Raw genomic sequence first — 55,169 nt, 5'->3', positions numbered from 1 at the left:
CGCGATAAACGCAGCGGTCGGGAAGATCTCGACGTCGTAGCGGGTCAGCTCGCCGGGAACGACGGGTTCGGCCGCAGAACGGGTGCTGTAGTGATGCGGTCGCAGCACGGTGCCCTCGGGCAGGTACCAGGTGCGGTCGGGGTCCAGCGCACGGTGGGAACCGAGCAGCGCGCCCTGCGTCAGCGGGCGGCTGGTTCCGTCCGGCGCGACGTCGTCGAGGTGGGCAACCCACACCGTCTCGGTGGTGTTGGCCGTCGCGTGGACGGTGAGCGTGATCGGCCCGGCCACCAGCGTGGGCGACGTGAACGGTTCGGTCGTGTAGGTCAGCGCCCGGCGCTGCAGGCGCCTGTTGTCAGTGTCGTAGCGGATGCGCCGACCCCGCTGGGCGGTGAAGAAGCTGTTCATTCCCAGCGTCCACTGCTCGAGGCTTCGGCCCGCCACCGGACCGCGAGCCGCATAGTCGAGGGTCGCCACCGTTTGGTCGGGGGAGCGGTCAGTGCTGAGACGGCCGGCGTCGGACAGGTAGAACCGGGTGGGCGTCGCTTCGGGGAGCGGGAATTCGCGGGCGTGGAACCATTGCGGGCATCCGATGGCCTGAAAGGTGAACGGCGGGTCGGAGATCGCCGCGTCTGCGTCGTCTTGCAGCCACTGGTCGAACCAGCGCAACTGCAGCGCGTTGATGTGCAGCCCGTCGAAATTCGTGACGTGGTACCAGGGCCCCATGAACAACCGCACCCGATCCGACACCGGCTGGCCGAGTTCCATCGGCGCGTCGTCCGGCCGCCCGGCGAAGGCGTTCTGCAGCGCGGCGTAGTTGAGCGGCGTGCCTCGCTGGAAGGCGTCGTGCCAGCCGCCGACCAGGAAGACCGCAACACCGTTGCCGACGACCTGCGCAAGCACGGTCGCCGGCCGCAGCGCATCCCAGAACGGTTCGTCGTATGCGGCGTCGCCGCCGTTCATGGCCTCGGCGATCAGCGGCCGGAAGTACCGGCGTTGGTCGCGGCCGCGCTGGCGCACCGCGGCCAGCCCACCGGCCCGCGGCCGCGGATGCTTGCCGGGCGCAAAGAATTCCAGGGCCGGGTTGAGGACGTTCAGCAGCGTGTAGATGGCACCGTAGGCTCGCACGGTCCGCAGGTGCGGCACCCCGCCCATGGTCGCGGCGTCGCGGTAGAAGTCGCGTGCCGCCATCACCGGGAAGATGGCCTTCAGCGGTGAATCCGGGCCCACCGCGGCGGCAGTGAACAGCTGGTTGATCGCCAGGTAGGAAACCCCGAACATGCCGACGCGGCCGTTGCTGTTCGGCAGCGTCGACGCCCACTTGACCAGCTCCACCCCGTCCTGGGCCTGGCGCTCCCCGAACATCTCGAAGGAACCCCCCGAGACGCCGGTACCGCGGACGTCGACCATCACCTCGATGTAGCCGCGCTTGATCAGGTACGGGGTAGCACCCCCGCCGATCTGCGCTGCCGGCGGCGGCGCCTTCTTGCCGTACGGCGTCACCGACAGCAGCACCGGGAACGGCCCGGTAGCGGCCGCCCCGGTCTCCGGCACCGTCGGGTAGTGAATGTCGGCGCGCAGAACAATCCCGTCGCTCATCGGCACCCCGACGTTGTGTTCTACGCCGACCCCGTAGGTAGCGGGCCTGGGCTGCCACGGCGGCGCGAACGGCAACGGGTTGTCTCTACGGGGGCGTGCCCTCCCGGCTCGGCGTCGCAACCGCAGCGTCGTCATTGACCCCTCCTGTGTGGGTTGTCGGTCTCGCGCCGACTGTATCGGCGCTGCTGCAGCTCCAGATCAGCTCGCCCGCAGCTTCACCGCGCGGTTGTTGCCACGGTCGGCGACGTACACGTTGCCGTCCTTGTCCACCGCCACCGCCAGCGGGGTGTTCAGACCGCTGAACGGCAACACCGTCGGGCTGTTGGTTCCGGCTGGCAACTTGACCACTTTGTTGGTGCTGTGCTCGGTGACGTAGACGTCGCCGCTGACGTCCACAGCGATGCCCCAGGGCACCCGCAGCCCGGTGAACGGCAGCACCATCGGGCTGTCCGCACCCGGCGGCAGCTTCAGGACGCGGTTGTTGTCGGAGTCAGTGACATACACGCTGCCGGAGGTGTCCACCGCCACTCCGTCGGGGTGGTTGAGTCCGGGGAACGGCAAATCGGTTTGGGAGTTCGACCCGGCCGCCAGCTTGACCACCCGGTCGTTACCGCGGTCGGCGACATACACGTTGCCGACGCCGTCCACGGCCACACCTTCGGGGTAGTTGAGTCCGTTGAACGGCAGCACGATCTGGTTGCTCGACCCGGCGTCCAACTTCACCACGCGATTGTTGAAATCGGTGACATACACCGTGCCGGTGCTGTCCACGGCCACATCCTGTGGCTGATACAGGCCGCTGAACGGCAGCACCGTCGGGTTTGACGACCCGGCGGCCAACTTCACCACCCGCCCGTACATGCTCTGGCTGCTGACGTACACGTTGCCGTCGGAGTCCACCGCCACCCCGCTGGGAGAGAGCCGGAAGTCCAGGCCCTTGAACGGCAGCACGCTTTGCCCCGACGCCGACGTGGAGGAGTGACGCAGCGGCCGCGTGACCAAATAACCGGCGGCCGCGACGATGAGGACGGCCACGATGCCCAGGACGATCCACATCCTGCGCTTGTCGCGGGGATCGGGTCCCGGGCGCACGAAGTCCGGTTCGCGTGTATACGGCCGGCTGACCGGTCCGGATGAGTGCGCCGCAGGTTGGCTGCGCCAGCTGCCGGTGCCGCTGACCGGGCCGGGCGCTCGGGACCATCCCCGAGCTTGGGTGAATGCCGCGGAATCGGCCGCACCCGCCTCAGTGCCGGCCCGCAGTGTCGCTATCTCTCCTTCTCGCAGGATTGTGGTGGCCTGCTGCTGTTCGGACGTGGTCAGCGCGTTGTGGGCAGCCGCGGCCAGTTCACCGGCGCTGTTGTACCGGTCGTTGGGGTTTTTGGCCATGCCTTTCGCGATGACCTCATCCAACGCCGGCGGAATCATGCCGGGCCGCATTTGGCTGGGCCGGGGGGCCGGCCGGGTGAGATGAGCCGCGACCAACCGCTCAATGGTCTCTGCCCGATACGGCGGCGACCCGGTCAGACACTCGCTCAGCACGCAGGCCAGCGAGTAGATGTCGGCGCGATAGGTGACCTCGTCGTCGGTGAACCGCTCCGGGGCCATGTAGTAGTAGGTGCCCACCGCGGTGCCCATCTGGGTGAGTCCGGGGTCTGTGGCGGCGCGGGCAATACCGAAATCCACCAGGTAGGCAAAGTCGTCGCCGGTGATCAGGATGTTTCCCGGTTTGACGTCGCGGTGCATCACCCCGACGGCGTGCGCCGCGTCCAGCGCCGCCGCGACTTGGCGGACGATGGCGACCGCCCGCGGAGGGCTCATCGGACCGTCGCGTTTCAACAACGTCGCCAGATCGGTCCCCTCGATCAGGCGCATCTCGACATAGAAGCGCCCGTCGATCTCCCCGTAATCGTGGATCGGCACCACGTGTGGTTCGGTCAGCCGTCCTGCGATGTCCGCCTCGCGCTGCAGCCGCGCGCGAAACACCGGATCGCCGGTGAATTGCTGCGAAATCAGCTTCAACGCCACCACCCGGCGCTTGCGGGTGTCCTCGGCCGCGTAGACCTCGCCCATCCCGCCGCTGCCCAGCAGCCGCAGCAGCTGGTAGGGGCCAAACCTCGTCCCTACCCGCGAACCCGGCTCACCGCCGCTCACTCGTCGACACTCCCTTCACGAGATCGCATTCACCGCGCCTCACGAGATCGCATTCACCGCGCTCGCCAGCCTGGATTGAAACGAGCTGGGCAGCGGAATCGACCCGTACTGGTCCAGACCGTCTTGGCCTGGACCGATCACGGCCTGCATGAATGCCCGCACCGCATGGCCGGTCGCAGAATCCGGGTACTTCGAGCACACGATCTCATAAGTCGGCTCCACGATCGGGTAGGCGCCGGCCGTGGTCGGTTTGTAGAACGACGACGTGTCAAGGACCAAGTCATTTCCCTGCCCCTTGACGGGGGCGTCGGCGATCGTCTTCTTGACCGAGTCCACAGTGATCGGCACCGGATCTGGACCTGCTGGCGTGATGATCTGCGCCATGGTCAGCTGTTTGCCGATGGCGAACGACCACTGGTTGTAGCTGATTGACCCGTCGGTTTGCTGCACGGCCGCCGAGCTGCCGTTGTCCCCATCGAAGCCGTCACCGACGCCGCCGTTGAACATTTCCCCGTCGCCTTTACCCCATGCCCCGTCAGACGCGGCATCGAGGTATTGCTGGAAGTTCGCCGAGTTCGCGGATTTGTCGCTGCGGAAAATGACGTGAATGGGCGTCGACGGCAGGTTGGTGCCCGGGTTGAGGGCGGTGATTGCGGGATCGTCCCATTTGGTGATGGTGCCGTTGAAGATCTTCGCGGTGGTAGGTGCGTTCAGCTTGAGCGACGTCACGCCGTTGATGTTGTAGGTGACCGCGATCGGCTGAAAAACCGCCGGCAGGTCCCACGCCGGTGACCCGCACCGATCGGCCGCCCTGCCGGGCTCGCCTTTCGAGGGGTCCAACGGCACGCCCGAGCCCGCCAAATCCGTTTGGTTGCTGATAAAGTCCTTCACCCCGGCCCCAGAGCCGTTTGCGTTGTAGTCGAGCGTGTAACCGGGACACGCAGCGGTATACGCGTAGACGAATTGTTCGATCGCGTTCTGTTGGGCGGTCGCGCCGCTGGCCTTGAGCTCGGTCTTGCCGCCGCAGTCCACTTTCGGTGCCGCGGAATTGCTGTTGCCACCGCATGCCGACAACACCAGCGCGCTGACCGCCAGCACGCTCAGTGCAGTGCCGGGTCGGTTGGACTTCACTGGACCCCCATTCCAAGAACAACCAGGGCCTTGTACACCACTTTGCCACCGGGTCGAGCCGAGCCGCTGCTGCGCCGGCGGTAACACGCGGGTTAACCCACCGCGAATATACAAAGACCCGGGGACGGCGACGGGGGATTGCGCCGCTAGCGGGGGAGCACGGCACCGCGAAGTAGCATCGGGATTGATGGACCGTGAACAGCTCGACTCGGAGACCGGTCCGGCCCTCGTCGCTGTGCCGGCCATTGAGGTTGTGAATCTCACCCTCGGTTTCGGTAGCAAAACTGTGCTCGAGGGCGTGGATATGAAATTCCCCGCCTGTGCAGTCACGTCGTTGCTTGGCCCCACAGGTTCGGGTAAGACGACGTTCCTGCGCACCCTGAATCGGATGAACGACAAGGTCTACGGATATCGCTATAGCGGCGATGTGTTGATGGGCGGCCGCAGCATTTTCAAGGAACGGGACCTGATGGAGTTTCGCCGCAGCATCGGCATGCTGTTCCAGCGCCCTAACCCGTTCCCGATGTCGATCGTCGACAACGTCCTGGCCGGCGTGCGCGCTCATAGGCTGGTGCCCCGCAAGGAATTCAAAAATGTCGCGGAGTCGCGACTTCGTGAGGTCGGCCTCTGGAATGCCGTCAAGGATCGGCTGGATGATTCGCCGTTCCGGCTGTCCGGTGGTCAGCAGCAGTTGCTGTGTCTGGCCCGTACCCTTGCCGTCGACCCGGACGTGCTGTTGCTCGACGAGCCCACGTCCTCGCTCGACCCGACCACGACCGAAAAGATCGAACAACTCTTCCGATCGCTGTCCAACCGGCTCACCGTGATCATGGTGACGCATGATCTGGCGCAGGCCGCACGGGTCGGAGACCGGACGGCCTTGTTCTACGACGGCAGACTCGTCGAAGAAGGACCTACCGAACAACTGTTCCTCTCGCCGAAGAACGAACAAACCGCACGCTACATTTCCGGGCTCTTCGGCGACCGCAAACTCCTTGGTGTCGTCGTCGGGAGCGCAGAGGCCAACAGCGGAAAAGAAAAGTAGAAAGGGTGGAGATGTGAAAACTCGTCTGGGCGTGATGGTCACCGTGGCGGCGCTGGTAGTGGCTGCAGGGGCTTGCAGTTCGAAGTCAACGCAGTCCAATCCACCGGCCACTTCCGGCGCAGTGGCCACCACACCGGCGGCGTCCAACGTGACCTTGACGGAAACCGGTGCTACGGAGCTGTATCCGCTGATGAATGCGTGGCGCGACGCGTATCACGCGAAATACCAGAACGTCACGATCACCACGGCGGCCACCGGGTCGGGCGCCGGCATTTCCCAGGCCGCTGCCAGAGTGGTCAACATCGGCGCCTCCGGGGCCTACCTGTCGGAGGGGGACATGGCCGCGCACAAGGGGTTGATGAACATCGCGTTGGCCATTGCGGCCGAGCAAGTCCACTACAACCTGCCCGGTGTCACCGAGCACCTCAAGCTGAACGGCAAAGTGCTCGCGGACATGTACCGGGGCACCATCAAGACGTGGAACGACCCGCAGATCGCCGCGCTCAACCCCGGGGTCAACCTGCCGGCTACCCCGGTGGTTCCGCTGCACCGCTCCGACGGGGCCGGTGACACCTTCGTGTTCACCCAGTACCTGTCCAAGCAAGATCCCGGTGGCTGGGGCAAGTCGCCCGGCTTCGGCACCACCGTCGACTTCCCCGCCGTGCCGGGCTCGCTCGGTGAGAACGGCGCCGGGGGGATGGTGACCGCCTGTGCCGCTACCCCCGGCTGCGTCGCCTACATGGGCAGCAGCTACCTCGACAAGGCCAACCAGAAGGGACTGGGCATGGCCGAGGTGGCGAATGCCTCCGGTAAGTACCTGCTGCCCGACGCCAAAAGCGTCCCGGCCGAGGCCGCGGGCTTTGCCTCGCAGACCCCGGCGAACCAAGCGATCTCGCTGATCAATGGGCCCGCCCCCGATGGGTACCCGATCGTCTACTACGAATACGCCATCGTCTACAGCAACCAGAAAGATGCCGCCACTGCCCAGACGCTGCAGGCGTTCCTGCACTGGGCGATCACCGACGGTGCCAACCCCTCGTTCCTGGACAAGGTTCACTTTCAGCCGCTGCCAGACCCGGTGGCGAAGTTGTCGGAAGCTCAGATCGCCAAGATCAGCGGCTGATGCGTGCCGCGGTTGATTCACCGCGTCTGCCCAGCGGTGTGAGCGCCTTGTCACGCATGCCGCGTCATCCGATCCGCGACGGCTTCGCGGTCCGCTCGCTGGGTTGGCTGGGTGCGGTCATCCCGCTGCTGGCCCTGGTGTTCGTGTTGGCGACACTGATCGTCGAGGCGCTGCCGGCGATCAAGGTCAACGGGCTGCATTTTTTCACCGGCACCGCATGGAACCCGGGCAACCTCTACGGCGACACCGTCGTCACCCACGGTGTGGCGCATCCGGTCGGCGCCGACTACGGCGCGCTGCCGCTGATCGTCGGCACCCTGGCGACGTCGGTGATCGCGTTGATCATCGCCGTGCCCGTCTCCATCGGAGCGGCGTTAGCGATCGCAGAACGGTTGCCCCGGCGTCTCGCCTCGCCCGTCGGAATGATCCTCGAACTGCTGGCCGGGATCCCCAGCGTCATCGTCGGCCTATGGGGCGCAATCACTTTCGGGCCTTTCGTCGCCCACCACATCGCCCCGGTGATTGCCCGCAACGCTCCAGATGTGCCGGTGCTCAACTACTTTCGCGGCGACACGGGCAACGGCCAAGGTCTGCTGGTGTCCGGGCTGGTGTTGGCGGTGATGATCATCCCCATCATCTCCAGCACCACCCGCGACCTGATCCGACAGGTTCCTGTGCTGCCCCGCGAGGGCGCGAAAGCGCTGGGCATGTCCGACTGGGAATGTGCACGCCGTGTCACCCTGCCGTGGGTGTCAAGCGGCATCGTCGGCGCCGTGGTCCTCGGACTCGGACGTGCGCTGGGCGAGACGATTGCCGTCGCCATGGTGTCCGGCGCGGAGCTGGGAGCGATGCCGGCAAACATCTACTCGGCCATGACCACCATCGCCGCGACCGTTGTGTCGCAGCTTGATTCAGCGATGACCGACTCCACCAACTTTGCGGTGGAGACCCTTGCCGAGGTGAGCCTGGTGCTGATGGTGATCACGTTGCTGACGAATGTGGCGGCTCGTGTGCTGGTGCGCCGGGCGTCGGGTACCACGCTGCCGGTGGGACGGGGGGTATGAGGTGAGCGCGCCGACAGCGTCCTCGACTGCGCGGCGGCGCTCGGTGGCCAAGCGCCGCAAGCTCGTCAATGCGCTGTTCTGGGGCGCCTGTTTGTGCTGTCTGGCGGTGGTGGTTGCTCCGACATTGTGGATGCTGATCGGAGTGGTGAGCCGTGCCGTGCCGGTGTTCCACTGGAGCGTGTTGGTGCAGGATAGCCAGTCCATCGGCGGCGGTTTACGCAACGCGATCATCGGCACCGTGGTCCTTGGTGCCGGCGTCATGCTGGTGGGCGGCACTGTGAGCGTGTTAACCGGAATCTACTTGTCTGAGTTCGCAGTTGGGCGGACGCGCTCAATTCTGCGGGGCGCGTATGAGGTGCTGTCCGGTATCCCGTCGATCGTGCTCGGCTACGTCGGCTATCTGGCGCTGGTGGTGTACTTCGACTGGGGATTTTCCCTGGCGGCCGGGGTGGTGACGCTGTCGGTGCTGACCATTCCGTACATCGCAAAGGCCACCGAGTCCGCGCTTCGTCAGGTGCCGACGTCGTACCGGGAAGGCGCAGAGGCGCTCGGGCTTCCCGTTGGCTGGACGCTGCGCAAGATCGTGCTGAAGTCTGCCGCGCCGGGAATTGTCACTGGCATGCTGGTGGCGCTCGCCCTGGCTGTCGGCGAGACGGCGCCGATGTTGTACACGGCCGGCTGGTCGGATTCTCCGCCGACCGGAGAACTGACCAATTCACCAGTCGGATACTTGACCTATCCGATTTGGACGTTCTACAACCTGCCGTCGAAGGCAGCTCAAGACCTCTCGTACAACGCAGCCTTCTTGCTGCTGCTCTACCTGCTGCTGCTGATCGTCGTCGGCCGGCTGATCGCCTGGTTTTTCCGGCGGCATTCCGAATCCGGTTGATGACGCACCGAGCGTGAAGCTTTCGCGAGTTTCGTCGTGCGACTCGCAGTGCCGAGTGTGCAGTCACAGCGTCGACTCTGCGGCCATGGCTAGGTTCCTCGGCTTGGATTGACTGTGGACGCAGTACCGAGGCAGTGGACGCAGACTCGACTCCGACCTCAGCAATTAATGCCGCAGCGGGCCGGGGCTCCACAAGCCGCTGCGCGTCGCCGATCCGAGGTCCAGACGGGCCGGCGTCGCATCGGGGTAGTAGGGCGTCAACTCTTGTAACGCACCCCAGTCGCGGAACCAGTCGTCTTTGAGGTAGCTGGGCAGCGTGGTCGCGCGCACCAACAGCTCGGTGATCCCTAGCGGGCCGCCGCCGTTGTTGTCCATCACCGGTGAATTGGCTTCGGCGCCAAAGCGATCCGGAAGGATCCGCCACTTCGGCGCTTCGATGACGCCGTTGCGGTGGTCGAACGGCCGCTGGCACGGGAACGCCAGGCCCACCAGCCAGTCCAGCAGCACCGGGTCTCGCGACCCCACCACGTCTTGCAGGGAACGCAGCCGCGGCATGCGCGGCGGGGTCAGCGCGATCCAGTGCTGCGGCGCCAGGTCGTCGTCGGTGGCGACCACTCGAATCTGGGTGGTGCTGTTCGGCAGCGCCGACATCGGCGCCCGCAGGTTACGCCACGCCGGCGCTGCCCCCACGTCAACGAAATTCACGGTGCCGCCCGGCTTTCCGGCGGCTGCGCCCTTGTCGTCGGCCCACTCCAGCTTCACCTCGCCGGGATCGAATCGGCCGGCCGCCGAGACGACCAGCAGCGGCCCGGCCTGATCGCGGGGCGGCAGCCGATACCACGCCGAGCGCAGCACGGCGGGGACTTGCACACCGGAGCGCCAGCTGCCCAACACCGGTGTGCGGGAGGCGTCCAGGTTGTAGGGCAACCGGGCGCGGGATCCGTTGATGCCCGGCGCCGCCGTGGTACCGCCTTCGGTGCCGGCCTCGCTGCTGGTGATCAACCCGTCGTCGTTCAAGAAACTGCGGTCGCCGGGTCGTTCCATCACCGGGTCGGCGGAGACGTCGGCGGGAATGCCGTTGGGGTCGAAGCCTTCCGCGTAGCCGCCGCCCAGCGCGTCTTTCACCGGCATCCCGATCGGGGTCAGCGCGCCGGCATTCGGATCTTGCTCGACGAGCACGTCGTTGGCCAGTCCGCACGTTCTGCCCGTCAGAGCCTGCAGGTTGGAGCGGCCCACCGACCAGGCCGGGTACTGGTCGGTCATGCCCAGGGTCAGCGACATCACCTCGAAGAAGACCAGCAGCCAGGCGGCAATCGCCAACGGGGACTGGGTGATTCGGGCGAGTCGCGAGCGGGGCTCACGGCCAGAGCCGTTGTTGACGAAGTGGAACCACGCCGCCACCAGCAGCACCAGCACAGTGAGGCCCAATAGCGCGGTGGTGAAGCCGAACTTCCACTCCGGGAACGCATTCGACCACGGCACACCGAAATTCGAGACATACCACCAGCCGTTCACGCTGGCGAACGACAGCGCCATCACGAACAGCACCAGGGCGGCGAACATGGTGCGGTTGCGTCGCGAGCGCATCGCGGTGGCCGTCACCGCGACAGCGGCCAGCGCCCCCAGTGAACTGGCCAGCCCGGCGAACACCCCGAAGTGGTGCGTCCACTTGGTCGGCGTGAACATCATCGCGAGGAACGAGATGATCGTGATGCCGACGATGCGCCGGCTCGGCCCGGCGGCGGTGCCCGGAATTCTGCCCTTGCGCAACGCCATTGCCACTGACACTGCAAGCGCGACCAGCAACGCCAGCACGGCGAAGCGCCGGGCCACCGAGCCGTCCGGGCTGGCCATGAACAGCCGCTCGTAGCGGATGTGTTCGTCGAACCAGCTCAAGCTGGGCCCAACCGCACGCTTGAGCATGTTGGCCTGCAGCTCGCCGGCGAAGGTCTGGTCCCGGAAGATCAGGATCGTGGTGACGGTGACCGCGGCCAGGATCGGCGCCAGCAGCGGCAGTGCCCCGAAGCGTTTGGAGCGGCGATGCACGATGGTGCGCAGCGGCCCGATCGCCACCAACAGCGCCCCGATCGAGGCAATCCCGGTGGGACCGGAGAACAGGGTCAGCGCGCCGATGATGCAGGCGATCGCCACCGGCAGCAGCCGGCTGGTGGCCACCGCCCGCTCGACCGAACACCAGGTCAGCAGGATGCCCAGCGCAATGATCGGCTCGGGCCGCAGCCCGTTGTTCAGCGGCAGCCAAAACGCCAGGAACATGCCCGCCGCCGTCCACGCCGCGGCGCGGCTCTGCTTGACCGCGTGGCCCAGCCGCGGGATCACTTCCCGGCTGATCATCCACCAGCACGTCAGCGCCATCAGCAGGGTCGGCAGCCGCATCCAGATGCTGGCCGTGGTCACGTGCGCCCACAACGCCAGCAGGTCGTAGTACCAGCCGAACGGGGCCTCCGGGGTGCCGAACCAGCGGTAGTAGTTCGCCATGTAGCCGGCGTGTTCGGACACCCGGGCCATGGTCAGGATGTAGCCGTCGTCGGCGGTGTTGGCGCCGACGAACTGCCACCACACCAGCACCGCAGTGACCAGCACGTCGAGGCCGCTGATCGACCACCAGCGAGCGGGCAGGAAGCGGCGGTGGCGGATCCCGTCGGCGCGGTCGAGGATGTGCAGCGCGATCAGCGCGGTGATGGTCAGCACGACGCCGAGCACCATCGCGGCCATCTTTAGCTGCGTGGGCGCGCTGCTGTAGCGGGTGTCGATGGTCGCAGACAGCTGCAGCCCTGGCGGCGCGGGCCCGGACAGGTCGGTGAACACGCCGACGATCTGCGGCCGGAAGTCGTAGCCGCCCCGTTCGCCGCGCAGCGGTGCGCCCGGGTGGTCGGCGTGCGGGCCTTGGCGCAGCCCGACGAATTCGCCGGTGACCTTGTCGGCGTGGGCGGTGAACGTCAGCCGCTGGCAGGCCGGGCCGAGGACCTCGCGCAGCGGCGCCACCACCACCGGGGTGTTGCGCACGACAAGGACCAGGTCGTCGTTGGCGCGTTCAATGAGCAGGCCGCGGTCGACGGCCTTGGGCGCTTGCTTGGGCACCGTGGACAGCAGCACCGTTTTGCCGGTGTTGGCCGGCCCGGCCAGTCCGGCGGCGGCCTGGCACGGGATGGTGATGTTCAGATCGGTGGCGACGTATCCGATCAGCGGCGCCTCGACGCTGTGGAACACGCCGTTTTGCGGCCAGTTCAGCTGGGCCGTGGTCTGTTTGACGGGCAAGAACGGGGTGATGATCGCCAAGCCCGCTCCGAGCAGGCCGGCGACGACGGCGACGAGCGGGGCGGCCCGGAAGTTACGGGCGGTCCGGTCCACCCCGGTGGTGGCGTCTTCCCGGGTGGTGCGGTCCTTCGCGCCCGTGACGGTCACGGAGCTAGATGGTAATGGCCCGACCTGTGTCGATTCCGTTGCCATCAGTGGCTCGGCTCCTGGCGGATGGCCAGCACGAACGGGCCGATGCTGGTGACGGTGAACCGGGGCTCGGCGAACAGGGCGGCTTTGAAGTCGACGGTGTAGCGCCGCACGTTGGGTTGGTTGGGGTAGACGTCCTCGGCCAGCCGCAGGGTGTAGGTGTCGTTGGTGCCGCGACGCATCAAGAACACCGTGGGCGGCGCCCAGGGCAGCGTGTCGAGCGCGTGGACGAACTGGTCGGCGCTCTTGAGCTTCGACCAGCTCTTGATGGCGGCGGCGCGCTTGTCGAATTGCGCCAGCGGGTTGGCGTAGTGCGAGGTCAGGCCTTGGAAGCCCCAGTAGGGGTAGTAGGACAGGAAGCTGTAGTCGGCGGTCAGCACGACGGTTTGGTCGCGCGGCTGGCCCGTCATCTGGGTGATCACCGTGTCGATGGCCGGGTAGTACTTCTCGGCGCCGGGCGGGCGTCGGTCGCCGCGGTGGCCGTACCCGTCGGTGTCGGTGTAGGCGACCGCGAGGTCCGATCGCAGCACCTCGGGGATGTTCTGGCTGAACCCGATCGCGCCGACCAACCCGATCGCGGCGGCCACCGGGATGACGCTGCGGCCCCAGGCGCGGTCCCGCTGACTTCTGACCACCGCCTGCGTGACCTCGATGAAACCGAATGTGCCGGCCGCGGCCAGCAGCACGGTCAGCGTCGGCTGCAGCCGGAACGACAGCAGCGTCGTGCGTGCCAGCGTGGTCAGCATCGACAGCAGCGACCACAGGTAGACCGCGAGCACACCGACCGCCAGCCCGGCCGCGCGCACCGATGTCCGCAGCCTGACCAGCAGCCACAGGGTGCCGAGCATGCACAGCGCGCCGAGCAGAGTGAACTGCAGCATCGGGAAGGTCAGCTCGGCGCCGTCGGCGGGCAGGTAGTGCCAGGCGCTGCCGGTGTTGCTGACCGCGTCCCGGGATGCCCGCAGCAGAAACGGTGTCCACGTGGTCGCGGCAATCGCGGCGGCGATGACGCCGATGACCGCCAGCCGGACCAGCGGGTCGATCGCGGCTTTGATGCCCCGCCGCCAGCGCGACGCCGCCAACAGCACCGCCATCAGCACCACGGTGAACGCGCTGTACGCCAACAGCAGCGTGTAGAAGGTGGCCGCGAAGCCCAGGAAGATTCCGGCCCCGACCACCGCGGCCCAACCACCGGAGCGGTCGCGAGCGCGCAGCCCCGACCAGGTCAGCACCAGCACCGGCGGCAGCAGCACGGTGATCATCGCCGAGTACGGCTCCGGCGAGCTGTAGGCCAGCATCACCGCAGCGGTCGCTGTCGTGACGATCAGCGCGAACTCGAAGCGAATCATTCGCCACCACAGCACCAGCGCCACCGCGACCGCGATGGTGATCGAGGTGATCGCCCACGGCTTGTACATCTCCCAGCCGGGTGTTCCGGTCAGCGCCGCGATGCGCCCGCCGATCGAGAACCAGCCGGGCGGATAGAACGGCGGCAGCCCCTTGTAAGTCATGTCGCGCAGGGCAGCGCTGTCGGTGAGCCGGGTCAGATATTCGGTGCGGAACTGCTGGTCCACCGAGATCCCGAACAGATAGAGCTTGGTCGCGCCCAGCGGCATGCCCAGGGTCACGACACAGAACGCCGAAACAAACACCACCGCGGCCAGCCGGGCCACCAACCGACTCGCCGCCTGACCGCGTCGCCACAGCCATCCGGTGACCACCAACCCGACGATGCAGCCCACCTGGCCGACCGTGGTTAGCGCGTGCAGTTGGTTCGACGACGGGTACGCCGGCCAGTTCACCCCGGCAATGGCTTTCAGCGAGACCACCGCGACGACAACCGCGATCGCGGCAGCGATCGCCATCTGGCCGATGCTGGCCAGTGCGTTCCGCATACTCAGATGGGGAGCTTGCGGAAGATCGGCCGCGGGATATGACGCAATACCATCATCACGTAGCGAAATGTCGGTGGCGCCCAAACCAATTCCTTACCTTTCGCGGCCGCGCTGACCGCGAGGTTAGCGACTTGTTCCTTGTCGACGGTCAGCGGTGCTTCTTTGAGGTGGGCGCTCATCCGGGTGCGGACTTGGCCGGGCCGGATCACCAGCACACGAACCCCATACTCGCGCAACGCTTCACCGAGACCAAGGTAGAAGCCGTCCAAACCGGCTTTCGTGGAGCCGTAGACGAAGTTTGACCGCCGTACCCGCTCGCCGGCCACAGTGCTCATCGCGATGATCTGGCCGAATCCTTGCGCTCGCATCTTTTCGCCGAGCAGCACACCCACCGAAACCGCCGCCGTGTAGTTGATTTCGGCGATTTGGACGGCTTTGCGCTGGTTTTGCCAGAGTTCCTCGGCGTCGCCGAGCAAGCCGAACGCGACGATAGCGACGTCGATATCTCTAGAGCCGCCGCCCTCATTTTTAGAGGCCTGCTCGATCACCTTCGGGTGGCTGTCGGTGTCGAGTGCGTCGAAGTCGATCAGCTCCACTGACTTTGCTCCGGCGGCTTTCATTTGGGCGACGGCGTCGTCGCGGCCCGGATCATCCGGCAGACAGGCAAGTACGATGCGTGCCGGGGCGTCGTGCAGGTAGCGCTCGCAGATCGCCAGCCCGATCTCGGACGTGCCGCCGAGCAGCATGATGGTCTGCGGGTGGCCTACGGCATCAAGCACCATTTAGAGCAGCTCCAGACGTCGGGCCAGATCCGAGGCGAAGACCCCCAACGGATCGACCTTGCGGCGCACCGCGATCCATTCGTCGATGCGCGGATACATCGCGTGAAACACGTCAGCAGTCGTACGCGAGTCCTTGGCGGTGTAAAGCCGGCCGCCGAATTCCAGCACGCGGCGGTCGAGTTCGTCGAGGAACTTGCCCAGTCCCGGTTTGATCGGGAAGTCGACGCAGACGTTCCAGCCCGGGATGGGAAAGCTCAGCGGCGCTTGGTTTCCCGGGCCGAACAGCTTGAACACATTGAGAAACGAGTAGTGCCCGGATTTCTGGATGTCGTGGATGATCCCTTTGAACTCATCGACCGCCTCCGTGGGCACTACGAATTGGTACTGGCCGAAACCAGCGGAGCCGTAAGCGCGGTTCCATTCGCCGAACATGTCCAACGGATGGTAGAACTGCGTCAGGTTTTGGACCTTGCCGCGATAGGTGCCGGATTTTCGGTACCACAGCTCGCCGATCGGGCCGAAGGTGTACTTGTTGGCCAACCCGTTCGGGAAAACATCCGGCAGGGTAAGCAATTGCGGCGCATCGAATTTCAGCGGATTGCGCTGAAGCTTCTCGGGGAGCTGCTCGAGCCGGGCCAGCGATCCCCGCGATATCGCGGCGCGGCCCAGCTTGGGCGGTGGGCTGATCGCATCGAACCAGGCTGACGAATAGGTGTAGTTGGCCTCGCTGCCGTCGCTGTGAAAGGCGATGGTCTCGTCCAGACTGTGCGTGACGTCGCCGTCGGCGATGAAATACGCCGTCTCGGTTGGGGTCATCGCGATGGTGGCTCGCAAGATGATGCCGGTCAGGCCGTTGCCGCCGACCGTGCACCAGAACAGTTCGGCGTCGAGACCCTCCGGCGTAAGTGTCCGGATCTGCCCGTCGGCGGTCAGCAGGTCGATGGAGCGCACGTGGTTGCCGAAGCTGCCGGCGCTGTGGTGGTTTTTGCCGTGGATATCGCAGGCGATCGCGCCGCCGACGGTGACCTGCCGGGTGCCGGGCAGCACCGGAACCCATAGCCCGAACGGCAGCGCCGCCTTCATCAGCTGGTCGAGGCTCACGCCGGCGTCGACGTCGACCAACCGGGTGTCGGCGCTGATCGAGTGGATGCGGTTCAGCGCCGTCATGTCGATGACCAAGCCGCCGCCATTCTGGGCGTTGTCGCCGTAGGACCGGCCCAGACCCCGAGCGATCACGCCCCGCTCGCCCGCGTTGGCCACCGCTTTGGCGATTTCCTCGGGGTCCGGCGTGGAGAGCACCTGCGCCACGGATGGCGCGGTGCGGCCCCAGCCGGTCAGCCGTTTGGTGGTCGTCAACATCGTCAAAGAGGGTACCGCCCTATGCCGTCGGGTCAGCGCAGCCGGAAGATCACCGATCGCTGCACGACGAAGTTGATCACCGAGGCGGTGCCCTGCGCGATCACGAACGCCACCGGGACCGCCCAATTGCGGTAGTCGAGAAGCGCCAGGCACAGGTGGTTCAGCCCGACCTGCACCGCGAAGGTAATCGCGTAGAGCGCCATCACAACCAGGAACCGGGCGGTGCTCGGCGGGGCCTGAAACGTCCACCGGCGGTTGATCAGGTAGGCGGTGATGGTGCCCGCAACGAAGCTGGTGGCTTTGGACAAATCGACCTGCAGGCCGACCGCTTTGTACAACACCAGATAGAGACCGAAGTCGACAATCGCCGACAGACCGCCGGTGACGACGAACCGCCAGACCTGAGTGGTCAGGCTCAGCTGCGCGGCCGCCGGGGCGATCTCGGTCATCGCGGGCAGTCTACGGGGCGCAGCGCCTGACCTGCTGCATGCCGAGCGGCTGGGGATCTAGTTAGGCAACTTGACGTCGAGCAGCTCAACCTGGTTTTCGCCTTGCGGCGTCGAGTAGGTGATGGTGTCGCCGGGTTTATGCCCGGCCAGGGCCAAGCCCAGCGGGCTGCCGGCGGTCAGCGTTTCGGCTTCGCGGCCCACCGGGGTTTGTTCGACGATGGAGATCACCAGCATCGTGACCACCGAGCCGTCGGGGAAGCGCACGGTGACTTCGGTGCCTTCGGGCAGGGTGCCGTCTCCGTTGGACACCGGTCCGGCGCGCAGCACCCGGTCGAGTTCGTTGATCCGTTCGTCAAGGGCGGCCAGCTCGTCGGCCCGCTGGATGGCGTCTGCGGCGTCACCGTGGTCGCCGACCATGCCCCGGTCGTTTTCGACCTCGAGCTCCAATCGATCGCGGCGTTGCCGCAGCCGGTCCAACTCCGCGGCGATGCGATCACGCACTTCATCCGCAAGCCCTGTCGATTCCTTGTGCTCGCTCACTTTGCTGGCCTATCTCGCGGGGCGACCGCGGGTGTCGCCGCGGAGCGCCCAGATTGTCTGGAGTGCCGTCCGCCCATTATGGCGCTGTGAATCGGTTTCGTGGCGTTTCGTGCAGGCACGCCAACGGTGCCGAGAGCTCTCGCGAGCGTCACAGCTCGCGGCGGCGCCGACCGCGGAAGGCGTCCTTGACCTTTTCCCCGGCATCCTTCAGATTCGACGAGAATTGATCGCCTGTGCCTTGGTTTTCCAGGTTGCGGTCCCCGGTGATGCGGCCAATTGTTTCCTTTGCTTTGCCCCGGAACCTCTGCAGCTTGTTTCTGGCTTTGTCGTTCGCGGTCATAGCGGACCTCCTTTGTCCCGCAGGGAGTACCCGCGTTTTGGCCCCGCTACTCGTCGTGCCAGCGGGCCTGGTGATCGGCGTGCGTCGGAAGGTAGGCACCGGGCGAGAACAGCTCGTCGTAGAAGTCGGTGTCGATGTGCTGTGCTTGCAGGTACATCAGCACGTGCACGGTGGGCACGGTGGCGGGCAGCTTGCCGAACGTGTCGTAGATGTACGACGCCTCGACGGTGACGAGTTCGGCGATGCCATCGGGCGGCAGCGCTGACGAACGGACCTTGCGGGTGTCGGCCCACGCTCCGCCGGTTTCAGGGTGAAACGGGCCGCCCGGCCCGTAGCGGCGCGCGACGAATTTCTCGACGCCGGCATGCACCGACGGCACGTGCGGTGGGCTGAGCGTCTCGAAATAGCCGGGCAGCCCGGTGACGTTCGGGAACGGCCAGCGTTCGTCGTGGTCGGCGACGAAGCCCAGCCCGGGTGCCTTGGGATCACCGGAGCCACCCAGCACCGACAAGCGGTCCAGGCCGTCGTACATCCAGCCGCCTAGCCCCATGGCCTGCAATGCCAGCACGCCGTTGTTTGCGGCAGTGGCTAATTCGGCGCTGGCCTCGGTCAGCGTGTACTGCTCGGCGAAGGACAACGGAACCGGCTCGTCGGCATGCGCCAGCGACGAAAACGCTTGAATGCCAGGGATTCTGCGGTTGTTGACGTCGTCGTACACGGTGTAGCCGTTGGCTGCGAAGAACCACAGATTCGCCATCAGGTGTTCGGCGAGATCGGCCACCGGGAAGGCCAGCATGCTGCCGGGTAGGTTGGCCACCCAGATGTTGTGGCCTTCCATGTAGGGCTCTTCGCGGGGTAGTTGCAGGCGGCGCTCCGAGATGCGGATATACGAGTCGGCGGTGTGGCTGATCCAGTCCTCGATGCTGGTGAACGCACGCGGCGACTGGTCGCGGGTGGGCAGGAGATACGTTCCGGTGTCGTCGGTGAAAAACAGTTGGCTGGTGTGGAATCCGGCGGCGGACGGAAATGTTCGGCCGGTCGCGCTACCCGAGTAGTTCGGCAGCGCGGGCGCATAGTCGGGGTTGTAGGGAATGCCGTAGTGCCATCCGGTGACGCCGCCGGTGACCGCGAGCAGTAGCGCCCGCTCGACGTCGGACAACGGCTGGCTGGGCCGTCGGCTGGTGAATGCCAATGGCCCGCTTGTTATCTGGCCGCCGACCGGGAACCGGCGCGATCGCCGCCCGGTGATGGCTGCGAGCAACGGAAACTGCGCAACCTCCACTAGAGCGGCGCGTTCGTGATCGGAGATGCTCAATCCCATCGGATGCTGCTGATCACAGTTCGAGGTGGAGTCGCAATGCATCGTCGAGTCGCGCGAGTTCAAGGAGCCCGACTCGGCCCAGTCGCCGGATAAAGCGTTGCGTTGCAACGGATCTGATCTGTTCAGCTTGTGCTTTGGAATCGACCGCAAGACCGGTGGTGGCGGCTGGCAGCAATACCTGAAATGGATAGATTGCTGAGACGTTGCTCGTGACCGGTACAACGGTGACTACGCCACGCCCAAGTCGGGCGGCTGTCGCGTTGGCTCGGTCATTGCTGACGATCACGGCCGGGCGCTGCCTGTTGGCTTCGCTGCCGCGAATGGGATTGAAGTCGACCTGCCAGATTTCACCCCGGCGCATTCCCGAACCCGTCGTCAGTAGCGTTCTGCCAGACTTCGTCCTCGCCGGCCGTCGCCCACTCTGTCCACGCTTCGTCGTAGTCGTCTTCCAGAGTGAGGTAGCGAAGCATGCGAACAGCACGCTGCAGACCAGCGGACCGCGATGGTAACCCCTTGCGTTCGACATAGGCGTCCAGCGCTTGGACGTCTTCGTCAGAGAGGCTGATGCTCAACTTCATACCTCAATACTACCTTAGTAGTACTATGGTAGTAATCATCTGAAGCCCGAGTTCAGACCCAGTACGGCACCCGGGCGCGGTACTGGCGCATCGCGAACGCGGCGAGCAGCCATCCGACGGCCGTCAGCACCACCACGACCACCCAGTGCCGCAGCTCTTGGTGGGCACCCAGCAGCGGCGCTCGCACGATGTCCAGGTAGTGCAGTAGGGGATTGAGTTCGACGATCTTCGACCACCGTTGCGCATTCTGCTGGCGCAGGGTCTCGTCGTTCCAGATGATCGGGGTCATGAAGAACAGCAACTGCACCACCGAGAACAGCAGTGGTCCGATGTCGCGGTAGCGCGTCGCCAGGATGCCGAAACACAGTGACACCCACACCGCATTGAGCACGATCAGCGCCAGCGCCGGAATGACGGTCAGGTCGGCCCAGGACCACGGCTTGGGATAGATGACCGCGATGACGGCGTAGATGACGATGTTGTGCGCAAACAGGATCATCTGCCGCCACACCAACCGGTAGACGTGCACGGAGAGCGGCGTCGGAAGTTGTTTGATCAGTCCCTCGTTGGCCACGAACACCTCGGCGCCTTCGAGGATGGCGGCGTTGATCAGATTCCAGATGATCAGCCCGAGCGTGACGTAGGGCAGATGCACCGCCAACTCAAGCCGAAACAGCTTGGAGTACAAGGCACCCATCGCGACGGCGGTGGTGCCGGTGGCGATGGTGATCCAGAACGGGCCCAGCACCGAGCGCCGATACCGCTGCTTGATGTCCTGCCAGCCCAGGTGCAGCCACAGCTCGTGGCGACGCCAGCCGTCGATCAGATCACGCCACGCCCGGGCCAGCGACTTGGACTCAGCCGCCGCGTCAGTGAATGTCACGACACCCCTCCCGGTCGGCGGAACTGCTCGCGACGCCCCAGTCGCCGCAACCGAAGCCATTCCCGCAAGCCGCCCGGATCGCGGCGGGACACCAAGAAGAACCAGCCGAACCGCACCCATTCCTGCGGCAGCAGCCGACGCAATCCCGGCTGGGACATCAAAAAACCGCGATTGCGGTAGGTGAAGTAGCGCTTGGCTGGGTCATCCGGATATTGGGCGTGCATGCGACCGCCCAGGATCGGTTTGAATTCGGCGGATCCGCACGGATGCAAATACACCGCCTCCAGGCAGGTCCCGAACGGCAGCCCGGAGCGCACCAGCCGGCGGTGCATCTCCACCTCGTCGCCGCGGACGAACAACCGCAAATCCGGCACGCCGATCATCTCCAGCGTCGATGCGGCAAACAGCGCGCCGTTGAACAGCGACGCGATACCGGGCAACAAATCCTGCTCAGCGTCGGTGTGCAGCTCGCTGACCCGCCTGCGCCACACCAGGCCTCGGCGCAACGGAAACGCCAGAAGGTCCGGGTCGTCGATGTTGCAGACCATCGGCGACACCTCGGCCAGTCGATGTTTTGCCGCGCAGGCCAGCAGCGTGGCCAGTACGTGCGAGTCCTGCGGGTGCCCGTCGTCGTCGGCCAGCCATACCCAGTCGGCGCCCTGCGCCATGGCGTACAGCATGCCGAGCGCGAATCCGCCTGCGCCGCCGAGGTTCCGGCGTGACCCTAGATAGGTTGCCGCGATGGGCTGTCCTGTCACCAGTTCCCGGACGCGCTCGTCATTGCCGTTGTCGACGACGATCAGCTGGTCGGGTAGGCGAGTCTGTGTGGTCAACACATCAAGCGACTTGGCCAGTTCGTCCGGTCGCCGGTGGGTGACCACGACGGCGCACACCAATTCACTCATGCTCGGCCACTTTTCATGCAAGCTGCTCGTCGGCGTTGAGCTCGTCTAACACTGCGCGCACATGCCGGGCGGCGTCTTCGCCCTCGTAGGCGCGAACGACGTCCTCGATGCCGCCCGTCATCCTGATCGTGCCGTGCTCGATCCACATCGCGGTCCGGCACAGCCGGGCCAGAAACTCGTTGGAATGGCTGGCGAACACCAGGATTCCGGAGCGCTCCACCAACCGCTGCAGCCTCGGCTGGGCCTTTTTCAAAAAGTCGGCGTCCACCGCGCCGATGCCTTCGTCGAGCAGCAGGATCTCCGGGTCGATGCTGGTGACCACACCCATCGCCAGCCGCACGCGCATCCCAGTGGAATACGTGCGCAGCGGCATCGACAGATAATCACCGAGCTCGGTGAACTCGGCGATCTCGTCGACCTTGGCCATCATCTGCTTGCGGGTCTGCCCCAAAAACAGCCCGCGGATGATGATGTTCTCGTAGCCGGAGATCTCCGGATCCATCCCAATGCCCAGGTCGAAAACCGGCGCCACTCGCCCGATCACCGTCGCCGAGCCCCGCGTCGGCTCATAGATACCCGAAAGCAGCCGCAGCAGAGTCGATTTCCCCGCCCCGTTGTGACCGACCAGGCCGACCCGGTCGCCCAGGCTCAACGACATGGTGATATCGCGCAACGCCTCGACGACCACCACGTTGGAGGCATTCCGGCCGATGGTGCCGCCCGCTGCGCCCAGGAAGGTCTTCTTCAGCGAGCGTGACTTGGCGTCGAAGATGGGAAACTCCACCCACGCGTTGCGCGTCTCGATGTAAGGCGAGTGAGGTCCGGACACCGCTGACTGCTTACAGGTATTGCCCCGTGCCCGACTGCCCGTGCCCACCCGGACGGCTGACTCCCGGCGGCAGCGCGCCCTGGCGCATCTGCTCGAGCTGGGCGCGGGCCGCCATCTGCTGGGCGAACAGCGCGGTCTGGATGCCGTGGAACAGCCCTTCCAGCCAGCCGACGAGCTGGGCCTGGGCGATGCGCAGCTCCGCATCTGACGGGGCGGCGTCCTCGTTGAACGGCAGCGTCAGCCGGTCGAGTTCCTCGCGCAGTTCCGGTGCGAGGCCGTCTTCGAGCTCTCGGATGCTGGTGGCGTGAATGTCGCGGAGCCGGTTGCGGCTGGCATCGTCGAGCGGCGCGGCCCGCACTTCTTCGAGCAGCTGCTTGATCATGGTGCCGATCCGCATCACCTTGGCGGGCTGCTCGACCAGGTCGGTCAGCGACCGGTCGTCAGTCTCGTCGTCCTCGGTCGCGGCCGTGATGCGAGGATCGCCGCCCCCGATGATCTCGATGTTGTTGTCGCCATTGCCGTTGCTCAATGCGGTCACCACCCTCGGTTTTCAGGAGCTTGTCGCGGCAGCATGGCCGCGCCATTCATAGATGCGGGCCTCACCGTTGTCGTAGATCTTCACCCACGACTTCGACGTATCTAGTGACACTAGCCCGTCGGGCATGACGAACCCTCTCACGGTCGGTGTGCTGGTCAGGACGTAGCGGATATTGAGTACCCGGACGGCTTCGGGTACTCGTGGATCGTGGTCGGCATCGTCGGCGTAGGCCCAGAAAATAAAGCGGTGGTAGCCCGGGCCCTGTTGCATCGGGTAGTCGTAGTGCGTCCACAACGGGTGCAGGCCCGCCACCGCGTACATCCAGGCCGTGCCGTCGGTGTTGGCGTTGCCGATCAGCGTCTCGCGGGCGCCGGGCAGCCTGGCCAGATACGCCATGGCCTCCAAATCGCGTTGGTCGATCATCACCGAGTCGTACTTGTCGCCGAACAAAAACCGGTGCCGCGGAAAGTAATGCCAGGCGCTGACCAGGTTGACCGCGACCAGCAGCACCACCGCGGTGGCCGCCCACACCGCTGGCCCCACCTGTCGCCTCAGTCGCCGGTCTGCGAGCCGCCTGGCGCCGGCCACCACCGCCATGACCAAGGTGAACAGCGCGACACCGGACATCAGCACCAGCAGCAGCGTCGTCGCCGCCGCGATCCGGCGCGGGTCTTTGTAAAAAAACTCGCCGAATGCTCCGGCGAGTCTTCCGATCGGGCCACCTAGCGGTGTACCCGCATCCACATTGACCACGATCAGCACCAGCCACACCGCCAGCGGCCACCAGATCTTCTTGACCAGCAGCACAAGCCCACCGATGGCCGCCACCGCGATCAGTGCGTACTGGACGGGAAAGTCGTTGAGGTGGCGCGAGTGCTGAAACACCGCGTCGAACAGCCCGCGCTTCTTGCTCAGATAGGTCAAAAAAGAGTGCCCGGCGATGACGTCTTCCTGCTGCTTGACGCTGATGAACTGCGGCAGCAGCACCAGTCCGCTCGGCACCGCGACCGCAGCCAGCGTCAGCACGTCGACGATCCGACCGCGAACCGGATGCCACAGTGCCTCCAGTAGCCACCACGCCGCCAGCATCATCAGCACCACAACCCCGCCGGTGATGTGCACCGAGAAGATGCCGACCAGCGCCAGCACCGACACCGGGATGCGGTCGCGGTGCCGCAGCGTCGACGTGATCAGCACAAAGGTGGGTGCCACGATCCCGTACGCGGTCAGGTTCGGCATCGCGGCGGTGTCGAACTCGACGTAGGGCACCGCGGTGAACGAGGCCGAGATCGCCGCAGCCGTGGCTGCCGCTCCCGCGGCGCGCCACTCCGTCGTATGCGTGCGCAGCGCGCGCCAGGTCAGCAGCGCCGCGCTGACCGGAAACAACCAGATCGCGGCCGCCAGCGAACCCAGCGTGTAGGCGGTGGTGGCTGCTGCGCCGGTCAGCTGCGCCAACACCGCCACCAGGGCGTGAAACGCCGACGGGTAGTACAGCAGGGCGTGGGTTTCGACGTTGCGCAGTTCGCCCATGTGGGTCGACGACGCCTGCCCTGTGTCGAGGATGAAGCGCACCGTGTTGGCGTGCCAGACCGCGTCCCAGGTGCTGGGGATCGATTGCCAGTGCGGTATTCCGCGAACCGCCGCGAAACCGATCAGCAACGCCCCTAACAGCACACCGGCGGCGACTGTGGCCGCCGGCCAGCCGGTGACCGCACGGGATTCGCCGTCGATGTCGCGATAACGGTCCAGCAGCACGCGCAAAACGGCCACCGCCACCGTGACGAGGATCAGGGCGGCCAGCGCCGTCCAAGCGTTCCAAGGGATTCCGACCGCGCCGAACGGGATGATGGCCAGCGCGACAACCCCGTAGGTCAACGCCGGCCCGACCGCCACCGCGATCGGCCACGTTAGCTGAGCGCTGCGCGCGACGATTGCTCCGGGGGCTATCAGCAACAACAAAGCGATAAGGATTCCGATTGTCAGCCCCACTGGACTAGTATGGCTGGCCGGGCGACCCGGCTCGGGACGGCGGGGACGTATCTGGGTGCCCCGCTAGCGTCGCGGTTTGCGGACCAGCGGAATTCTAAGGTGGCTGCCATGGCATTCGACGTCGCCCGGGTGCGCGGACTACACCCGTCGCTCGGGGACGGCTGGGTGCACTTCGACGCCCCGGCCGGAATGCTGATTCCCGAGTCCGTCGCGACCACGGTGTCGACCGCTTTCCGCCGGTCGGTGGCCAGCACCGCCAGTGCGCATCCCTCAGCGCGACGCAGTGCAGCTGTGCTGGAGGCGGCGCGGCAGGCGGTGGCCGATCTGCTGGGCGCCGACCCTCGCGGAGTGGTCTTGGGGGCCGATCGTGCGGTGTTGCTGTCGTCGTTGGCCGATGCGTCGTCGTCACGTGCCGGTCTGGGCTACGAGATCGTCGTCACCCGTCTCGACGACGAAGCAAACATCGCTCCGTGGCTGCGTGCAGCAAACCGGTTCGGCGCGAAGATCAAGTGGGCCGAGGTCGACATCGAAACCGGTGAGTTGCCGAACTGGCAGTGGGAAAGCCTGATCGGCAAGTCGACTCGGTTGGTCGCGGTGACGTCCGCGTCAGGCACCCTGGGCACCGTCACCGAGTTGCGGACGTTGACCAAACTGATCCACGACGTCGGCGGTCTGGTGGTCGTGGACCACTCCGCGGCCGCACCGTACCGGCTGCTTGATATCGAGGAAGCCGACGTCGACGTGGTGGCGGTCAACGCGGTCGCGTGGGGTGGTCCGCCGATCGGCGCCTTGGTGTTTCGTGATCCGGCACTGATCAATTCGTTCGGCTCGGTTTCGACCAACCCGCAGGCCACCGGCCCGGCCCGGCTGGAAGTCGGCGTGCATCAGTTCGGTCTGCTGGCCGGTGTGGTCGCCAGCATCGAATACCTTGCCTCACTCGACGAGTCCGCCCGCGGAACCCGACGCGAGCGACTCGCCGTGTCGATGGAGTCGGCCGGCTCGTACATGAACCGGATTTTCGACTACTTGATGGTCTCGCTGCGATCGCTGCCCTTGGTGATGGTGATCGGCCGACCGGAGATGCGCATCCCGGTGGTCAGTTTCGCCGTTCACGAGGTGCCGGCCGAGCGCGTGGTACAGCGGTTGGCGGACAACGGGATTCTGGCGATTTCCAATGCCAGCTCACGGGTGCTCGATGTGATCGGAGTCAACGACGTCGGCGGCGCGGTCACCGTCGGGTTGGCGCATTACTCCACGACCGCCGAAGTCGACCAGCTGGTGCGCGCGCTGGCGTCGCTGGGCTAGTCGGTGGGTTAGTGGGCGAGCAGACGCAAAAGCCCCCGAACGCGCGGCGTGTCAGGGGCTTTTGCGTCTGGTCGCGCTAAACGGTCAGCACGATCTTGCCGGCCACCCGTCCCGACGACAGCAGCTGATGCGCGTCGGCGGCCTGCTGGATCGGCATCACCGCTCCGATGATCGGCCGGACCCGTCCGTCAGCAATCATCGGCCACACCGACTTGACCACCGCCTCGACGATGACGCTCTTGCCGTTCGGCCCGGACACCGGTCGGCCCCGCAATGCGGTCCCGATGACCCGTGCGCGTTTGCTGACAAGCTTGCCCAGGTTGAGTTCACCCTTCACCCCGCCCTGCAAGCCGATGACGATCAGCTGCCCGTCGCTGGCCAGCGCGTCGAGGTTGCGGTCCAGGTAGGCGGCACCCATGATGTCGAGGATCACGTCGGCGCCGGCACCGTCGGTGGCCTCCCGCAGCCGCGTCACGAAGTCCTCGTCGCGGTAGGCGATGGTGATCTCCGCGCCCAGCTCGCGACACAGTTGCAGCTTGGCCGGGGAACCTGCGGTGATCGCCACCCGGGCGCCCAGCGCCCGGGCCACCTGGATCGCATGCGTGCCCACCCCGCTGGCGCCGCCGTGGATCAGCAGTAGCTGGCCGGCGCTCAAATCCGCGGTCAGCACGAGGTTCGACCACACCGTGCACGCCACCTCGGGCAGCCCGGCGGCGTCGCGCAGCTCTACCCCGTCAGGAATCGGCATCACCTGACCAGCGGGAACAGCGACGTATTCGGCGTAGCCGCCGCCGGCCAGCAAAGCGCAGACTTCTTGCCCGGCGGCCCAGTCGCCGGCATGCTCGCCCACCGCGGCGACAACCCCGGCCACTTCCATGCCGATGATCTCGCTGGCTCCGGGTGGAGGCGGGTAATGGCCGGCCGCCTGCAGCACGTCGGCGCGGTTGACGCCGGCGGCGGCGACCTTGACCAGGACCTCATCGGGGCCCGGCTGCAGGTCAGGGACCTCCTGCCACACAAGTTGACCGGCGGAGTCGGCGACGATCGCATACATGGTCGACAGGCTACTACCAGCGGATTTGGGCTGTTCCAGAGACGATGCGTCGCATAGCATTACGGGATGGCGAGCCGCAGCCTGATCGGCGGCCGAACCCCCGGTGACATGCCGGGGCTTGATATCGCTGAGCAGAAATCGTGGCAGAACTTCCTCGACTGCGCTGTGCGGGTGTACGTGACGCTGAACCGCCGGTTGACCGAGGCACATCAGCTGTCGCTCTCGGACGTGCGGGTGCTCGACATCCTTGACAACGCCGACGGCGGCTCGGCCCGGATGGGTGATCTGGCCGAAGCGTTGCCGTCGCTGCCCAGCCGGCTGACCCGACAGATCCGTCGCCTGGAAGCACAGGGGCTGGTGCGTCGTGGCAATTGCCCCAATGACCGGCGAGGCGTGGTGGCCACGATCACCGAAGAGGGCCGCACCGTGGCGCAGGAGGCCATGGCCACCTACGCCCAGGGTGTGCGGAGCTATTTCCTCGGACAATTGTCGCGGGCCCAGATGGCCGCGATCGGGGAAAACTGCCGACGGATCAGCGCGGGGCTGAAGCTCCCGAGCCAGTCGGCGAGGATCGCGCGGGTCTGACGCACCGTTACGCTTGTCGACGGTGGCGTGGCAGAGCGGCCTAATGCACTCGCCTTGAAAGCGAGAGACGGCTAAAACCGTCCGGGGGTTCAAATCCCTCCGCCACCGCTGTGTCGCCACCGCTGTGTCGCGCGACAGAAGTAGCGGTTGCGGTTAGGTCCGGATTCACGACCCTGGCGTCTGTTTCGCGACGCGTCGGAGGGATCAGTGCAGCGTCGGCGCATAGCGCAGCACCGCGCCGATACCGTCAGCTGGGGCGATGCGCTCGTCGGTGCGTATCAGCGATGCTCCGATCCGTATCGCGAACATCGGCAGTGCCTCGTCGGCCCGTAGCGTCTTGGCCGGCGCCTCGCCCTGCTCGGAGAGCACTTCCGCGTTCGGCGCTAGGGTAGTGAGCTTCTCGTCGGCGACCACTGTGGCGTCCCCGATGTCGCCGATGATCAAGGTGTCCACCGCACCTTGGCGCAGCGCCGAACAGACAGGGCCGAGCCCTTCGGCAGCCAGGCCGGATGCCCGCCCGATTTCAGCCGAAAAACGTTGCGCTGCATCGTCGATCACCGCAAGTCGGCGTTTGAGCAGCTCAGCCTCGATAGCGTGCTGCACTTCGTCGAAGTCGTGACCGCTGTGCCGCGCACCGACTTCTAGCGCTACCGCCCGGTCGGCGATCCGTTCCGGCAGGGCCGCCAGTAGGTCCGAACGAGAGCGCACCTCGCCGACCACGAAAACCGCTTCGGCCCCGGTGCCGTCGACCAATTCCGCGACGCGGTCGGCGACGGCGCGCACATTCTTGCGCGCGGCTTCGTCGGTACGCAGCTGCGGGTCGCCGTATCCCGCGGTTTCGGCGCCGGCGGCCTTGTGCACGGGATAGCCTGCGCCGTCGACGGTTTCGGAGCGCAGCCGGCCGTCGACGTGGATGGTGAGGTCGGCGCCGGTGTGGTCGACCGCCACCAGAATGTAGTTGGGGTACTCGAAGCCGTGCTCGACGACTGGGACGAGGTAGGGCAGCTCCGATACCCGCACGATCTGCGTAGCGGGTGGGCGCAGCAGATGCTCGTTGAGCACGACCCCGTCGGCGCCGGCGATGACCCCGCGACCGCTACGGCCGATCGGTGGCCGCAGGTCCATGACGGCGCGCTCCATGTCCGCAACGACCGATTCATCGACGCCCTGATCGACGAGTTCCTCCCGCAGCCCGCGCCATCTCAGCTCGAGCTGGGTGGCGGCGTCCTGGGTGTCATGCGAGTCCTCGAAGTAGACCGATGCGAACGGTCCGGCCATCTCCAAGAGTTCACGGAAGCGTTGGGAATCCATGCCAATCTGGGTTGCCCCCACGGCCAGCGGACAAACCGCTAGCCCGTTGAACGCGGAATTTCTGCTGTGATGCGGTCCAAAACAGCGATGTAGCGTTTGGCTTCGGGGTCTCTGCCCGGTTTGCCGCTGCTGATAAGACCGGCCGCAAGCTTGCGCTCCGGGTCCGTCCACACCGCGATGTTCACCAGCCCGGTATGACCGAACGCGGCCGGAGCGTCGCGCCCGAACGGACCGAACCGCCTCGAGCCCAGCATGTACCCGGTGCCCCAGCGCAGCGGCTTGCCTCCGGTTGCGATGTCGGGTCGCAACCGCCGGCATTCCTTCACCGCAGCATGAAGTGTTTCCGGCTGCATGATCCGCACGCCGTCGAGTTCCCCACCGCGGCGCAGCATTTCAGCGAACCGAGACAGTTCGTCGGCCGTCGACACGGTGTTGGACGACGGCAGTACACAGGTGAGGAATTCTGGTCTGTTCGTGTACGGGATGATCTGGTGCACTGTTCCGCCGATCGCCTTGCGGAATGCCGCAGCGATCGGCGCCGGCAGCGGCTTACCAGTGGCGTGGCTCGGCGCGACCAGTGAAACATCTTGCGGCGCAACACCGTAATTCGTCCAGCGGAAGCCGAGCGGATCGAGGATCTCGGCAGCCAGGATCTCGCGGATGTTCTTTCCGGCGGCCGCGGAGACGATTTCCCGCATCAACGGGCCCCACGTCAGGCCGTGGTAGAGATGGACCAGCCCCGGCCGGTACAGCGGGCGCAGCTCGCCCAGCTGTTCGCGCGCGTATTCACTGTCATCGACACGGGTGACGTCGGGTCGGCGCTTGGGCGCGAACGGGACACCGGCGCTGTGGGTCATCACATGCCGGATCGTGGTGCGGTCTTTGCCGTGACTGGTGTAGCTGGGCAGGTACTGGCAGACCCGGTCGTCGAGGGAGAAGCAACCTCGTTCGACGAGCATGTGGACGACGGTGCTGGTGATCGCCTTGGCCGCCGAATAAGCGCAGAACGGTGTTTCGGTCGTGACCGGCACCTTCTGGGCGTCGGGCGGATCGGTCGGCGCATTGCCCCAGCCGTGCCCGATGGCGCGGTTGAGCACGACTTTCCCGTTGTGGCGCAGGCAGAGCTGGATCGCCGGGTGCATGCCCGCCTGATACCAATGGCGTACTGCCTGCCAGATCCGGTCGACAGCGGCGGAGTCGATCTCGGAGTGGTCTTCTTCGCCGACGGCCGTGACGGCGTCGAGGTCGGCCGGGACGCGGATCCTGCCTTCGAGCAGGCCTGGGTCGGTCACGTCCGTCAGGGTACGTGTGCAGCTGGCGCCGCTGGCTGCGCCCCGGCTACGGACGGTCGCCGTCGGTCTGGTCGAAGAACCGCCAGTCGCCGTCGATGTTGACTTCCATCCGCCAGCCCAGCTCCTCCTTGTCGCCCACGGTGTCGACGAGCCAGGCGTGGGCGTCCTCGGCGCTGGCGATGTCCTTGGTGGCGACGACCTCGCCCTGCGGGTTGATCACTCGATAGGTAGACATAGCCGCAGTGTTCCCGGCCGGCGCTGCGGCGAATCGCGCTATTCGCCGGTGAACTGCGGCGGCCGCTTCTCGAACGTCGCCGAGATGCCCTCGGTCAGATCTTTGGACGGCAGGAAGGCCGCGTTCCACGCCGCGACATAGCGCAGGCTTTCCGATACCCGCGAAAACCGTTGCTGGTCAAGGACATCCTTGATCCCGCGGACGGCCAGCGGCGGATTGGCAGCGATCTCAGCGGCGGTGGCGTGTGCGGCGGCCAGGCAGGCGTCGGCGTCGTCGTACACGTCGTTGACCAGACCGATTTTCTGGGCGCGGGCCGCGTCGATGTCTTTACCGGTCAGCGCGAGCTCCCGCAGGTGTCCGTCGTTCAAGATCAGCGGCAGCCGGGCGAGACTCCCCACGTCGGCGACGATGGCCAGCTTCACCTCGCGCACCGAGAATTTCGCGTCGGCGCTGGCGTAGCGGATATCCACCGCGGATATTAGGTCGACGCCGCCGCCAATGCACCAGCCGTGCACCGAGGCGATCGTGGGGGTCCGGCAGTCGGCGACCGCGTTGATCGCGTTCTGCATTCGCTGGATCTCGGCGTGAAAGTCGGCGCGCGGGCCGGCCAGCGCACCGTCGGCCAGCAGCGAAGTGAAGGTCCCGCCCATCGCCGGCACATCGAGGCCGTAACTGAAATTGCGGCCAGACCCGGTCATGACGATCGCCCGCACGTCGCGGTCGGCGTCCAGCGCGGCAAACACCTCCGGCAGCTCCGACCAGAACGCGGGTCCCATCGCATTGCCCTTGCCCGGCCCGATCAGCGTCACCTGCGCGACCTGGTCCTTGGTTTCGATGGTGACGGATTCGCACGAGTCGCCCATACCCAGACCGTAGCGTTACGGGCATGCCGTCTGATCTGCGACCCGGACCTGATTCCCCACCGACTGACGAACTCGACAGCGCTGAAGAAGCGCTGGGCGTGCTGCAACGGGTCTTGCATCGGATATCCAGCGACGACCTGTCGCGCCCGACGCCGTGCTCAGAGTTCGACGTGGCGAAGTTGACCGATCACCTGCTGAACTCCATTACGACTATCGGAGGCGTGGTGGGCGCGGAGTTTCCGCCACGGCAAGCCGACGACTCGGTGGAACGCCAGGTGGTCGCCGCGGCCCGGCCGGCGCTGGATGCGTGGCATCGCCACGGCCTGCAGGGCACCCTGAAACTGGGCGACAACGAAACTCCAGCAAAAGTGTTCGCCGGCGTGCTGGCGATCGAATTGCTGGTGCACGCGTCGGACTACGCCAGGGCCACCGGATACGACGTCGACGTCGCGGATTCGCTGGCCGAATACGTGCTTGAGCTGGCGCAAAAGATCATCACGCCGCAGGGCAGGTCAAAGGTGGGCTTCGATCAGCCGGTCGATGTGCCCGCGGATGCCAGCCCGCTGGACCGGCTGATCGCGTTCACCGGCCGCCAACCTGCCCAGTAACGCCTTGGCCCGCTCGACGATTCTGCGCTGGTGGCGTGATTTCGGCCGAATGCGCGCCACCACCGCAGAGTCGATGCGGTCACCGCAGAGTCGACGCGGTCAGCGGACCCTTAGACCCGCTCCAGGTAGAAGTAGTAATAGCGGCCGTTATCCAGCACACCTTTGCCGTTCATGATGCCCATGACCGCCTGGTCGTCGATCTTCTTGAAGTGGTCGTGGACGGGTTGGCCGTCGTAGACCATCGTCGCGGTGACCTCGCCGCGGAACTCCTCCATCCACAGGCTGGCCTCGCCCTTGCCCATCTCGACGTTGGAGAACTTCTTGCCCTCGTCGTCCAGGCACACCAGCGGCTGCACGTCGGAAGCTGAGGTGAAGGTCTTGCCGAACCAGCGGGCCTTCTCCAGGCGCCCGTTCATGCGGTGTCCGGTGCCGAACTCGCCGCCCTTCCACTCGCCGATCATGTCCGCGATGGTGGCCGGCGCCAGGCTGGACCAATAGTCGTCGAGCTCGGCGTCGGGAATGCGGCCGCCCCGCTCTTTGAATTCGGTGAACTTCTTGCGAGTCAACGCGTCACTCATTGCTTCCTCCTGTGGATCCAGCTCTGCGCGAACCGCAGCAGCGCGTCGTTTTCCTCCGGTGCACCGATCGTGACCCGGACACCGTCGCTGCCGTACGGGCGGACCACGATCCGTGCATCGGCAGCCTGCTCGACGAAGTCGGCTGTGCGCGCACCCAGCGGCAACCAGACGAAGTTGGCTTGCGAGGGCGGCAACGTGAACCCGGCATCACGCAATCCGCTAGTGACTCGGGCACGCTCGGCGACCACGGCATCGGTGCGGGCCAGCAGCTCGTCGGCGGCTTCAAGCGAAGCGATCGCCGCCGCCTGTGAGACGTTGGTCACGGTGAACGGCACGTACACCTTGTCCAGCGCGGCGATCACCTCAGGCTGGCCAACCGCATAGCCGATCCGCAAGCCGGCCAACCCGTAGGCCTTCGAAAACGTGCGCAGTACAACGACATTGCCATACGAACGGACCAACCCAAGGCTGTCGGGCAGCATGCCGTTGCGGACATACTCGACGTAGGCCTCGTCGATAGCGATCAATACATGAGAGGGCATCGCCTCGATAAAGCGGACCAACGCATCGGGATCGACGACGGTCGACGTCGGATTGTTGGGGTTGCACACGAAGACCAGGCGGGTGCGCTCGGTGACCGCGGCGAGCATGGCATGCAGGTCAAAGGCGTGGTCGGACAGCGGCACCTGGATCGACGTGGCGCCCGCGACGCGGACCTGCAACGGGTAGATCTCGAAGCTGCGCCAGCCATACACCACCTCGTCACCAGGCGACGCGGTGATCTGGATCAACTGCTGGCACAGGCTCACTGAACCGCAGCCCACAGCGATGTGCTCGGGAGCCCAGCCGGCGGCGTCGCTGTGGGAATTGAGATGCCTGGCCAGCGCTGATTTGAGCTCCGTGCAGCCAGTGTCCGGATAGCGGTTGGCGACGTCGGTGGCTTTTTCGATGGCCGCCCGCACGCTGGGCAGTGGCCCGAACACCGTCTCGTTGCTGGCCAGCTTGATAGCGCCGGGCACTGTTTTGCCGGGCACATATGCTGGGAGGCCCGCCAGGTCCGGGCGTAGGCGGGCGGTCACTTCGACAGCATATGTCGAGGCTGCGCACGGTATGCCGGGGCGGCTCGGGAGCTAACCGATGAGCGCTGCGCGCCGGGGGACGGCCGGCATTGTGGTCGGGCGGCTTTCAGGTACCCTCAGGAAGTCCAAGGAGGCGTGCCAGAGCGGCCGAATGGGACTCACTGCTAATGAGTTGTCCTCTTAAACGGGGACCGGAGGTTCAAATCCTCTCGCCTCCGCCGCGGGCTGACCATTCAGCCACCGAGATAACTGAACACAGGCGCCCGTAGCTCAACGGATAGAGCATCTGACTACGGATCAGAAGGTTGGGGGTTCGAATCCCTTCGGGCGCGCTCAGTCCTAGACCGGGGCACCAGGTTCGATCAGTTGTCCTTGCGATCCTCACGCACAGCGGCCAGCCCAGCCGAATCGAAGTAGTCACGCCATGCCGGGATCTTTCCGTTGTGCACCTCGAAAACGCCGACGACCGGCAAGACGATCGTTCGCTGGTCAGCGACGAAGTAATCGACCCGCTCGACCATCACGATCGCACCATCGGCGACGATGTGACCAACGTCCACCCGCGCCTGCCCACCCATGGTCATGAAGCTCGCCACGGCGGCTTCGATAGCCTGCAGGCCCTGAACCGGCTCCATCGGGATGTTGTGATAGACGGCGTCGTCGCTGAAGAAAGACGCAACCCGAGCGGCATCCCTTTCCGGCCACGCCGCGACGAACGCCGCAATGAACTCCTGGATCGTCTGCTTCGGTGTCATGACTGCTGAAATCAGCCCTGTCCGTCCATCAAGATCAGCGCGCGTTCGAACAACCACACCGCAGCTGCGTGCAGTTGGTCACCGACCTCTTTCGGGGCTTTGCCCGCGTATGCGCGAGCCAGTGTGCCCTCGATGACGATGCCGAGCTTGAAGCAGGCCAACACGGTGTACCAGGCGATGTGCGACAGGTCGCGGGTGGTGTTGGCGGCGTAGCGCTCCAGCAGGTCGTCGGTGCTGGCGAGCCCGCCCTTCTCGGTGAGCGTATGGCTGAATACGCTCGACCCGTCGGACTGGCGCCAAGTGGCCAGCAGCCACCCCAGATCCAGCAGCGGGTCGCCGATCGTGGACATTTCCCAGTCGACGATGGCGACCACCTCAGGCCCGGTGCGCGAGAACATCACGTTGGCAGCGTGGTAATCACCGTGCAAAATGCCCGGGGACCACGACGACGGCCGGTGCTTTTCGAGCCATTTGGCGACGTGGTCGACGCCGGGAAGCTCCGGTCCGGGATAGTTCTCGAATTCGCGATACGTCTCCAGTTCCGAAAGCCAGCGCGGCACTTGACGTTCGAGGAAGCCCTCCGGCTTGCCGAAGTCGGCCAGCCCGACCGCAACATGGTCGACGGTGCCGAGCTTGGCCAGCGCGTCGGCCATCGACAGGCCCATCTGGTAGCGCACACTCGCATCACTGGCGTGCAGCTGCGGCAGCTCTTGGCCGGCGTTGAACCCGTCGACCGGCTCCATCAGGTAGAACACCGCGTCACCAAGAACTGAGGTGTCGTCGCAGGTGGCGATCAGGTGTGGATGCGGTACGTCGGTGTCGGCGAGCGCGGCCAGCACCCGGGTCTCACGCAGGATCACCGTGTTGCTGCGTGGGCGCAGGTGCTGGGGGCCGCGCCGCAGCACGAACTCCCGCCCCGATTGGCGAAACCGCAGCATGATGTTCTGCGTTCCGCCGCTGAGCTCGGTGACGTCCTGCAGCGGGCCCTCGCCTAGGCCCTGCTTCGACATCCATTCCGCTACCGCACCAAGGTCCACGCCGCAGAAGCTACGCCAGCGCGAACGCGGCAAGTCCAGCCAGGTACCCCGCTCGCGCAGTCTGCAAGGATCGCGGTATGACACCACCTGTGATCCAACGTTGGATCGACATGATCGAGAACAGCCGCACCGACGAACTCGACACGCTGCTCGCCGACAACGCAGTGTTTTTCTCACCGGCGGTGTTCACGCCGCAAGAAGGCCGCGACAAAACGGCGAACTACCTCAAAGCGGCCGCAAAGCTGTTCGGCGGCAGTGACTTTCACTACGTTGAGCAGTGGTACAACGAGCAGTCGGCGATTCTCGATTTCGAGGCCACCATCGACGGCATCTACGTCAACGGCATCGACATGATCCACTGGAACGACGAGCAGCAGATCGTGTCGTTCAAGGTGATGCTGCGACCGCTCAAGGCGCTGCAAACCGTCATCCCAGCGATGGCTGAGCTCCTCCAGCAGTCCTGAGCCCATGGCGCGGCGCCCGGCACGAGTCAGCGACGTTCACGAGATCGCTGCGGCGATGCCGCATACCCGGCGAATCGAAGGGCCAAACGGCAACACGATCTACCAGGTTGGCGGCAAGTCGTTCGTGTTCTTCCGCACCCCGCAACCCGACGCGGCCGATCCCGACACCGGCGAGCGCTATTCCGACGTGATCATGCTGTGGGTGGAATCCGAGAGCGACAAACTGGCACTGGTGCAGGATCCCGATGCACCGTTCTTCACCACCGATCGATTCGACGGTCACCCGTCGGTCCTCGTGCGGGCCAGCCGGTTAGCCGAAATCAGCCGAACCGAACTGGCCGAACTCATCCAGGACGCGTGGCTGTCACGGGCGTCGAAACGGCGCGCGGCCGAATGGCTCGCAGCACATCAGACATAGACCATTCCCGCAGCGACGGTTCAGCCGGAGTTCAGGACGCAAGGGTAAAGTCCGGAGCTGTTGGCAGATAGGAGGGCATCGCGATGCCGCGAACCGACAACGACTCGTGGGACATCACCGAAAGCGTGGGAGCGACGGCCTTGGGCGTCGCCGCGGCGCGGGCAGCAGAGAGCGAGAGCGACCACCCGCTGATCGAAGATCCATTCGCGCGCCTGTTTGTCGACGCCGCCGGGCAAGGCATTTGGAGCCTGTACTCGACGCTTCCGGCCGACGCGGAACCGGATGTGCGGGCCTGGGTCCAGGCGATGACCGACTTCATGGCTGTGCGCACAGCGTTTTTCGACGAGTTCTTTCTCAATGCCGCGCAGGCCGGAGTTCGGCAGATGGTGATTCTCGCAGCCGGGCTCGATGCGCGCGCATGGCGACTGCGTTGGCCGGACGGGGTGACCGTGTATGAGTTGGATCAGCCGAAAGTGCTGGAATTCAAGTCGACGACGCTGCAGCGGCACGGCGCTTCGCCGGCCGCTCGGCATGTGAGCGTGCCCGTCGATCTGCGCCAGGATTGGCCAACGCGTCTGCGTCAGGCTGGATTTGACGAATCGCAGCCGAGCGCGTGGTTGGCCGAGGGTCTGCTGCGTTACCTGCCGGCGTCGGCCCAGGATTTGTTGATCGAGCGCGTGCACTCGCTAAGTCCCGCTGGCAGTTGGCTGGCAGCCAACGCGCCCGGTGGCGACTTCCTCAACCCTGAGCGCCTGGCACGCCAGCGGCAGCGAACCCAACGCATGCGGGCGGAGGCCGCGCGGCTGGCGGACACCGAGATACCGGACGTCGATGAGCTGTGGTACGCCGAGGAACGTACCGATGTCGCCGACTGGCTGAGCCGTCACGGCTGGGATGCGTCTTCAGTGACCATGACGGAGATGCTGGCCCGCTATGGTCGCGCTATTCCTGACGAGGAATTCTTGCCGCCAACGGTTTTCGTTTCCGCCCGGCGGCTGGCCGACTAACTGGCTGAGCGGTCACCGAGTACCGCCGATAGATTCGTTAACTGGCGCAGCATTTTTCAATGCTGATGCCGTATTCGGTGTTGCTACTCGTGTGCCGAAGTCAGCAGCGCGGGTGGTGTCGTGAGCTCGTTACAAGCGCCTGGCACGTCGCCGCATAACCGTGGGACCTTGCTGACAGCGAGCTTTCTGAGCTCAGATTGTAATGTTTGGACGTTTGCTGCGCGGGTACGCTGGTTTGACAGATTCGGCTGAAGACTGCGGAGGTCATCATGCGGTACGGCGGAATTGTCGGCGCGGTTGTGCTGGTGTGGCTGTTGATCGGGGTGCTCGCAGCGTGGCAACGCGATTACTTCAAGGGCGGTGACACAAGCTGCGCTACCGCGGGAAACGTGGCGCTCACCGTGCTTGCTGGACCGTTGAACTACGCCGGCGTGAATCCGAAGGTCAACTGTAATTTGCCGCAGCCGAGTTCGATGCGCGGAATCGACATCTCACACGTGATGGGAATGGAGTCGTCGTGATTGCCCTCGGGATCATTTTGATCATTCTCGGAGTGGTTTTCAAAACTGTTCACTGGTTGTTCGTGCTGGGCATCGTCTTGCTGGTGATCGGAGCGGTGTTCTGGGTGCTAGGGGCGGTGGGACGTCCGGTGGCCGGCAGACGCTACTGGTATTGACCCGACAGAAATGGCGGCCCAGATGCCTCACATGACTCGGATGCGTCGCCGTAACGGCACTGGTTTTTCCCTGGAACTACACCGGTGTGAACGCGAAGGTCACTTGTCCTTCGGCAGAGTCCAGTTCGATGCAGCCAGTCGACATCGAACACTTCACTGAAATGGAGTCGTCATGATTGTTCTCGGAGTGATCCTGCTGATCCTTGGAATTGTCTTCGGCATCCCTATATTGACGACGATCGGCATCATCTTGCTGGTCATCGGCGCCATCTTCTGGATCATGGGCGCCGTCGGGCGGCCGGTGGCGGGCAGACGTTACTGGTACTAGCAGCGCCGCGGCGCGCGGCCGCGTCGCAGGGCTGTTCTCACAGCTAACCCATAGGATTGGCACAGCATCGGCTCATTCCTGTCCGGAGAGTGGAAAGCTGTGACGCAATCCAACACGTCGGCTGAGCGCGTCGTGATGCGGCGTGCAGACGGTAATCCGATCAGTGTCCTGGTGGTCGACGATGAAGCCGTTCTTGCCGAGATGGTGTCGATGGCACTTCGGTACGAGGGGTGGGACGTCACCACCGCCGGTGATGGCTCGTCAGCGATCACGGTCGCGCGCAGCCATCGGCCCGACGTCGTAGTCCTCGATGTGATGCTGCCGGACATGAGCGGTCTGGAGGTGCTGCGCAAACTGCGCGAACAGAATCCGCAGCTGCCGGTACTGCTGTTGACGGCGAAAGATGCGGTGGAGGACCGCATTGCCGGGCTGACCGCCGGCGGCGACGACTATGTCACGAAACCGTTCAGCATCGAAGAAGTCGTGCTGCGGCTACGTGCGTTGTTGCGCCGTACCGGGGTCACGAGGGTGGACAGCGGTGCCCAGATCGTGGTGGGCGACTTGGTACTCGACGAGGACAGCCACGAAGTCACCCGCGGCGGCGAGCCGATTGCGCTGACGTCCACCGAGTTCGAGCTGTTGCGGTTCATGATGCGTAACGCCAAGCGGGTGCTGAGCAAGGCACAAATCCTGGACCGGGTATGGAGTTACGACTTCGGCGGCCGCTCCAACATCGTCGAGCTCTACATTTCCTACCTGCGCAAAAAAATCGACAACGGGCGCGAGCCCATGATCCACACACTGCGCGGCGCCGGCTATGTCCTCAAGCCGGCCCGCTAGCACCCGACGTATCTGGTCGCTGCGCCTACGGCTGTTGGTCGGTCAGATCGTCGTGCTGGCCCTGGTGTGTGTCGGAATCGGCGCGGTGACCGAGCTGGCGTTGTACCGCTACCTCGTCGGGCAACTCGACCAGCAACTGCAGGGTGCGTCGCACCGCTCGGCTACGACCTATGGCGAGCCGCCGCCACCGCCGGTGCCGTGGCGGCATCCGCGGGTACCGATGCCGGGGCCAGGCCCGCGGTTTCTGGATGCCCCCGGCCAGCCCGTCGGCATGGTCGCCGCTGTCGTCGGCAACGGCTCGCCAGTCAATGCCGGTTACCTGACCAGCTCGGGATCCCGGGCGGCCGTGAGCGATACCGCCAAGGACCAGTTGGCGGCGATCGCCAAGGACCGCAGCCCGGTGACCAGCGAGCTGGACGGGCTCGGCCATTACCGGTTGGTGGCTGCTCCGGCGCGGCACGGTAACGACGTCATCGTCACCGGCTTGCCGATGTCCATTGTCGACTCCACGTTGATCCGGATGCTGATGATCTTCGGTGTCGTCACGGTGATCGCATTAGCCGCCGCGACGACGGCGGGAATCGTGATCATCCGGCGAGCGTTGGCGCCGCTACGACGGGTGGCGCAAACGGCCGGGGAAGTCGTCGACTTGCCGTTGGACCGCGGCGAGGTGGCACTGCCGGTCCGCGTTCCGGAACCGGACGCCAACCCCTACACCGAAGTTGGCCAGCTGGGGTTGGCGGTCAACCGGATGCTCGACCACATCGCGACCGCGTTGTCGACCCGCCAGGCCAGCGAGACCCGTGTGCGCCAATTCGTCGCCGACGCCAGCCACGAGCTACGCACCCCGCTGACCGCGATCCGCGGCTACACCGAGTTGGCGCAACGCATGCGCACTGACACCGACGCGGTGGCCCACGCGATGAGCCGCGTGGAATCAGAGACCGAACGGATGACCCGCCTCGTCGAGGACCTGTTGCTGCTTGCGCGGCTGGATTCCGGTCGGCCCCTGGAACGTAAACCAGTAGACCTGTCGCGGGTGGCGGTCGATGCGGTGAGCGACGCCCATGTCGCCGGACCGGATCACCAGTGGGAACTCGACCTGCCTCCCGAGCCGGTGGTGGTCCTCGGCGACGCGGCACGGCTGCACCAAGTAGTGACCAATCTGCTTGCCAACGCCCGCATCCACACCGGCCCGGGAACCGTGGTAACGACGCGGCTCACCACCGAGCCGGAACACACTGTGCTCAAGGTGATCGACAACGGTCCCGGAATTCCGGAACGGTTGCAGTCGGAAGTCTTCGAGCGATTTGCCCGCGGCGACACATCACGCTCCCGCAAGGGCGGCAGCACCGGCTTGGGGCTCGCGATCGTCTCGGCTGTGGTCAAAGCCCACGATGGGACGATCTCGGTACAGAGCAGGCCGGGCCACACCGAATTCACCGTTCGGCTGCCTTTCAATAACCACCGCTAGAAAATCGGTCGATGTGAAGGGCGCGTGACACGCGAAACAATAAGTGGTACCGCGAATATCGATTTTGGCAGGCAGTTCATCGGCGGAGCCTTGCGTTAATTTTGATTATTACCAACACCGCTGGTCATCTGAACCCCATACTGCTTGCGGCGGCCCGCCGCAATTGGCTGGCCACGACAAAAAGGAGACAGTGGTGAATCGTTGGGTCGGGGTTCTGGGGGCGCGGCGATGATCGTCGCAGCCGTTGCTGGTTGTGCCAGCGGCGGCGGCCAGAAGGTCAGCACTTCTGGGCATGCCAAGGTAGTGGTCGATGGCCAAGACCAGAACGTCAACGGTCCGGTCACCTGTCAGAAGGCTGGCGGCCAGCTGCAAATCGGGATCGGTCAGCCCGGTTCTCCCAATAATGTCGCGGTGCAAGCCACCGACGCGGATCCGCCTGCCATTCACCAGATCTCGCTCGGCAAAGTCAACGGCGTTCAGCTCGCGTATCAGCAGGGCAGCCCCGGGGCCAGCGCTTCAGCCACCAAGGACGGCAGCGGCTACAAGTTCAGCGGGACGGCGACCGGCATGAACCCGTCCGATCCGATGGCGGGGATGGTGAGCAAGCCCTTCGAGGTGGACGTGACCTGCCCGTAGCAGAATCGGTCACGATGACGGCGGCGTCCGCGGGGCGCCGCCGTCATCATATCCGAAGTCTCACAACGAAATCACGTCTCCAGGTGCTCAATCGACGTCGATGACCACTTTGCCGATCGCCTTGCGGTCGGCCACATACCGTAACGCTGCGGCGGTCTCGGCTAAAGAGAAGCGCGCGCCGATGTAGGGCCGGATCCGGCCGTCGGCGAACATCTGATGTAGCTCGCCCATGTCGCGGGCGGCTTCGGCCGGGTGGTCTTCATGGAAGGTGCGGATCTCCATACCGCTGATCGTGATGCCTTTAAGCAGAACAAGGTTCAACCGGATAGCGGGAATCTCGCCCGCCGCATATCCCAGGGTGACGAACACCCCGCCACGACCCAGACCCCGCAGCGCGGGCTCGGAATACCGTCCACCGACCGGATCGATCACCACCCGGGCACCGCCACCGGTGAGCTCACGGATCCGCGCTCGCAGATCGTCGCGCTCGTAGTCGACAATCGCCTCGGCGCCGCGCTGCCGGCACACCTCGAGTTTTTCCGGACTGGACGCCGCCGCCAGCACCCGAGCCTTCATCGCGACCGCCAAATCGACGGCCGCCAACCCCACCCCGCCGGCGGCGCCGAGCACGACCACCCAATCACCTTCGGCCACTTGACCAATCGAGCGCAGCGCGTGGTAAGCGGTGCGATAGGTGACACCGAACGCAGCCGCCGCGGCAAAGTCGACGCCCTCCGGTATCGCCGACACCGACTCGGCGCGAAGCAGCGCCTGCTCGGCGAACGCGCCCACGAACGCGGTACCACTCACCCGGTCGCCCGGAGCGAAGCCGTCACCGTCGCCGACCGCTGCCACCTCACCGGCCAGTTCACTGCCTGGAGTGAACGGCACGGGAATCTGGATTTGGTATTTGCCGTCGATCAGCAGCACATCCGGGAAGTTCACGGCCGCGGCGCGGACCCGGACGACCAGCTCGCCCGCAGCGGGCGTCGGGTCAGGAACCTCTTCGAGGACGAGATCCTCGGGCGGCCCGTATCGACGGCAGACAACAGCCCGCATCAGGTTACGCCCAAGCCGCGCAGACAGAATCGCACCAAATGCCGGATGTCATCGCGGCTGGGGCGGTCGGCCGAGCCCACATATCGTCGCATCGCTGCGGCGGTGCAGAGAAATACCGCGTCGGCGTCCCGCTCGGAACCCCCCAGCGCGGAGACCGGTTCGGTCAGCAGGTCACGCAGCGGTCGCATGATCTGGTCGACATCCACGCTGGCCGACATCTGTCCCGCTGCTGCGCGGCTCATGCTGATCAGATGCGGGTCGGCGACCTGCGCGAGCGTGCCCTCGATCCAGCGCGCGATCTTGTCTTGCGGCTTGGACTCTTTGGCCATCTGGTGCGCAAGATATGAGACGACGATCGCCACCCCGCGCTCCATGACCGCCAGGATGAGATCGTCCTTGCCGGCGAAGTATCGGTAGAACGCTTTGTTCGACGATCCGGCTTCGGCGACGATGTCGCTGACGCGCGGCGGCTCAGGTGCGACGCGTTCCATCACCCGCACGGCGGCGGCCAGGATGCGCTCGACTTCCTCGGTGGCCTCGCGCTGACGGTCGTCGAGCGCCCGTTCCACCGCGGCAGCGACTCGGCTGTTCATCACGAATCAGGCAGCGCCGGAACGCGATCGACGAGGCCGCCATACTTCGCCCGGGCCGCTTCCACGCGCTTGTCCAGCAATTCGCTGGGCCATTCGGGATCCTCTGCCTCGTAGTTCTTCAGCAGCATCCGGGCGAGGTTGACCTTGTGCGCCTCGGTGGGGCCGTCGGCCAGACCGAGCGCCACGCCGCCAAGAAGCACGTTGGTCAAGGGCAGCTGATCGGTCAGCCCCAGTGCGCCGTGTACCTGGATGGCGCGCAACCCGATCGATTTGAGCACTTGCGACGCCAAGATCTTGCAGACCGCGATCTCGGTGCGGGCGGCGTGCTCGCCGGCGGTGTCGATCAGCCACGCGGCGTGCAGCACGGTGAGCCGGAACGGTATCAGCTCGGCGTAGGAGTCGGCGATGAATGCCTGCACCAGCTGCTTGTCGGCCAACGAGCTGCCTTGGGTGAAGCGGCTTTTCGCGCGGCGGGCCATCATGTCGATGGCGCGCTGGGCGACGCCGATGGAGCGCATCGCGTGATGCAGCCGGCCGCCGGCCAGCCGGCTCTGCAGGATCAAGAAACCCTGGCCGGGCTCGCCGAGCAGCGCGTCCGCCGACACCCGCACCCCGTCGTAGCGCACCAGCGAATGACCGGGCTCGTGCGGATGGGCACCGGCCAAATGGTGGGTGGCTTCGACGACCAGGCCCGGTGTCCCTGCCGGAACCAAGAAGGTCGACGCCCCGCGATGGACCGGCACATCGGGGTCCGTGATCGCGACGACGATGAAGAACGAGGCCACAGAGGCGTTGGAGGAGAAGTACTTTCGCCCTGTGATCACCCAGTCATCTCCGTCGCGCGCGGCACGCGTGGTGAAAACCCGCGGATCGGCGCCGCCTTGCGGCTCCGTCATCGAGAAGCAGGAGAAGATCTCCCCGGACAGCAGCCCGGCCAGGTAGCGGTCCTTCTGCGCTTGGGTGCCGAAGCGGGCCAGGATCTCGGCGTTGCCAGTGTCGGGTGCTTGTGTTCCGAACACGATTGGCGCCCAGGGGCTGCGGCCCAGGATCTCGTTGATCAGCGCCAGCTTGACCGCGCCGAAGCCTTGACCGCCGAGTTCCGGACCGAGGTGCGGTGCCCAGAGCCCTTGGTCGCGGACTTGCTGTTTGAGCGGGTCGACGATTTTGCGGCGCTCGTCGCCCAGTGGCAGGAATTCGCAGCCGGGGAACAGCACCTCGAGGGGCTCCACTTCTTCGCGGACGAACTCGCGGATCCAGTCGAGCTTCTTCTCGAATTCCGGTTCAGTGGAGAAATCCCAGGCCATGTTGAACCCTCCTTAGTTTCATGGGAGCCGACACGGTTGCGATCGCCGCTAGGGGATCCCGCCGTCGGCCCGCAGAATCGAGCCGGTGGTGAAGCTTGATGCGTCCGACGCCAAAAACAAAGCAGCGCCCACGATTTCAGCCGGGTCACCGGCCCGTTGCAGCGATAGGTGAGCAAACGGCTTCTGCGTCGCCTGCTCCAGATTCCAGGCCTTGCTGACATCGGTCAGAAACGGTCCGGCCATCAGCGTGTTGACCCGCACCGCCGGTCCGAACGCCTTGGCCAGCGCCTCGGTCATCGCGTTGAGACCGGCCTTGGCCGCCGCGTACGGGATGATGTCCGGTGTCGGGCGAAGCGAGCCCGCAGTGCTGACGTTGATGATCGACCCGCGGCCGGCCGCGACCATGCGCTCACCAACCAAAGCCGACAATCGAAACGGGCCCTTGAGGTTGAGGTTGACCACCGCGTCGAACAGCTTCTCGGTGACATCTGTGAGCTTGTCGTAAATCGGCGACATGCCGGCGTTGTTGATCAATACGTCGACCTTGCCGAACCGTTCATACGTCGCATCGACCAAGCCGTCGAGCTCATTCCATCGACCCACATGCACGCCATAGGGCATCGCGGGACGCCCCGTCTCGGCCTCGATTTCCTTGGCAGTGGCCACACAGTTATCCATCTTGCGGCTGGCAATCACCACGTCGGCGCCGCAGCGGGCGACCCCGAACGCCATTTCCCGGCCCAGCCCCCGACTGCCGCCGGTGATCAACACCACGCGATCGGTGAGGTCGAAAAGCTGCTCGGCGTAACCCATTTCACGCCCTCGTCGGCAGCGACCGGGCCAGCTCGGCAGCCGTCGCGATCAGTTGCAGGATCATGGGCCCGAACGCCTCGGTGATCTTCGAGTCCACCTTGCCGGTCCGCACTCCGGCAGCGTAGGTCTTCTCCAGCACGATGCCCAGCTTCCAGTTCGCCAGAATCAGGTAATAGTCGATGTTCTCGGTGGAAAGCCCGCTGATCTTCTCGTAGTGCTCGAGCAATTCGCTGCGGGTGGGCATGCCGGTCAGGTCGAGGTAAAAGCCGTCGGTCCGCGGGTGTTCGCCGTCATAGCCCAGCAGACACCAAGCCAGGTCCAGCAGCGGGTCGCCGACCGTGGTCATCTCCCAATCGACGATCGCGGCCAGCTTGGCCGGCGGCCTGTGCGCGAACATCACGTTGGCGAACTGATAGTCGCCGTGCATGATGCCCGGGGTGTAGTGCGCGGGCCGGTTGCGGCGCAGCCAGTCGGCGGCTTCGTCGAGGCCCGGCAGCTCGCGGACTTTATACGCATCCAGGAATGCCAGCCAGCGATCGACCTGCCGCTCGTGGAACCCGTCCGGGCGGCCGAAGCCCTCCAGACCTCGGGCGCGCCAGTCCACCCGGCCCAACTTGGCTGCGCCGCCGACGAGTTCGAACGCCAGTCCTCGGCGGGCTTCTAGGTCGGTATCGAACGGCGGGGGCCAACCGCCGTCCATCGGGCTCCACCCGTCGATCGCCCGCATGACATAGAAAGGCATGCCGAGCAGATCGCCGGCGTCGTTGGCGGCGATCAGCTCGGCATGTGGCACATCGGTGCCGGACAGCGCCCGCACCAGTCGGATCTCGCGCAGCAGGCCGTCGATGCGGGCCGCGTCGGCCCGGGGTCCGGGCATCCGCAACACCATGCGTTCGCCGCCGCGCTGAATCAGGTAGAGCGTGTTCTGGGAACCGCCGGTCAGCGGCTCCAGGACGGGCTCCTCTCCGTCCCCGGGCGCGTGGTGGGCGTCCAGCCAGCGACCCAACACCCCCGGGTCCAGTTGGGGTCCGCCCGCCACCGCCATGCGCACACCTCGCTCTCGCTGCGGAGAATAGCATTCTCCGCGTATTGACCGAAAGTGCGGCGACGATCGCTAACTCGAGCAGGGCGACGAAGGGGCGGCGCCATCGGCCGGTTGCGAACCCACTGCGTGCAGTAGCCGCTTGAATTCCCGGCGCTCGGCGACCGTGAGGTGGGCCAGGAGTCGCTCGTCGGCAACGTGCACGGCCGCTTCGGCGCGCTTCAGCAGCGCTCGGCCCTTGCTGGTGAGCCGGGCCGGCAGCGCGCGGCCGGACGACACCGTATCTGGCCGTGTCACCGCGCCGATGTCCTGAAGTCCGCGCAGCACCAGGTTCATCGCTTGCGGCGACACATTCGTGGCCCGGGCCAGCTCGGCGTTGGATTGGCCCGGGAACATGGACAGAACTCGCAGGCACACGAATTCCGGTAAGCCGATCCCGACTGGCCCCAGCGCCGCCATCACCTGGGGCCGCAGCACCGTCATCACGCGGTAGAGCAGATAGCCCAACGGCTGATCCTCGTACTCGTCCATGTCAAACATGTTGACATAGATCAAGCAGGTTGATAGATAGGTTGGCATGACTCAACCAGTAGATTTTGAATTCGACGACGTTTACCGCGGGGAATCCGAGCGCCTGGGGCAGGGAGTGCGCCCGCCATGGAGCATCGGGGAACCCCAGCCGGAGCTTGCCGCGTTGATCGAGGCCGGCAAGTTTCACGGCGACGTGCTCGACGTCGGCTGCGGGGAAGCCGCCATTTCGCTTCATCTCGCCGAACGCGGCTACACCACGGTCGGGCTGGACTCGTCACCGACCGCCATCGAGCTGGCCCGCCGTGAGGCGGAGAAGCGCGGCCTGACCAACGCCAGCTTCGAGGTGGCCGACATCAGTTCGTTCAACGGATATGACGGGCGGTTCGGCACCATCGTCGATAGCACCTTGTTCCATTCCATCCCGGTCGAGGCACGCGAGGGATACCAGCAGTCGATTGTCCGTGCCGCCGAACCGGGGGCCTCCTACTTCGTGCTGGTCTTCGACAAGGCCGCGATCCCGGAAGGACCACCGTTTGCGGTCACCGAAGACGAACTGCGACAGGTGGTCTCGAAGTACTGGGTAGTCGACGAGATCAAACCGGCCCGCATCTATGCCAATTTTCCCGAAGGCCACACGGAGCTACCAGGTGCACCGCGCATGAAAATCGAGGACGCACCCAACGGTCGCAAATCCGTTGCGGCCTGGCTGTTATCGGCACACCTGGGCTGACTTGGCCGCGGCCCGAGGGCGTTATGGCTATGCCGGTGGTGAACCGGCATCACACCGAAGGAAGACAGATATGGTTTACGGCGGATTTTCCGGCGCGCCCGGATTTGGCGGGCCGGGCTTTGGATTTGGCGGGCCCGGCTTTGGTGGGCCGCCCTGGGGTGGCCCCGGCTTTGGTTTTGGCGGACCCGGTTTTGGTCGCGGCTTTGGTGGGCCGCGCTTCGGCCTCAAGCGGGCAGCGTTTGGCACGCTAGCACTGCTGCTTGACGGCCCGGCGGACGCCGCGCAGATCGTGCAGCGTACCTCCGAGGCAACCGATGGCGCGTTCAGCCCGCCCCAGGAGGTCGTGGAGCTGGCCATCGGACTGCTCGCGGGTCGCGGCTTGGTGACCGTCGACAACGGCGTCGCCACGCTTACCGAACTCGGCAAAAACCTGTTGGCGTGGCGGGGCATCAGCAGCGAAACAGCACATGCTTTCCTGGCCCGCGCCGCCCAGTTCGGCGACGTGTTCAAGATCCGCAAGGAACTTCGCGAAGTCGCCGGGTTGGCGCGGACGATCACCTGGTCTGGCACCGACGAGCAGAAAGCGAAGCTCGCCGAAGCCAGAGCCAAGGTGTTAGCCGCGCTCACCGAGGCCAAGAAGGCGCTGCACAGCACGCTTGCCGAGAGCTAAGACCACTGCGCACCAACGCGATTGAGGCCTTGAGCTCAACCGCGCTGGATTCGCGCGCAGCCCATGGCAACGTCAGCGCTCGGGTTTGTGGGCGCTGAGGAGAAAGCCTGGGAGCAGCACGTGGCCCTCGTCATCGCGTTGGACGTTCGGGAACTGGTCCCGAGGAAAGTTCACCTCGGTGTCGTTGGCATAGATGTTTGCGGCGCGAATGTCGTCGACCTCCCAGAGCGCCGAAACGGTTTCGCGCAGCTCGGTTTCGGTGACGCCGTGCGGGCCCGGGGCGGTCCCCGGTGTCCTGGTCGCCGAATGCGCCGGCACCGAAAGCCAAGGTGTACAGCGCTGCTCCCGGAGTAGCGGCCCGAAAGGTCGATTGCAGGTAGGCCTGGCGTTTGTCGGGTGGGAGCGAATGCAGGCATCCGCTGTGGAAGACCGTGGCGAAGCGGCTGTCATAGCCAGTGAAAGAGGCGATGTCGGCAACGTCGAAAGTGGCGTTCGTCAGTCCACGCTTCTCGGCCTCCCGGCGGGCTGCCTCAATTGCGGTGGGCGATGAGTCCAGGCCCACAACGGTGTAGCCCCGCGCCGCCAAAGCGAGCGAAAGTGCGGCGTGACCGCAGCCGGCGTCGAGCACGTCGCCGTGTACCTTGCCGTGATCGATCAGAACGGCCAGCTCGGGCGGCGGCTGTCCGATGCTCCACGGGGGCGGCACGTCTTGCCGGTATGCGGCGTCCCAATCCATTGCTGGCTGCGTCATGCGTCCTCCTCAACCGTCTGGCTATTGCACCTTATGACTGCCGCGCTCGACGCCAACGGCGTGTGAATTAATGGCTTGGTTCACCACACGACAGGAAGACGATGCAACTGCTTCTGGTCCGGCATGCCTTGCCACTCCGCAGCGAACCCGGCCAGGGATCCGACCCGGAGCTGTCCGACGAGGGGCGGGCACAAGTGGCGCGCCTGCCCGACGCCTTGGCCCGGTACCCGATTTCGCGGGTGGTGAGCAGTCCGCAGCGGCGTGCCATCCAGACCGCAGAACCGGTCGCGGCGGCACGCGATCTAGCCGTCGACATCGATGACCGCTTCGCCGAATATGACCGGGATCTGCCGGTATACATCCCGATCGAGCAGATCCGCGACGAGAACCCCCAAGAGTGGGCTCGCATGGCCGAGGGGCACCTACCGAGTTCGGTCGATGAGGATGCTTTCCAAGCCCGGGTCGGCGCCGCTGTCGACGACGTCGTCACCGCCGCGGATCACGAAGACACCGTGGCAGTGTTCAGCCATGGCGGGGTGATCAACGTGGTGTTGCACCAGATCCTGGGAACCAAGCGGCTGCTGTCATTTCCGATCGACTATGTATCGGTGACCCGGCTATTGTTCTCGCGCTCCGGCCAGGCCACCGTGGTGACTGTCAACTGCACCGAACACGTGTGGGACCTGCTGCCCCGCAACAGGCGCTGGTAACAGGCCGCTAGTGTCCTGAGTCATTAATTCGTGGGTTCTTGTTAGTATGGGTGATGCCGTCACCGCATGCCGCGCAGATCGTGTTGACCAAGGATGAACGCGCCGAGTTGGAGAGCTGGGTTCGGCGGCGCAAGAGTGCCGCCGGGTTGGCCCTTCGAGCCAGGATCGTGCTGGCTGCCGCCGATGGTGGATCCAATGTCGAGCTTGCAGACAGGTTGGAATGGATCGGAACACGATCCGCAAGTGGCGCAATCGGTTCGCAGAGAAGCGGTGCGACGGACTGCTCGACGAACCTCGACCGGGCCGGCCCCGGGTGGTGGGTGACGAGCAAATCGAGGTGCTGATCACCGCGACGTTGGAGTCCAGTCCAGCTGATGCCACGCACTGGTCGACCCGATCGATGGCCGAGCACCTGGGCCTGTCGCAGTCGATGGTCTCTCGGGTGTGGCGGGCCTTCGGATTGGCTCCGCACAAACAGGATTCGTGGAAGCTGTCCAGGACCCGCTATTCGTCGCCAAGGTCCGCGACATCGTCGGGCTGTACCTCGATCCGCCGGAACGAGCGATGGTCTTGTGTGTGGACGAGAAGACCCAGATCCAGGCACTCAACCGCACCGCACCGGTTTTCCCGATGCTGCCGGGCACCCCGGCACGCGCCACCACGACTACGTCCGTCACGGCACCTCGAGCCTTTATGCAGCCCTGGACCTCGCCACCGGCAAGATCATCGGCTCACTGCACGCCCGCCACCGCTCCCAGGAGTTCCTGGCGTTCCTCAAGAAGATCGACGCCGAGGTGCCCGCCGATCTGGACTGCCACGTCGTGCTCGACAACGCATCCACCCACAAGACGCCCGCGGTGAAGCGTTGGCTGACCAACCATCCGCGCTTTGTGCTGCACTTCACCCCAACCAGCTCATCGTGGCTCAACCTGGTCGAGCGCTGGTTCGCCGAACTGACCACCAAGAAACTGCGCCGCGGTGCCCACACCTCGGTGCGGCAACTCAATGCCGACATCCGCGCGTGGATCGAGAACTGGAACGACGACCCCAAGCCCTACGTCTGGACCAAGACCGCCGACCAAATCCTTGAATCCGTTGCCAACTACTGCAAACGAATTAATGACTCAGGACACTAGCGGCGGGTCATCAGGTCGCGCTTGGCTGCCCGGCGAAGCTGATAGATCCGCGCGGTGCCAGCGAGAACCGTGATCAAGCCGCCACAGGCCGCCGCCAGCAGGATGGCTACCCCGAGTGGCATGCTCCACCGCCAGCCGAGGAAGGCGAACTGCGGAGACGCGGTGTTCTGGGCGATGAAGATCAGCAGCACGATCAGAATCAGGAAACCGACTATCAGCGCCGTCCACAGCGCAGCGGCGCGGGTGAACCTGACCGACTCCGGCGTGGCCGGCGCTGTGGGCACTTGGCCGGCGGGTGCCGTGGTTCGATGGGGCTGATCGGGCGATGCGGGGCGATCGCTGCTCATGGTGTCATCTTTGCCCTTTCCCGCACGGAATGAAACCGAACGCGCGACAAACTTGGCCGCACCTCAGTTCAGAGCGCCAGCGCATCAGTTTCTGCGGCTAGTGTCGGCTGATATGACGATGCTGCGGCGGCGCGCGCGGGGCGCGACGGCGGTATTTGTCGTGCTGGCATGGCTCCTGGCGGCTTGCGGCAACCCGAATCCCCTCGGGGCGATGCCTGGCAGCACGAAATCGATCGTCGTCGGCTCTGCCGACTTCCTGGAGTCGAAAGTCGTCGCCGAGATCTACGCACAAGCCTTGCAAGCCAACGGATTCGATGTCGGACGCCGGTTGGGAATCGGCAGCCGCGAAACCTACATTCCGGCATTGAAGGACCATTCCATCGACTTGGTGCCCGAGTACATCGGTAACCTGCTGCTCTACTTTCAACCGGATGCGATGGTCACCATGCTCGATGCCGTCGAGTTGGAGTTGTACAAACGGTTACCCGGCGACTTGTCGATTTTGACGCCGTCACCCGCCTCAGACACCGACACGGTGACAGTCACTTCGGCGACCGCCGCGATGTGGAACCTGAAAACGATCGCCGACCTGGCGCCGCATTCAGCGGAGGTGAAGCTGGCCGCCCCGTCGGCGTTTCAGACCCGACCGGCTGGGCTGCCCGGGCTGCGCCAGAAGTACGGGCTTGATATCAGCCCCGCCAACTTCGTCGCGATCAGCGATGGCGGAGGCCCGGTGACCGTGCGCGCACTGGTGGACGGCACCGTCACCGCCGCCAACATCTTCAGTACCTCGCCGGCCATCCCGCAGAACCACCTGGTGGTACTCGAGGACCCGGAGCACAACTTCCTTGCGGGAAACATTGTGCCGCTTGTCAATTCGCAGAAAAAATCCGATCATCTCAAAGACGTCCTGGACGCGGTGTCGGCCAAGCTGACCACCCGCGGCCTGGCCGACCTCAACGCTTCGGTGTCGGGTAACTCTGGAGTCGACCCCGACGAGGCCGCGCGGAAATGGGTGCACGACAACGGTTTCGACCACCCGATGCGGCAATGAGAGCGGGATTGGGTTCCACTTGATCAGCTTCGAGAAGGTCACCAAGGTGTACGGCGACGGCACCGTGGCCGTCGACGACCTGACCCTCGAGGTACCGCGCGGCAAGCTGGCTGTCTTCGTCGGACCGTCCGGCTGCGGCAAGACCACATCGATGCGGATGATCAATCGGATGATCGAGCCGACCTCCGGCACAGTGATGGTCGACGGCGCCGACGTATCCATCGTCAACCCGGTCAAGCTGCGACTCGGTATCGGTTACGTCATCCAAAACGCTGGCCTGATGCCACATCAACGAGTGATCGACAACGTCGCCACCGTGCCGATACTCAAAGGCCAGTCCCGGCGGGCAGCGCGCACGGCCGCCTACCGGGTCCTCGAACAGGTCGGCCTGGATACCAAACTGGCGACCCGCTACCCGGCCCAGCTCTCGGGCGGCGAGCAACAGCGCGTCGGGGTGGCGCGGGCGTTGGCCGCAGACCCGCCGATCCTGTTAATGGACGAGCCGTTCTCCGCAGTCGACCCGGTGGTGCGCAGGGAGTTGCAGCGCGAAATACTGCGCCTGCAAAACGAATTGCACAAGACCATCGTGTTCGTCACACACGACATCGATGAGGCGGTCCGGCTGGCGGATTTGATAGCGGTGTTCGGGCCGGGCGGTTCGCTGCAGCAATACGACGAACCGGCGAGGCTGTTGTCGCGTCCGGCCAACGATTTCGTGTCCGGTTTCGTCGGCCTCGGCCGCGGCTATCGGTGGCTGCAGCGCCTGCCGGCCGACGGGCTGCCCCTGAGAGACATTCCGCGGATCTGCCAGTCCGAGCTTTCTGAGGTCGGCGATGCGCTCCTTCAAGGCGGCTGGGCGCTCGTCGTCGACCACGACGGCGCTCCGTTGGGATGGATCGACGCCGACGGTGTGCAACGGCACCGGCGCGGCGCGTCCTTGTCCGAAAGCGTGACCGCGGTCGGTTCGTCATTCCGCCTCGACGGGAACCTGAGCCAAGCTCTGGACGCGGCGATCTCGTCGCCATCGGCAGTCGGTGTCGCCGTCGACGACGTCGGCAAGGTGATCGGGGGAGTGCTGGCCACCGATGTGCTTGCCGTTGTGGAATCGCGGCGGCAGGACTGACTGTGCACTATTTGCTGACCCACCTCAACGCGGCGTGGACGCTGACCGTCATCCATCTGCGGCTGTCGCTGATCCCGGTGCTGCTCGGGCTGGCGATCGCACTGCCACTGGGTGTGCTGGTGCAGCGCAGGACGGTGCTACGCCGGCTGACAACCGTCACCGCCAGCGTCGTGTTCACCATCCCGTCGCTGGCGCTGTTCGTGGTGCTGCCGTTGATCATCCCGACCCGCATCCTCGACGAAGCCAACGTGATCGTCGCGCTGACCCTCTACGCCACCGCGCTGCTGGTACGCGCGGTGCTCGAAGCGCTCGACGCGGTGCCGGCACACATACGTGACGCCGCCACCGCTGTCGGTCACAGTGCGATCAGCCGGATAGTGAAAGTCGAACTGCCGCTTGCGGTCCCGGTGCTGGTGTCGGGTCTGCGTGTCGTTGTGGTGACCAATATCTCGATGGTCTCGGTGGGTGCGGTGATCGGCATCGGCGGGCTGGGCACCTGGTTCACCGAGGGGTATCAGGCCAACAAGAGCGACCAGATAATCGCGGGCATCATCGCCATCTTCGCGCTCGCGGTAGTACTGGACATGCTGATCATGCTGGCCGGCCGGCTGGCCACGCCGTGGGAACGCGCGTCACATCCGGACAGGCGACGCCAGGTTAGAGCGCCGATCGTCGGTGGGGCGCGATGAATTATCTGACTCAGGCCCTGTCCTACCTTTTCACCGCCGACAACTGGCTCGGGCCGGTCGGGTTGGCGGCCCGCACCCTCGAGCACCTGGAGTACACCGCTGCCGCCGTGGTGGTTTCGGCGGTGATCGCGATCCCGATCGGGATGATCATCGGGCACACCGGTCGCGGCACGCTTGTCGTGGTGGGTCTCGTCAACGGGCTGCGCGCGTTGCCGACCCTGGGTGTACTGCTGCTGGGCGTGTTGTGGTGGGGGCTGGGTCTGGGGCCGCCGATCGTGGCGCTGATGCTGCTGGGTATCCCGCCGCTGCTGGCCGGCACGTACGCGGGCATCTCCAATGTCGACCGCACCGTCGTCGACGCCGCGCGTGCCATGGGCATGACCGAAACACAGGTGCTGCTGCGGGCCGAGGTCCCCAACGCGCTGCCGCTCATCGTGGGAGGCTTGCGCACCGCGACGCTTCAGGTCGTTGCGACCGCGACGGTGGCGGCCTACGCCAGTCTCGGCGGGCTGGGCCGCTATCTGATCGACGGCATCAAGGTGCGCCAATTCCACATCGCGGTCGTGGGCGCGCTGATGGTGGCAGCGCTGGCGTTGATCCTCGATGCCGCGCTGGCTTTTGCGGTGTGGCTGTCGGTTCCCGGCACCGGTCGGCTCGGCCCGCGTCGCATAGACGGCGCGCCGCAACAGCCAGCCAGCGATGGGCTCAGCGGTGAACCTGAGCCGGTGCCGGCCCCCGGTTGACCGAAGGCCGCTACCGGGCTGCACACCACAAGAGCGGTCGCTTACCGTATACGGGTGAACCGCGCATCGGATGCGACGCAGAGAGTTTGGTCGGCAATGCTGACCTGGCGTGCGCACGACGCCTCGCGGATGGAGTCGGTGCGAGTCCAGTTGTCGGGCAAGCGAATTAAAGCCAACGGGCGCATTGTGGCGGCCGCCACAGAAGCCAGTCCGGCGTTCGGTGCCTACTACGACTTGCAGACCGACGAGACCGGCGCCACAAAGCGGCTCGGCCTGACTGTGACGCTGGCCGAGCGGGAACGTCAGCTCTCTGTCGCACGTGACGAAGAGAACATGTGGCTGGTGACCGATCATCGGGGTGAGTCGCGTCACGCCTACGACGGTGCCCTGGACGTCGACGTGGTGTTCAGTCCGTTCTTCAACGCGTTGCCGATTCGTCGCTGCGCCCTGCACGAGC

The 55,169-nt window shown here is 65.5% G+C and carries 59 protein-coding genes, 3 tRNA genes and 2 pseudogenes (2 of these 64 cut by a window edge); 29 read left to right on the top strand and 35 right to left on the bottom strand.

The window, feature by feature from the left end; translation table 11 throughout:
* The 3 genes from G6N15_RS07630 to pstS (G6N15_RS07620) form a co-directional block, all read right to left on the bottom strand.
* Positions 1-1,596, bottom strand: the 5' portion of a protein-coding gene (locus G6N15_RS07630; protein ID WP_232070429.1) for a CocE/NonD family hydrolase. It extends 168 nt beyond the left edge of the window; the window shows 1,596 of its 1,764 coding nt (coding positions 1-1,596); the start codon lies at positions 1,594-1,596; its stop codon lies off the left edge, out of view.
* Positions 1,597-1,794: 198 nt separating this feature from the next.
* A complete protein-coding gene (locus tag G6N15_RS07625; protein ID WP_083088461.1) occupies positions 1,795-3,747 on the bottom strand; it encodes a serine/threonine-protein kinase PknD in 1,953 nt (650 codons plus the stop codon).
* Positions 3,748-3,786: 39 nt separating this feature from the next.
* Positions 3,787-4,878 (bottom strand): phosphate ABC transporter substrate-binding protein PstS, encoded by a 1,092-nt coding sequence (pstS, locus tag G6N15_RS07620; RefSeq protein WP_139797884.1) that lies wholly within the window; start codon positions 4,876-4,878, stop codon positions 3,787-3,789.
* A 187-nt stretch (positions 4,879-5,065) separates the two neighbouring features.
* Here pstS (G6N15_RS07620) and G6N15_RS07615 point away from each other — a divergent pair, with 187 nt between their 5' ends.
* Genes G6N15_RS07615 through pstA form a run of 4 tightly spaced genes read left to right on the top strand, consistent with a single transcriptional unit; the run spans position 5,066 to position 8,999 of the window.
* Entirely contained in the window at positions 5,066-5,923 is an 858-nt protein-coding gene (locus G6N15_RS07615; protein ID WP_083088463.1) for an ATP-binding cassette domain-containing protein, read from the top strand.
* Between the two features lie 34 nt (positions 5,924-5,957).
* Positions 5,958-7,046 (top strand): phosphate ABC transporter substrate-binding protein PstS, encoded by a 1,089-nt coding sequence (gene pstS, locus G6N15_RS07610; protein ID WP_083088464.1) that lies wholly within the window; start codon positions 5,958-5,960, stop codon positions 7,044-7,046.
* 56 nt (positions 7,047-7,102) lie between these two features.
* Positions 7,103-8,110: a phosphate ABC transporter permease subunit PstC gene (gene pstC / locus G6N15_RS07605; protein WP_083088504.1), complete on the top strand. Its 1,008-nt coding sequence runs from the start codon at positions 7,103-7,105 to the stop codon at positions 8,108-8,110.
* 1 nt (position 8,111) lies between these two features.
* A complete protein-coding gene (gene pstA, locus G6N15_RS07600; protein WP_232070368.1) occupies positions 8,112-8,999 on the top strand; it encodes a phosphate ABC transporter permease PstA in 888 nt (295 codons plus the stop codon).
* Positions 9,000-9,164: 165 nt separating this feature from the next.
* Here pstA and G6N15_RS07595 read toward each other — a convergent pair whose 3' ends face one another.
* From G6N15_RS07595 to G6N15_RS07525, 15 genes are all read right to left on the bottom strand, one after another.
* The gene (locus G6N15_RS07595; protein WP_083088466.1) at positions 9,165-12,467 is read right to left on the bottom strand and encodes an arabinosyltransferase domain-containing protein; all 3,303 of its coding nucleotides are present in this window, start codon (positions 12,465-12,467) and stop codon (positions 9,165-9,167) included.
* A complete protein-coding gene (locus G6N15_RS07590) occupies positions 12,467-14,359 on the bottom strand; it encodes a galactan 5-O-arabinofuranosyltransferase (protein WP_083088467.1) in 1,893 nt (630 codons plus the stop codon). The genes G6N15_RS07595 and G6N15_RS07590 overlap by 1 nt, the downstream gene beginning before the upstream one ends.
* A 2-nt stretch (positions 14,360-14,361) precedes the next feature.
* Positions 14,362-15,141, bottom strand: a complete 780-nt coding sequence (locus tag G6N15_RS07585) for a decaprenylphospho-beta-D-erythro-pentofuranosid-2-ulose 2-reductase (protein WP_083088468.1) — start codon at positions 15,139-15,141, stop codon at positions 14,362-14,364.
* Positions 15,142-16,500 (bottom strand): FAD-binding oxidoreductase, encoded by a 1,359-nt coding sequence (locus G6N15_RS07580; RefSeq protein WP_083088469.1) that lies wholly within the window; start codon positions 16,498-16,500, stop codon positions 15,142-15,144.
* A 32-nt stretch (positions 16,501-16,532) separates the two neighbouring features.
* Positions 16,533-16,949 (bottom strand): GtrA family protein, encoded by a 417-nt coding sequence (locus G6N15_RS07575; protein WP_083088470.1) that lies wholly within the window; start codon positions 16,947-16,949, stop codon positions 16,533-16,535.
* 57 nt (positions 16,950-17,006) lie between these two features.
* Positions 17,007-17,489 (bottom strand): GreA/GreB family elongation factor, encoded by a 483-nt coding sequence (locus G6N15_RS07570; protein ID WP_083088471.1) that lies wholly within the window; start codon positions 17,487-17,489, stop codon positions 17,007-17,009.
* A gap of 148 nt (positions 17,490-17,637) precedes the next feature.
* Positions 17,638-17,829, bottom strand: coding sequence for a CsbD family protein (locus tag G6N15_RS07565; RefSeq protein ID WP_083088472.1), 192 nt, complete (start codon positions 17,827-17,829; stop codon positions 17,638-17,640).
* A 46-nt stretch (positions 17,830-17,875) separates the two neighbouring features.
* Positions 17,876-19,150 carry a hypothetical protein gene (locus G6N15_RS07560; protein WP_083088473.1) on the bottom strand — a complete coding sequence of 425 codons (1,275 nt, stop codon included), beginning with the start codon at positions 19,148-19,150 and terminating at the stop codon, positions 17,876-17,878.
* 13 nt (positions 19,151-19,163) lie between these two features.
* Complete coding sequence (locus tag G6N15_RS07555) at positions 19,164-19,511, bottom strand: type II toxin-antitoxin system PemK/MazF family toxin (protein WP_083088474.1); 348 nt, start codon at positions 19,509-19,511, stop codon at positions 19,164-19,166.
* Positions 19,498-19,728, bottom strand: a complete 231-nt coding sequence (locus tag G6N15_RS07550; RefSeq protein ID WP_083088475.1) for a ribbon-helix-helix domain-containing protein — start codon at positions 19,726-19,728, stop codon at positions 19,498-19,500. Before G6N15_RS07550 ends, G6N15_RS07555 begins: the two co-directional genes overlap by 14 nt.
* A 52-nt stretch (positions 19,729-19,780) precedes the next feature.
* Positions 19,781-20,611, bottom strand: coding sequence for a galactan export ABC transporter permease subunit Wzm/RfbD (gene wzm, locus G6N15_RS07545; protein ID WP_083088476.1), 831 nt, complete (start codon positions 20,609-20,611; stop codon positions 19,781-19,783).
* Complete coding sequence (glfT1, locus tag G6N15_RS07540; RefSeq protein ID WP_083088477.1) at positions 20,608-21,516, bottom strand: galactofuranosyltransferase GlfT1; 909 nt, start codon at positions 21,514-21,516, stop codon at positions 20,608-20,610. The genes wzm and glfT1 overlap by 4 nt, the downstream gene beginning before the upstream one ends.
* A 13-nt stretch (positions 21,517-21,529) precedes the next feature.
* Positions 21,530-22,345, bottom strand: coding sequence for a galactan export ABC transporter ATP-binding subunit Wzt/RfbE (gene wzt, locus G6N15_RS07535; RefSeq protein ID WP_083088478.1), 816 nt, complete (start codon positions 22,343-22,345; stop codon positions 21,530-21,532).
* Between the two features lie 10 nt (positions 22,346-22,355).
* Complete coding sequence (locus tag G6N15_RS07530; RefSeq protein WP_179961793.1) at positions 22,356-22,886, bottom strand: bacterial proteasome activator family protein; 531 nt, start codon at positions 22,884-22,886, stop codon at positions 22,356-22,358.
* A gap of 9 nt (positions 22,887-22,895) precedes the next feature.
* A complete protein-coding gene (locus tag G6N15_RS07525) occupies positions 22,896-24,872 on the bottom strand; it encodes a DUF6541 family protein (protein WP_083088479.1) in 1,977 nt (658 codons plus the stop codon).
* Positions 24,873-24,980: 108 nt separating this feature from the next.
* Between G6N15_RS07525 and G6N15_RS07520 the strand changes: the two genes are divergently transcribed.
* Entirely contained in the window at positions 24,981-26,177 is a 1,197-nt protein-coding gene (locus G6N15_RS07520; RefSeq protein WP_083088480.1) for a cysteine desulfurase-like protein, read from the top strand.
* 76 nt (positions 26,178-26,253) lie between these two features.
* On the opposite strand, the gene G6N15_RS07515 is transcribed toward G6N15_RS07520, so the two are convergent.
* Positions 26,254-27,231, bottom strand: coding sequence for an NAD(P)H-quinone oxidoreductase (locus tag G6N15_RS07515; protein ID WP_163747978.1), 978 nt, complete (start codon positions 27,229-27,231; stop codon positions 26,254-26,256).
* A 66-nt stretch (positions 27,232-27,297) separates the two neighbouring features.
* Here G6N15_RS07515 and G6N15_RS07510 point away from each other — a divergent pair, with 66 nt between their 5' ends.
* Together G6N15_RS07510 and G6N15_RS07505 are read left to right on the top strand one after the other, a co-directional pair.
* A complete protein-coding gene (locus G6N15_RS07510) occupies positions 27,298-27,816 on the top strand; it encodes a MarR family winged helix-turn-helix transcriptional regulator (RefSeq protein ID WP_232070367.1) in 519 nt (172 codons plus the stop codon).
* 21 nt (positions 27,817-27,837) lie between these two features.
* Positions 27,838-27,924, top strand: a tRNA-Ser gene (locus tag G6N15_RS07505).
* 96 nt (positions 27,925-28,020) lie between these two features.
* Here the strand turns inward: G6N15_RS07505 and G6N15_RS07500 are convergent.
* The 4 genes from G6N15_RS07500 to G6N15_RS07485 all read right to left on the bottom strand — a co-directional run bounded on the left by G6N15_RS07500 (position 28,021) and on the right by G6N15_RS07485 (position 31,517).
* Positions 28,021-29,127 (bottom strand): Rv2629 family ribosome hibernation factor, encoded by a 1,107-nt coding sequence (locus tag G6N15_RS07500; RefSeq protein ID WP_083088481.1) that lies wholly within the window; start codon positions 29,125-29,127, stop codon positions 28,021-28,023.
* Positions 29,128-29,165: 38 nt separating this feature from the next.
* The gene (gene lipE, locus G6N15_RS07495) at positions 29,166-30,404 is read right to left on the bottom strand and encodes a lipase LipE (protein ID WP_139797887.1); all 1,239 of its coding nucleotides are present in this window, start codon (positions 30,402-30,404) and stop codon (positions 29,166-29,168) included.
* 61 nt (positions 30,405-30,465) lie between these two features.
* Positions 30,466-30,654 (bottom strand): hypothetical protein, encoded by a 189-nt coding sequence (locus G6N15_RS07490; protein ID WP_083088483.1) that lies wholly within the window; start codon positions 30,652-30,654, stop codon positions 30,466-30,468.
* Positions 30,655-30,692: 38 nt separating this feature from the next.
* Positions 30,693-31,517, bottom strand: a complete 825-nt coding sequence (locus G6N15_RS07485; RefSeq protein ID WP_083088484.1) for a crotonase/enoyl-CoA hydratase family protein — start codon at positions 31,515-31,517, stop codon at positions 30,693-30,695.
* A gap of 23 nt (positions 31,518-31,540) precedes the next feature.
* Here G6N15_RS07485 and G6N15_RS07480 point away from each other — a divergent pair, with 23 nt between their 5' ends.
* Positions 31,541-32,125 (top strand): TIGR03086 family metal-binding protein, encoded by a 585-nt coding sequence (locus tag G6N15_RS07480; RefSeq protein ID WP_083088485.1) that lies wholly within the window; start codon positions 31,541-31,543, stop codon positions 32,123-32,125.
* 110 nt (positions 32,126-32,235) lie between these two features.
* Here the strand turns inward: G6N15_RS07480 and G6N15_RS07475 are convergent, their stop codons facing one another.
* Complete coding sequence (locus G6N15_RS07475; RefSeq protein ID WP_083088486.1) at positions 32,236-32,703, bottom strand: DUF4334 domain-containing protein; 468 nt, start codon at positions 32,701-32,703, stop codon at positions 32,236-32,238.
* Positions 32,700-33,782 carry a histidinol-phosphate transaminase gene (hisC, locus tag G6N15_RS07470; RefSeq protein ID WP_083088487.1) on the bottom strand — a complete coding sequence of 361 codons (1,083 nt, stop codon included), beginning with the start codon at positions 33,780-33,782 and terminating at the stop codon, positions 32,700-32,702. The genes G6N15_RS07475 and hisC overlap by 4 nt, the downstream gene beginning before the upstream one ends.
* 129 nt (positions 33,783-33,911) lie before the next feature.
* On the opposite strand from hisC, the gene G6N15_RS07465 reads away from it, so the two are divergent.
* Positions 33,912-34,000: transfer RNA gene (locus tag G6N15_RS07465), tRNA-Ser, on the top strand.
* A gap of 41 nt (positions 34,001-34,041) precedes the next feature.
* Positions 34,042-34,114 (top strand) — tRNA-Arg (locus tag G6N15_RS07460).
* Positions 34,115-34,144: 30 nt separating this feature from the next.
* Here the strand turns inward: G6N15_RS07460 and G6N15_RS07455 are convergent.
* Entirely contained in the window at positions 34,145-34,537 is a 393-nt protein-coding gene (locus tag G6N15_RS07455; RefSeq protein ID WP_083088488.1) for an SgcJ/EcaC family oxidoreductase, read from the bottom strand.
* A gap of 11 nt (positions 34,538-34,548) precedes the next feature.
* The gene (locus G6N15_RS07450; RefSeq protein ID WP_083088489.1) at positions 34,549-35,547 is read right to left on the bottom strand and encodes a phosphotransferase family protein; all 999 of its coding nucleotides are present in this window, start codon (positions 35,545-35,547) and stop codon (positions 34,549-34,551) included.
* 104 nt (positions 35,548-35,651) lie between these two features.
* Here G6N15_RS07450 and G6N15_RS07445 point away from each other — a divergent pair, with 104 nt between their 5' ends.
* The 9 genes from G6N15_RS07445 to G6N15_RS07410 all read left to right on the top strand — a co-directional run bounded on the left by G6N15_RS07445 (position 35,652) and on the right by G6N15_RS07410 (position 41,417).
* A complete protein-coding gene (locus G6N15_RS07445; RefSeq protein WP_083088490.1) occupies positions 35,652-36,038 on the top strand; it encodes a nuclear transport factor 2 family protein in 387 nt (128 codons plus the stop codon).
* A gap of 4 nt (positions 36,039-36,042) precedes the next feature.
* Complete coding sequence (locus G6N15_RS07440; RefSeq protein ID WP_083088491.1) at positions 36,043-36,456, top strand: MmcQ/YjbR family DNA-binding protein; 414 nt, start codon at positions 36,043-36,045, stop codon at positions 36,454-36,456.
* An 83-nt stretch (positions 36,457-36,539) separates the two neighbouring features.
* Positions 36,540-37,463, top strand: a complete 924-nt coding sequence (locus tag G6N15_RS07435) for a class I SAM-dependent methyltransferase (protein WP_083088492.1) — start codon at positions 36,540-36,542, stop codon at positions 37,461-37,463.
* 269 nt (positions 37,464-37,732) lie between these two features.
* Positions 37,733-37,984 (top strand): hypothetical protein, encoded by a 252-nt coding sequence (locus G6N15_RS07430; RefSeq protein WP_083088493.1) that lies wholly within the window; start codon positions 37,733-37,735, stop codon positions 37,982-37,984.
* Positions 37,981-38,139, top strand: coding sequence for a DUF6131 family protein (locus G6N15_RS22695; RefSeq protein WP_169922526.1), 159 nt, complete (start codon positions 37,981-37,983; stop codon positions 38,137-38,139). Before G6N15_RS07430 ends, G6N15_RS22695 begins: the two co-directional genes overlap by 4 nt.
* A gap of 172 nt (positions 38,140-38,311) precedes the next feature.
* A complete protein-coding gene (locus tag G6N15_RS07425; RefSeq protein WP_139797886.1) occupies positions 38,312-38,467 on the top strand; it encodes a DUF6131 family protein in 156 nt (51 codons plus the stop codon).
* A gap of 135 nt (positions 38,468-38,602) precedes the next feature.
* Positions 38,603-39,307, top strand: coding sequence for a response regulator transcription factor (locus G6N15_RS07420; protein ID WP_083088508.1), 705 nt, complete (start codon positions 38,603-38,605; stop codon positions 39,305-39,307).
* Positions 39,285-40,781, top strand: coding sequence for a sensor histidine kinase (locus G6N15_RS07415; RefSeq protein WP_083088494.1), 1,497 nt, complete (start codon positions 39,285-39,287; stop codon positions 40,779-40,781). The genes G6N15_RS07420 and G6N15_RS07415 overlap by 23 nt, the downstream gene beginning before the upstream one ends.
* Positions 40,782-41,009: 228 nt before the next feature.
* Positions 41,010-41,417 carry a lipoprotein LpqH gene (locus G6N15_RS07410; protein ID WP_083088495.1) on the top strand — a complete coding sequence of 136 codons (408 nt, stop codon included), beginning with the start codon at positions 41,010-41,012 and terminating at the stop codon, positions 41,415-41,417.
* Between the two features lie 87 nt (positions 41,418-41,504).
* Here the strand turns inward: G6N15_RS07410 and G6N15_RS07405 are convergent, their stop codons facing one another.
* From G6N15_RS07405 to G6N15_RS07380, 6 genes are all read right to left on the bottom strand, one after another.
* Positions 41,505-42,476, bottom strand: a complete 972-nt coding sequence (locus G6N15_RS07405) for an NADPH:quinone oxidoreductase family protein (protein WP_083088496.1) — start codon at positions 42,474-42,476, stop codon at positions 41,505-41,507.
* Positions 42,476-43,069, bottom strand: a complete 594-nt coding sequence (locus tag G6N15_RS07400; protein WP_083088497.1) for a TetR/AcrR family transcriptional regulator — start codon at positions 43,067-43,069, stop codon at positions 42,476-42,478. Before G6N15_RS07400 ends, G6N15_RS07405 begins: the two co-directional genes overlap by 1 nt.
* Complete coding sequence (locus G6N15_RS07395; protein WP_083088498.1) at positions 43,069-44,373, bottom strand: acyl-CoA dehydrogenase family protein; 1,305 nt, start codon at positions 44,371-44,373, stop codon at positions 43,069-43,071. Before G6N15_RS07395 ends, G6N15_RS07400 begins: the two co-directional genes overlap by 1 nt.
* A gap of 48 nt (positions 44,374-44,421) precedes the next feature.
* A complete protein-coding gene (locus tag G6N15_RS07390; RefSeq protein WP_083088499.1) occupies positions 44,422-45,186 on the bottom strand; it encodes an SDR family NAD(P)-dependent oxidoreductase in 765 nt (254 codons plus the stop codon).
* A 1-nt stretch (position 45,187) separates the two neighbouring features.
* Positions 45,188-46,231 (bottom strand): phosphotransferase family protein, encoded by a 1,044-nt coding sequence (locus G6N15_RS07385; protein ID WP_083088500.1) that lies wholly within the window; start codon positions 46,229-46,231, stop codon positions 45,188-45,190.
* Between the two features lie 69 nt (positions 46,232-46,300).
* Positions 46,301-46,768: a MarR family winged helix-turn-helix transcriptional regulator gene (locus G6N15_RS07380; protein ID WP_083088509.1), complete on the bottom strand. Its 468-nt coding sequence runs from the start codon at positions 46,766-46,768 to the stop codon at positions 46,301-46,303.
* A 37-nt stretch (positions 46,769-46,805) separates the two neighbouring features.
* Here G6N15_RS07380 and G6N15_RS07375 point away from each other — a divergent pair, with 37 nt between their 5' ends.
* Positions 46,806-47,489, top strand: a complete 684-nt coding sequence (locus G6N15_RS07375) for a class I SAM-dependent methyltransferase (protein WP_083088501.1) — start codon at positions 46,806-46,808, stop codon at positions 47,487-47,489.
* Between the two features lie 70 nt (positions 47,490-47,559).
* Positions 47,560-48,159 carry a hypothetical protein gene (locus G6N15_RS07370; RefSeq protein ID WP_083088502.1) on the top strand — a complete coding sequence of 200 codons (600 nt, stop codon included), beginning with the start codon at positions 47,560-47,562 and terminating at the stop codon, positions 48,157-48,159.
* A 72-nt stretch (positions 48,160-48,231) separates the two neighbouring features.
* On the opposite strand, the pseudogene G6N15_RS07365 reads toward G6N15_RS07370, so the two are convergent.
* Positions 48,232-48,910, bottom strand: a pseudogene (locus tag G6N15_RS07365) (class I SAM-dependent methyltransferase).
* A 101-nt stretch (positions 48,911-49,011) separates the two neighbouring features.
* Here G6N15_RS07365 and G6N15_RS07360 point away from each other — a divergent pair.
* The 3 genes and pseudogenes from G6N15_RS07360 (at position 49,012) to G6N15_RS23920 (ending at position 50,756) form a co-directional block, all read left to right on the top strand.
* Positions 49,012-49,620, top strand: a complete 609-nt coding sequence (locus G6N15_RS07360) for a histidine phosphatase family protein (RefSeq protein WP_083088503.1) — start codon at positions 49,012-49,014, stop codon at positions 49,618-49,620.
* Between the two features lie 220 nt (positions 49,621-49,840).
* Positions 49,841-50,008: pseudogene (locus G6N15_RS23925) on the top strand (helix-turn-helix domain-containing protein); the annotation flags it as partial.
* Positions 50,009-50,192: 184 nt separating this feature from the next.
* Positions 50,193-50,756 (top strand): IS630 family transposase, encoded by a 564-nt coding sequence (locus G6N15_RS23920; protein WP_456299207.1) that lies wholly within the window; start codon positions 50,193-50,195, stop codon positions 50,754-50,756.
* On the opposite strand, the gene G6N15_RS07350 is transcribed toward G6N15_RS23920, so the two are convergent.
* The gene (locus tag G6N15_RS07350; protein ID WP_083088962.1) at positions 50,753-51,103 is read right to left on the bottom strand and encodes a LapA family protein; all 351 of its coding nucleotides are present in this window, start codon (positions 51,101-51,103) and stop codon (positions 50,753-50,755) included. The two genes, G6N15_RS23920 and G6N15_RS07350, sit on opposite strands and share 4 nt — an antisense overlap.
* 112 nt (positions 51,104-51,215) lie before the next feature.
* Between G6N15_RS07350 and G6N15_RS07345 the strand changes: the two genes are divergently transcribed.
* The 5 genes from G6N15_RS07345 to G6N15_RS07325 all read left to right on the top strand — a co-directional run.
* On the top strand, positions 51,216-52,157 hold the full coding sequence (locus G6N15_RS07345) for an ABC transporter substrate-binding protein (protein WP_083088961.1): 942 nt from the start codon (positions 51,216-51,218) through the stop codon (positions 52,155-52,157).
* A 19-nt stretch (positions 52,158-52,176) separates the two neighbouring features.
* Positions 52,177-53,280, top strand: a complete 1,104-nt coding sequence (locus G6N15_RS07340; RefSeq protein ID WP_083088960.1) for an ABC transporter ATP-binding protein — start codon at positions 52,177-52,179, stop codon at positions 53,278-53,280.
* A gap of 2 nt (positions 53,281-53,282) precedes the next feature.
* On the top strand, positions 53,283-53,969 hold the full coding sequence (locus G6N15_RS07335) for an ABC transporter permease (RefSeq protein ID WP_083088959.1): 687 nt from the start codon (positions 53,283-53,285) through the stop codon (positions 53,967-53,969).
* Complete coding sequence (locus tag G6N15_RS07330; RefSeq protein WP_083088958.1) at positions 53,966-54,712, top strand: ABC transporter permease; 747 nt, start codon at positions 53,966-53,968, stop codon at positions 54,710-54,712. Before G6N15_RS07335 ends, G6N15_RS07330 begins: the two co-directional genes overlap by 4 nt.
* 96 nt (positions 54,713-54,808) lie before the next feature.
* Positions 54,809-55,169 carry the 5' portion of a putative glycolipid-binding domain-containing protein gene (locus G6N15_RS07325; protein ID WP_083088957.1) on the top strand. It continues 197 nt past the right edge of the window, so 361 of the gene's 558 nt are visible here — the first part of the coding sequence; the start codon lies at positions 54,809-54,811; the stop codon falls past the right edge of the window.

The sequence above is a fragment of the Mycobacterium noviomagense genome, from assembly GCF_010731635.1.
GTDB lineage: Bacteria > Actinomycetota > Actinomycetes > Mycobacteriales > Mycobacteriaceae > Mycobacterium > Mycobacterium noviomagense.
Note: the sequence above shows the minus strand (reverse complement) of the source record. Positions and strands in the feature narration are given on the sequence as shown.

Bases quoted from the DNA above. Each gene is read 5' to 3' on its own strand.
- G6N15_RS07615 (WP_083088463.1), top strand. From the start codon at position 5,066: ATGGACCGTGAACAGCTCGACTCGGAGACCGGTCCGGCCCTCGTCGCT.
- pstS (WP_083088464.1), top strand. From the start codon at position 5,958: ATGGTCACCGTGGCGGCGCTGGTAGTGGCTGCAGGGGCTTGCAGTTCG.
- pstC (WP_083088504.1), top strand. From the start codon at position 7,103: ATGCCGCGTCATCCGATCCGCGACGGCTTCGCGGTCCGCTCGCTGGGT.
- G6N15_RS07595 (WP_083088466.1), bottom strand. From the start codon at position 12,467: ATGGCAACGGAATCGACACAGGTCGGGCCATTACCATCTAGCTCCGTG.
- G6N15_RS07590 (WP_083088467.1), bottom strand. From the start codon at position 14,359: ATGCGGAACGCACTGGCCAGCATCGGCCAGATGGCGATCGCTGCCGCG.
- G6N15_RS07585 (WP_083088468.1), bottom strand. From the start codon at position 15,141: ATGGTGCTTGATGCCGTAGGCCACCCGCAGACCATCATGCTGCTCGGC.
- G6N15_RS07580 (WP_083088469.1), bottom strand. From the start codon at position 16,500: ATGTTGACGACCACCAAACGGCTGACCGGCTGGGGCCGCACCGCGCCA.
- G6N15_RS07575 (WP_083088470.1), bottom strand. From the start codon at position 16,949: ATGACCGAGATCGCCCCGGCGGCCGCGCAGCTGAGCCTGACCACTCAG.
- G6N15_RS07565 (WP_083088472.1), bottom strand. From the start codon at position 17,829: ATGACCGCGAACGACAAAGCCAGAAACAAGCTGCAGAGGTTCCGGGGC.
- G6N15_RS07560 (WP_083088473.1), bottom strand. From the start codon at position 19,150: ATGGGATTGAGCATCTCCGATCACGAACGCGCCGCTCTAGTGGAGGTT.
- G6N15_RS07555 (WP_083088474.1), bottom strand. From the start codon at position 19,511: ATGCGCCGGGGTGAAATCTGGCAGGTCGACTTCAATCCCATTCGCGGC.
- G6N15_RS07550 (WP_083088475.1), bottom strand. From the start codon at position 19,728: ATGAAGTTGAGCATCAGCCTCTCTGACGAAGACGTCCAAGCGCTGGAC.
- glfT1 (WP_083088477.1), bottom strand. From the start codon at position 21,516: ATGAGTGAATTGGTGTGCGCCGTCGTGGTCACCCACCGGCGACCGGAC.
- G6N15_RS07520 (WP_083088480.1), top strand. From the start codon at position 24,981: ATGGCATTCGACGTCGCCCGGGTGCGCGGACTACACCCGTCGCTCGGG.
- G6N15_RS07515 (WP_163747978.1), bottom strand. From the start codon at position 27,231: ATGTATGCGATCGTCGCCGACTCCGCCGGTCAACTTGTGTGGCAGGAG.
- G6N15_RS07510 (WP_232070367.1), top strand. From the start codon at position 27,298: ATGGCGAGCCGCAGCCTGATCGGCGGCCGAACCCCCGGTGACATGCCG.
- G6N15_RS07500 (WP_083088481.1), bottom strand. From the start codon at position 29,127: ATGGATTCCCAACGCTTCCGTGAACTCTTGGAGATGGCCGGACCGTTC.
- G6N15_RS07490 (WP_083088483.1), bottom strand. From the start codon at position 30,654: ATGTCTACCTATCGAGTGATCAACCCGCAGGGCGAGGTCGTCGCCACC.
- G6N15_RS07485 (WP_083088484.1), bottom strand. From the start codon at position 31,517: ATGGGCGACTCGTGCGAATCCGTCACCATCGAAACCAAGGACCAGGTC.
- G6N15_RS07480 (WP_083088485.1), top strand. From the start codon at position 31,541: ATGCCGTCTGATCTGCGACCCGGACCTGATTCCCCACCGACTGACGAA.
- G6N15_RS07475 (WP_083088486.1), bottom strand. From the start codon at position 32,703: ATGAGTGACGCGTTGACTCGCAAGAAGTTCACCGAATTCAAAGAGCGG.
- G6N15_RS07455 (WP_083088488.1), bottom strand. From the start codon at position 34,537: ATGACACCGAAGCAGACGATCCAGGAGTTCATTGCGGCGTTCGTCGCG.
- G6N15_RS07450 (WP_083088489.1), bottom strand. From the start codon at position 35,547: ATGTCGAAGCAGGGCCTAGGCGAGGGCCCGCTGCAGGACGTCACCGAG.
- G6N15_RS07445 (WP_083088490.1), top strand. From the start codon at position 35,652: ATGACACCACCTGTGATCCAACGTTGGATCGACATGATCGAGAACAGC.
- G6N15_RS07440 (WP_083088491.1), top strand. From the start codon at position 36,043: ATGGCGCGGCGCCCGGCACGAGTCAGCGACGTTCACGAGATCGCTGCG.
- G6N15_RS07435 (WP_083088492.1), top strand. From the start codon at position 36,540: ATGCCGCGAACCGACAACGACTCGTGGGACATCACCGAAAGCGTGGGA.
- G6N15_RS07430 (WP_083088493.1), top strand. From the start codon at position 37,733: ATGCGGTACGGCGGAATTGTCGGCGCGGTTGTGCTGGTGTGGCTGTTG.
- G6N15_RS07425 (WP_139797886.1), top strand. From the start codon at position 38,312: ATGATTGTTCTCGGAGTGATCCTGCTGATCCTTGGAATTGTCTTCGGC.
- G6N15_RS07420 (WP_083088508.1), top strand. From the start codon at position 38,603: ATGCGGCGTGCAGACGGTAATCCGATCAGTGTCCTGGTGGTCGACGAT.
- G6N15_RS07415 (WP_083088494.1), top strand. From the start codon at position 39,285: ATGTCCTCAAGCCGGCCCGCTAGCACCCGACGTATCTGGTCGCTGCGC.
- G6N15_RS07410 (WP_083088495.1), top strand. From the start codon at position 41,010: ATGATCGTCGCAGCCGTTGCTGGTTGTGCCAGCGGCGGCGGCCAGAAG.
- G6N15_RS07405 (WP_083088496.1), bottom strand. From the start codon at position 42,476: ATGCGGGCTGTTGTCTGCCGTCGATACGGGCCGCCCGAGGATCTCGTC.
- G6N15_RS07400 (WP_083088497.1), bottom strand. From the start codon at position 43,069: ATGAACAGCCGAGTCGCTGCCGCGGTGGAACGGGCGCTCGACGACCGT.
- G6N15_RS07395 (WP_083088498.1), bottom strand. From the start codon at position 44,373: ATGGCCTGGGATTTCTCCACTGAACCGGAATTCGAGAAGAAGCTCGAC.
- G6N15_RS07390 (WP_083088499.1), bottom strand. From the start codon at position 45,186: ATGGGTTACGCCGAGCAGCTTTTCGACCTCACCGATCGCGTGGTGTTG.
- G6N15_RS07385 (WP_083088500.1), bottom strand. From the start codon at position 46,231: ATGGCGGTGGCGGGCGGACCCCAACTGGACCCGGGGGTGTTGGGTCGC.
- G6N15_RS07380 (WP_083088509.1), bottom strand. From the start codon at position 46,768: ATGTTTGACATGGACGAGTACGAGGATCAGCCGTTGGGCTATCTGCTC.
- G6N15_RS07375 (WP_083088501.1), top strand. From the start codon at position 46,806: ATGACTCAACCAGTAGATTTTGAATTCGACGACGTTTACCGCGGGGAA.
- G6N15_RS07370 (WP_083088502.1), top strand. From the start codon at position 47,560: ATGGTTTACGGCGGATTTTCCGGCGCGCCCGGATTTGGCGGGCCGGGC.
- G6N15_RS07360 (WP_083088503.1), top strand. From the start codon at position 49,012: ATGCAACTGCTTCTGGTCCGGCATGCCTTGCCACTCCGCAGCGAACCC.
- G6N15_RS07350 (WP_083088962.1), bottom strand. From the start codon at position 51,103: ATGAGCAGCGATCGCCCCGCATCGCCCGATCAGCCCCATCGAACCACG.
- G6N15_RS07345 (WP_083088961.1), top strand. From the start codon at position 51,216: ATGACGATGCTGCGGCGGCGCGCGCGGGGCGCGACGGCGGTATTTGTC.
- G6N15_RS07330 (WP_083088958.1), top strand. From the start codon at position 53,966: ATGAATTATCTGACTCAGGCCCTGTCCTACCTTTTCACCGCCGACAAC.